This window comes from Enterobacter sp. DN (genome assembly GCF_046054285.1).
Classification (GTDB): domain Bacteria; phylum Pseudomonadota; class Gammaproteobacteria; order Enterobacterales; family Enterobacteriaceae; genus Enterobacter; species Enterobacter hormaechei_C.
This window is the reverse complement of sequence record NZ_JBJJTG010000007.1, coordinates 1-54993: the sequence shown is the minus strand read 5'-3', so window position 1 is coordinate 54993 and position 54993 is coordinate 1. Positions and strand designations below refer to the sequence as shown.

Here is a 54993-nt window from a genome sequence, read left to right as displayed (position 1 = left end):
CGCCTGCATACGCGTTTCACGCGGAAGCTGGAGGTCAAATTTATCGCGGAAGGTCATCAGCACAAATCCCGAGCAATCCACCCCGCCCCGGCTCATGCCGCCGTAGCGATAAGGTGTGCCGCGCCAGTTGCTGAGCTGATCGTTCAGGCTGGCAATGACCGTAATGGAATCGGAAAGCCGTGGGTTGGGCGGAGGTGCACGATGGCTGCTGCATCCTGCAAGAAAGAGCGCCGCAACAAGGAGAAACCAGAATCGCATTTCAGACGAATCCTCTGCTTTTTTTGTTCTTTCGGTAATTTAGCGTGCATCTATGCAGCTGTGCAAGAAAGGTTATTCCTGCGCCGTGGAAATGAGCATCTTGTGGCCTTCAATATCCAGCCTCCGGAACGACATGTGGTAAGCGCTCGCAAGATTGGCGGCCGTCAGCACGCTGTCGCGCGTTCCGCTGGCAATCAGCTTGCCACGCGCCAGCAACCACACCCGATGCGCGTGGCGCAACGTATGGTTTAAATCATGGCTGCTCATCACAATGGCAATCCCCTTGCGACACAGCGCGCTGAGCAGGGTATCCAGCGCTGCCTGTTGGGCAACGTCCAGCCCACTCATCGGCTCGTCCAGCAGCAGCAACCGCCCGTGAGGATTTCCCGCCGGATGGATCTGAAGGATAACGGCCGCCAGACGAACGCGCTGCCACTCGCCGCCGGAAAGCTGATTTGCCTGCCGGGTAAGCTTGTCGTCTAACCCGAGTGCCGCAGCAACCTCGTTGAGCAATCCCACCTGATTTTTGTCAGGCAGATGCAGCGTCAGGTAGTGCCAGACGGGCATCGCAAAGGGCGGAACCTGCTGCTGAACCAGATAGCTTCGACGGGAGGCAAGTGTAGCGGGTAGCCAGTCGACGAGCGATTGCCCGAGAAAGGTAATCTTTCCTTCCCCGGTGGTCAGCCCCGCCATGCACGCCAGTAGCGTGCTTTTTCCGGCGCCGTTTGGCCCAACCAGGTGAAGGATTTCACCTGCGTTGACTTCGGCGGTAACAGGCTCAAGACGCCCCTTGCCGGCAACGTCCGTGAGCTGCATCAGCAGCGTCATTATTTCGCCAGCGCCAGCTTAATTGATTCCATCACGATAGGATCTTCAGGCGTCATGTCAGGCGAAAAACGCTGCACGACCTGACCGTCACGGCCAATCAGGAATTTTTCGAAGTTCCACAGAATATCATCCGGATAGAGCGGCGCGCGGCCTTTACTTGCCATACGCTCATAGAAACCACTCTCTTCAGGCGCAACGGCGGTCGGCGCCGCGGCCACCAGTTTGGCATACAGCGGATGACGATTTTCCCCGTTCACATCAATTTTGCTGAACATCGGGAACGTCACGCCATAGGTTGTGCTGCAAAAGGTCTTAATCTCCTCTTCGCTGCCCGGCTCCTGGCCCAGGAACTGGTTGCACGGGAAGCCGAGTACGGTAAAGCCGTCTTTTTCCCAGGCTTTATGAATGTTTTCCAGCAGTTCATACTGCGGCGTAAGGCCACATTTCGACGCCACGTTCACGATGAGCAGCACCTTGCCCTTGTAGCCTTCCAGCGTGGTTTTCTCGCCGTCAATGGTCGTCACTTCGGTATTCAGAATATCAGACTGCATAGCATTCCCTCAGGTTGACTTACAGGTTGTGTTTTAACGTCCAGCTTTTAATAGTAGCCAGATAAAGACCGGTGCGCCCAGCGTTGCGGTCACCACGCCTATGGGCAACTCAGCGGCCGTCAGGGCGAGCCGGGCGATGATATCGGCAACCAGCAGCGTTGCCGCCCCGGCAACCGCCGAGGCCGGGAGCAGGGTTCGGTGGTCCGTAATGCCGCACAGGCGCAGCATATGCGGGATCACCAGCCCAATAAAGCCAATCGCCCCCGCCAGCGCCACGCTTACGCCTACCATCCAGCCAATGGCGATAACCAGCACGTTGCGCCAGAATCCAATCGGCATCCCGAGCTGGCGAGCAGACGTTTCGCCCAGCGCGAGAATATTAAGAGGCTGCGCCTGGAACGCCGTCCACAGGATGACCGGGATCAGGAGCACCATCAGCCACCCCTGACGCCAGTCAACACCCCCAAATCCCCCCATCATCCAGTACATTAACTGGCGCAGATCGAAGGAGGTAGAAAAGTAGACGGCCCAGGTCATCAGCGCACTACAGATGATCCCCAACGCTACCCCGGCAAGCAGCAGCCGACTGGTGGATAAGTGGCGGCGGGCAAAGCGCAGAAGGATAAGGGTTATCAACAGCGCGCCAAGGATGGCGCTGAGGCTAATCCCCCAGCCGGAGAGCTCGCCTCCCCCCAGCATCACGGCGGCGATAAGCCCGACGCCTGCGCCATTTGACACCCCGAGAAGCCCGGGTTCCGCCAGAGGGTTTTCAAATAATGCCTGCATGATCGTGCCGCACAGCGCCAGCGCAGCGCCAACTAAAAGGACAGCCAACGTCCGCGGCAGGCGGATCTGCCAGACAAAGAGCTGTCCTTCAGGCGTAAACCAGCTTTCCGGCCCCAGCCACCGATCGCCCGCACACAGGCTGACGGTGGTGGCGACAATCAACAGCACCCCGAGCAGACACAGGCGGCGAAGATCGGAGCGGTGCTGGCGGCGGGCAAGATCAAGCATAGACGATAGGTTATCCGGTTGAGATATCATTGATTTTACGGCGGGTTTAGCAAATAGCGCAAAGAAAAAAGGCCGCGTGAGCGGCCTTTTTAGTTAGTTCATATTACTCTGCTTTGGGCGTTGCGTTTTCGACACGGCTTTTTAACTTCTGTCCGGGTCTGAAGGTCACCACGCGGCGGGCTGTAATGGGAATATCTTCCCCCGTCTTCGGGTTACGGCCCGGACGTTGGTTTTTGTCTCGCAAATCAAAATTGCCAAAACCGGAGAGTTTAACCTGCTCACCATTTTCCAGAGCACGACGGATCTCTTCGAAAAACAGCTCTACCAGCTCTTTGGCATCCCGTTTGCTAAGCCCAAGCTTATCAAACAGATATTCTGACATTTCAGCTTTTGTAAGCGCCATAGGTTCAATCCCTCAATGATGCCTGGAATCGCTCTTTTAATGCCTCTACACATTTGGCGACGGTAGCGGCAATCTCCTCTTCTTCGAGTGTACGGCTGGTATCCTGAAGGATAAGGCTAATAGCGAGGCTCTTGAAACCTTCTGCTACGCCCTTGCCGCGGTACACGTCAAATAAGTTTACGCCAACTACCTGATTTACGCCAACTTTCTTACATTCGGCCAAAATATCTGCTGCGGGCACATTTTCAGCGACCACAACCGCGATATCACGGCGGTTTGCCGGGAAGCGGGAGACGTCCTGCGCCTGAGGAATGACGCGGTCTGCAACCGGGTTCCACTCCAGTTCGAATACGATGGTACGGCCATTCAGATCCAGCTTACGTTCCAGTTCCGGGTGAACAACCCCAATGAAACCAACACGTTTGCCGTCTAAATAGATCGCCGCACTCTGACCCGGATGCAGGGCTGGAATCGCTTCTGCGCGGAATTCAATTTCGGATAATTTACCGGTCAGATCGAGAATCGCTTCCAGATCGCCCTTCATATCGTAGAAATCAACCGTCCCTTTTGCCAGGTCCCAGTGCTCTTCAAAGCGGTTACCGCTGATGGCGCCGGCCAGCATGAGATCCTGACGGATGCCTAAATTCGCCTGAGTATCCGGTACAAAGCGCAAACCGCTTTCGAAAATACGCACGCGGTTTTGCTGACGGTTCTGGTTATAAACGATAGTACCCAGCAGTCCCGTCCACAGGGACAGACGCATCGCTGACATCTCGCTGGAAATCGGGCTTGGCAGGATCAGCGCTTCCTGACCCGGGTGGATCAGCTGTTGCAGCTTAGGATCAACGAAGCTGTAGGTGATCACTTCCTGGTAGCCTTTGTCGTTCAGCATGGTTTTCACACGCTTCAGAGACAGATCGGCCTCGCGATGGCTGCCCATCACCAGACCCGCCTGCACCGGCTCGTCAGGGATGTTGTTGTAGCCGTAAACGCGGGCCACTTCTTCCACCAGATCTTCCTCGATCTCCATGTCAAAACGCCAGGACGGCGCAACGGCTTTCCACTCGTCCTGACCCTCAGTAACTTCGCAGCCCAGACGCGTCAGAATGTCGGTCACCTGCGCATCGGCAACGTGGTGACCAATCAGACGATCCAGTTTGCTGCGGCGCAGGGTAATGGTCGCACGCTTCGGCAGCGTCGCTTCGTTGGTCACATCGATAACCGGACCCGCTTCGCCGCCGCAGATGTCGATCAGCAGGCGAGTCGCACGCTCCATCGCTTTGTATTGCAGCGCAGGATCCACGCCACGCTCGTAGCGGTGAGAAGCATCAGTGTGCAGACCGTGACGGCGTGCGCGGCCGGTGATGGAGAGCGGGCTGAAGAACGCGCATTCCAGCAGGACGTTTTGCGTCTCGTCGTTGACGCCAGAGTGCTCGCCGCCGAAGATCCCGCCCATCGCCAGCGCTTTGTTGTGATCGGCAATCACCAGGGTGTCAGCGTTCAGTTTCGCTTCGCTGCCGTCCAGCAGAACCAGGGTTTCGCCCTCTTTCGCCATGCGCACGACGATCCCACCTTCGATACGATCTTTATCAAAGGCGTGCATTGGCTGGCCCAGCTCCAGCAGAACATAGTTGGTGACGTCGACGACCGCATCGATAGAACGGATACCGCAGCGACGCAGTTTCTCTTTCATCCACAGCGGGGTTGGCGCTTTAACGTTAATACCTTTCACCACACGACCGAGGTAGCGTGGGCAGGCCTCAGGCGCGTCTACCTGTATCGGCAGCACGTCACTGATGGTTGCCTCAACCGGAGCGATCTCCGGCACGTTCAGTTCAGTCTGGTTGAGCACGGCCACGTCGCGGGCCACACCGATGATGCCTAAACAGTCAGCACGGTTTGGCGTTACGCTGATTTCGATGGTGTTGTCATCAAGCTTCAGGTATTCGCGGATATCCGTACCAACTGGCGCATCCTGCGGCAGTTCAATAATGCCGGAGTGATCGTCGGAAATACCCAGTTCGGAGAAGGAGCACAGCATGCCTTCAGACGGCTCACCGCGCAGCTTAGCCGCTTTGATTTTGAAATCGCCCGGCAGCACCGCACCGACGGTCGCCACGGCCACTTTCAGGCCCTGACGGCAGTTTGGCGCACCGCAGACGATATCCAGCAGACGGTCACCGCCCACATTGACTTTTGTTACGCGCAGTTTGTCAGCGTTAGGGTGCTGACCGCATTCAACCACTTCACCCACGACCACGCCGGTGAAGGCGCCAGAAACCGGCTCTACACCGTCAACTTCCAGACCCGCCATGGTGATCTGGTTGGAAAGCTCGTCGCTGTCCAGCGTGGTGTTCACCCATTCGCGTAACCACAGTTCACTGAATTTCATTGTTCTGTCCTGCCCTTATTTAAACTGTTTGAGGAAACGCAGATCGTTTTCGAAGAACGCACGTAAGTCGGTTACGCCGTAGCGCAGCATGGTCAGACGCTCCATACCCATACCGAACGCAAAGCCGGAATACACTTCCGGATCGATACCCACGTTGCGCAGCACGTTTGGATGCACCATGCCGCAGCCCAGCACTTCCAGCCATTTGCCGTTTTTACCCATCACGTCAACTTCCGCAGACGGTTCGGTGAACGGGAAGTAGGACGGGCGGAAGCGAACCTGCAAATCTTCCTCAAAGAAGTTGTTCAGGAAATCGTGCAGCGTGCCTTTCAGGTTGGTAAAGCTGATGTTTTTATCAACAATCAGACCTTCCATCTGGTGGAACATTGGGGTGTGGGTCTGATCGTAGTCGTTACGGTATACGCGACCCGGCGCGATGATGCGGATTGGCGGCTCCTGCTCCTTCATGGTACGGATCTGAACGCCGGAAGTCTGAGTACGCAGCAGACGGGTAGCGTCAAACCAGAAAGTGTCGTGGTCAGCACGTGCCGGATGATGGCCAGGAATGTTCAGGGCATCGAAGTTGTGGTAATCATCTTCAATTTCCGGGCCAGTCGCCACGGTAAAGCCGAGCTCACCGAAGAAACTTTCAATACGATCGATAGTACGAGTCACCGGATGCAGACCGCCGTTTTCAATACGACGACCCGGCAGAGAAACGTCAATCGTTTCTGCCGCCAGACGCGCATTCAGTACTGCGCTTTCCAGCTCGGCTTTACGCGCGTTCAGCGCCTGCTGTACCTGCTCTTTGGCTTCGTTAATCACTGCACCGGCTGCCGGGCGCTCCTCTGCTGGCAGTTCACGCAGGGTAGTCATCTGAAGGGTCAAATGCCCTTTCTTGCCCAGATATTCGACGCGGACATTGTCTAACGCGGCAACATCTGAGGCCTGGTTAATGGCGGCCGTTGCACTGGCAACCAGCTCTGCGAGATGTGACATGGTTTTCCTCATTATGTCGGTGCAGACACCGAATTGTTGGACGTATTCTCTTAACTTCAGGCACAAAAAAAGCCTCCATCGGGAGGCTTATCTGGCGCTGTTTTTCGTTTCATCTTTCACGCGCTAGCCTCCTGAAGTCAGGTGCTAAAGTAAAAGAAGAAGCGGAAAATAGCAGCATTCATGCTTGCGTTACCTTGTAGGGTAAAAACCGTTAGACCTTATTGAAAAGCCTGCGCGGATAAATGTCAATCTTCTGATGGTGTTAAATGAAAAGAGGAGGCAAAGCCCCCTCTCTCAACTGGCTTATGCCAGTGCTGCTTTCGCTTTTTCGACCAGAGCGGTGAACGCTACTTTGTCGAATACTGCGATGTCAGCCAGGATCTTACGGTCGATTTCAACAGAGGCTTTTTTCAGGCCGTTGATGAATTTGCTGTAAGAAATACCGTTCTGACGTGCTGCTGCGTTGATACGCGCAATCCACAGTTGACGGAACTGACGCTTACGCTGACGACGGTCACGGTAAGCGTACTGACCTGCTTTGATAACAGCCTGGAAGGCAACGCGGTATACGCGTGAACGCGCACCGTAGTAGCCTTTAGCTTGTTTCAAAATTTTCTTGTGACGTGCACGTGCAATTACACCACGTTTTACGCGAGCCATGTGTGCTCTCCTGTATCTATTCTAAGTTAAAAAAGTTAAACGTTAACGACTTATGCGTACGGCAGGCACGCGATGACCAGGCCCAGATCGCCTTTAGAAACCATGGCTTTTGGACGCAGGTGACGTTTACGCTTGGTAGCTTTCTTAGTCAGAATGTGACGCAGGTTAGCGTGCTTGTGCTTAAAACCACCTTTACCGGTTTTTTTGAAGCGCTTAGCAGCACCGCGTACGGTCTTAATTTTTGGCATTTTAATAACTTCCACTTCGCATTGTTAAATAAACGAAACATAGGCGAACAAAACCTATGGGGCCCGAAGGCTCCACAGATTTTGCTGCTTGAAGGCCTTACTGTTTCTTCTTAGGAGCGAGCACCATGATCATCTGGCGGCCTTCGATCTTCGTAGGGAAGGATTCGACTACTGCCAGTTCACTCAGATCGTCACGGACGCGGTTAAGCACTTCCATACCAATCTGTTGGTGGGCCATCTCACGACCGCGGAAACGCAGCGTGATCTTGGCCTTATCGCCATCTTCCAGAAAGCGAATCAGGCTGCGGAGTTTTACCTGATAATCGCCATCGTCGGTACCAGGACGGAATTTAATTTCCTTAACCTGGATAACTTTTTGCTTCTTCTTCTGTTCCTTAGAAGACTTACTCTTTTCATAAAGGAACTTGCCGTAGTCCATGATACGACAAACTGGCGGTTCGGCGTTAGGGCTGATTTCAACTAAATCTACTCCAGCTTCTTCAGCCTTTTCGATCGCTTCTCTCAGACTCACAATCCCCAGCTGCTCGCCTTCCAGACCTGTTAAGCGAACTTCCTGGGCGCGAATCTCGCCATTGATACGATTCGGACGTGCCGTTTGAACTCGTTTTCCGCCTTTAATACCTTATTCCTCCAGTTGTTGAAGACTGCGGCTGCGAATCTCTTGTTGCAGCTTCTCAATCACTTCACTTACGTCCAGGCTCCCCAGGTCTTTACCACGGCGGGTGCGAACGGCAACTTTGCCTGCTTCCACCTCTTTATCACCACAGACCAACATATACGGGACACGACGTAAAGTGTGCTCGCGGATTTTAAAGCCAATCTTCTCATTTCTCAAGTCTGCTTTTACGCGAATGCCCGCATTTTGTAGTTTCTGCGTCAATTCTTTAACGTAATCCGCCTGAGAATCGGTAATGTTCATCACCACTACCTGCACTGGCGCAAGCCAGGTTGGGAAGAAGCCCGCGAACTCTTCGGTCAGGATGCCGATGAAGCGCTCCAGTGAACCGAGAATCGCACGGTGAATCATAACCGGCACCTGACGCTCGTTGTCTTCGCCAACATAAGAGGCGCTTAAACGCTGCGGCAGGGAGAAGTCCAGCTGTACCGTTCCGCACTGCCATGCGCGATCGAGGCAGTCATACAGGGTAAATTCAATTTTCGGACCGTAGAATGCGCCCTCGCCCAGCTGGTATTCGAACGGAATACCGTTCTCTTCCAGCGCTACGGCAAGATCCGCCTCTGCGCGATCCCATGTCTCATCGCTGCCGATACGTTTTTCCGGACGCGTTGAGAGTTTGACCACGATCTTCTCGAAGCCAAAGGTGCTGTACATATCGTAGACCATACGAATACAGGCGTTAACTTCTTCACGGACCTGATCTTCAGTACAGAAGATATGCGCATCATCCTGAGTAAAGCCACGAACACGCATCAGACCGTGCAGCGCACCTGATGGCTCGTTACGGTGGCAGCTACCGAACTCCGCCATACGCAGCGGCAGATCGCGGTAGGATTTCAGACCCTGGTTGAAGATCTGAACGTGGCCCGGGCAGTTCATTGGCTTGATGCAGTATTCACGGTTCTCAGACGAAGTGGTGAACATCGCATCTTTGTAGTTGTCCCAGTGGCCGGTTTTTTCCCACAGCACACGGTCCATCATGAACGGGCCTTTCACTTCCTGGTACTGGTACTCTTTCAGCTTGGAGCGCACGAACGTTTCCAGTTCACGGAAGATAGTCCAGCCGTCGTTATGCCAGAACACCATCCCCGGCGCTTCTTCCTGCATATGATACAGGTCAAGCTGCTTACCGATTTTACGGTGGTCACGCTTAGCCGCCTCTTCCAGGCGTTGCAGATACGCGTTCAGGGCCTTCTTATCGGCCCACGCGGTACCATAAATACGCTGCAACATTTTGTTGTTGCTGTCGCCACGCCAGTAAGCGCCTGCGATTTTCATCAGTTTGAAGTGATGACAGAAGCGCATGTTCGGCACGTGCGGTCCACGGCACATGTCGACGTATTCCTGGTGATGGTACAAGCCAGGCTTGTCATCATGAGCGATGTTTTCATCAAGAATCGAGACTTTGTAGCTCTCGCCGCGCTTCACGAAGGTTTCACGCGCTTCGTGCCAGCTGACTTTCTTCTTAATGACGTCATAGTTGGTTTCGGCGAGCTCGTGCATTCGTTTCTCGAGCGCGTCGATATCTTCCTGAGTCAGGGTGTGGTCAAGGTCAACGTCGTAGTAGAAACCGTTGTCGATAACCGGGCCGATCGCCATTTTGGTGTTTGGCCAGAGCTGCTTAATAGCATGGCCTAACAGGTGCGCACAGGAGTGACGAATGATCTCCAGACCTTCTTCGTCTTTCGCGGTGATGATCGCAAGCGTTGCATCGCTTTCAATCAGATCGGACGCGTCTACCAGCTCACCGTTTACGCGACCTGCGATGGTTGCTTTTGCAAGTCCAGGACCGATATCCAGGGCAACATCCATTGGGCTAACAGCATGGTCGAAATGGCGTTGGCTGCCATCAGGAAGAGTAATTACAGGCATTTTATATCCTTATTTGCAGTGATGCCCCACACATAAGAGCATATACAAAGAAAATAATCGTGATTAAACAGTAGATTACGAAACCATCTGACCAACAATCGTCAAATTGGTTCGTCATCATGCACCTGCCGATTCAGATAAATGCGAATTTACGGCAAGCAGGGTAATGGTAACACTATTGAAAGGGCGAATGCACCTTCTGCGACCGTTTGAACCGTTCATCCTTTTGTCTGCGTTCATGAATTTTTGCTGACGGAGGCTCGCAATCCGAAAGTGCTGAGCTATTCTTGACTTGGTCCTTAAACATCGAAGGGGTATCACATGAATGTATCCAGCAAAACCGTTGTGATATTGAATCTACTTTCCGCTGCTTGCCTGGTATTGATTCTGGCTGACAGATTCCATTGGTTTTAAGCCGAACCGGTGTTCCGGCATAACCTGTTGTCCAGGGTTGAGCGCTTTCTGGCGCAGATTTTGGTAGACTAAGGGTATCAACTGACAAGGATTAGGTTATGCCAACAAAAAGATTTGCCGTGAAGCACTGGAAAATGGTCGTGGTGTTAATTGCTATTTGCGGCGCGATGTTGCTGCTGCGCTGGGCCGCAATGATCTGGGGCTAATATTTTGTCAGCGAAAACGTGCCGTGAATTTACTGAATAAATCTTAACTATCTTTACGATAATTTATGGTCCAAAACCGGTACGTCATAATCCGGTTTTCGACAGGCTGTGACAGCGTATATATTCCGTCACACGTGGCAGTTGAAATATCAGGACCACTCACCCGCCACCAGCTTGTGTACATCAAATGCATCATTCATTGACTGGCGGGTAGACTGAGAGCCAGGGGAAATGTTGGAGCCTGCTTCTACATCCGAGGCTTTAGCGATCCCGATTGGGCTGTTAACGTCACTGGCAGGTTGCGTCATATTATCAGCAGCAAATACGCCAAATGAAAGTGCGGAAAGCACCATAGCTGCTGTAGCGGTATTGATTTTTTTCATAATTTTATTCTCATACTTATTTAATGCGATATGCCTGAGGCGAGTTTTTCGCCTGTGCCGTAAGTGTAGATCTGGATCACATTCTTGCCTAGTCAAATTATTTATCAATTCGTGTCAAATAAACTGAATAAGCCCTGGTCGGCTAATTATGGAGAAATTATGAAGATGAAACCATACCCATTATTTTAAAACGCCGTTTAATATAAATAAGCACAGTTTCAGAAAATAAAAAAACGGGCCGAGAATAATCCCGGCCCGACGATATTACATTTTATAACCTAAAGAAATCGTGGTTCGGCGATCGGTATGTTCCGGCGCAGAATCAGGTGGGGATGAGTTCCAGGTTACGTTGTACGCCACCTTGAGTCCAAAGTGTTCGTTGATGGCCACATTCAACGCACTTTCTGAGTTCAGCGTTGTATCTTCAGCACCAAACACCGACACACCCTGGGTGAATTTTGCGTTGTCCGTCATCTGCCATGCATAGGTGCCCGATGCATAACCCAGCGGCTGGGTTTCATCTTCGCCGTTGGTGTACTCGTCGTAACGGACACCCGGACCGAATTCAAAACGCAGGCTGTGCACCGGCCCATTGAGGAACTGACGACCATAACCCGCAGTTACGACATCACGCTGGCGATAGCCGTTGTAGCGGTCAGTCAGCCAACTCGCCTGCCCGAACAGGTAGTCATAATCGGTCATGTTGTATCGGCTACGTCCGCCTACCGCGTATTTCTCTGATGAGCGTTGATCGTTAGCAGAGGTGTTGCTGGCATTTCCCCACAGCGACCAGGCCGTGGTGTTGCCGTACCAGGTCAGGGTGCTGTCTGCGGTCAGGGAGGAGCTTTTCGTATTACCGGATTGCGCCAGATACCCGGCATTCACGTTACCTTCAAAGGGTTTTTTGGCAGTGGAGGGATCGTCCATGACAGTAAAAACGGTATCATCGGCGGTTGCATTCAGTGACGCAAATACGCCACCCGCCAGCATCAGTGCTGCGGGTACTGTCTTCAAAAGCTTCATTTTATTTAAGGAGTCCGTACAACATAAAAAGAGACCGTCACGGTCTCGGAAACTTTCTTGCGGATCAATGACAAGGCGACCATAGAAAGGTAACAAATTATAAAAAGCCGCAAATAACATAGCAATATTTTCTTCTTTCATTTTTTGAATAAGAACGATCCCAAAACGTGTTTTATTTTATATGCCCGGCGCAGGTTATTTGTCAGCATTCATATTTAAAATCATACTGTTATTTACGTTGCCTTCCTGCCAAACGGTGCCAGGCTTAAAAGAACCCATGATAAAAGGAGGTCATGATGGCTTCGATTTATACGCTGACACTCTCCCCTTCCCTCGACTCCGCGACCATGACGCCGCAAATCTACCCGGAAGGTAAGCTGCGCTGTAGCGCGCCGGTGTTTGAGCCGGGCGGCGGCGGCATCAACGTGGCGCGCGCTATTACCCATCTCGGCGGAAAAGCCACCGCCATCTTCCCCGCTGGCGGCGCCACGGGAGAACATCTGGTTGCGTTGCTGGCAGATGAACAGGTGGCCGTAGACACCGTCGATGCTAAAGACTGGACCCGGCAGAACCTGCATGTCCATGTTGAATCCAGCGGCGAGCAATATCGTTTTGTGATGCCGGGGGCGAAATTAAGCGATGATGAGTTTCGTCAACTGGAAGAGAAAGTGCTGACCATTGAAAGCGGCTCATTACTGGTGATCAGCGGTAGCCTGCCGCCGGGCGTCAAAACAGAAAAACTGACGGCGCTGGTTCAGGCAGCGCTCCAGCGCGGCATCCGCTGCATTGTCGATAGCTCGGGCGAAGCCCTGAAGGCGGCGTTAGAACCCGGACAACTTGAACTCGTTAAACCTAACCAGAAAGAGCTCAGTGCCCTGGTTAATCGAGAACTTAGCCAGCCTGATGACGTTCGTACTGCCGCACAAGAGCTGGTACGTACGGGCAAAGCGCATCGCGTTGTGGTCTCTCTCGGTCCTCAGGGTGCGCTGGCCGTCGACAAGACGGGCTTTGTACAGGTTGTGCCACCGCCGATGAAAAGCCAGAGCACCGTGGGCGCCGGTGACAGTATGGTTGGCGCGATGGTGCTGAAGCTGGCGCAGGGCGCTTCGCTTCTGGAGATGGCACGCTATGGCGTCGCGGCAGGGAGTGCAGCCACCATAAACCAGGGAACGCGTCTGTGTTCGCTTGCGGATACCCAGAAAATTGTCGATTACCTGGCGAGAAGCTGAACCTGCTTCCCCTTCCCATGGAGGGGGAAGTCGCTAAACAGGGCATATCGACTATGCTAAGAAAACTTTCAGGATAACAACGAGGTGAATTATGAGCAGTGGTGATATCACCCGCTACGTCGTAACCGTGAATATTCATGAGGCGTCGCTGACCGAACTGAATGAACTCAACAACGCGTTCACGCGCGCCAATTTTCTGCTCACGCTGACGGACGATGAGGGCAATATTCACGATCTCGGCTCACTGGCATTTGGCCTGATAAGCCCGCTGAGTCAGGAAGAGGTGAAGGCGCTGGCCAGTAGTCTGGTGGAAAGCGTGACTGACAAAGCCACGGAAATTGATGTGGATAGCTGGGAAAACTGGCATAAAAAAGAACAATAAGTGCCCTGTACAAAATTAAACCGCTCAGTTGTGCGTTAGTTCCTGTTTTTTTATAGCCGTTTTGCGCTAACTTTATGATCTGGCAGACAACATGGGAGAGACATCATGTGGCAGGCTATCAGTCATCTTTTAAGTGAGCAACTGGGTGAAGGTGAAATTGAACTGCGTAACGAGCTGCCAAGCGGAGAGATCCATGCCGCATGGCATTTACGTTACGCCGGGCGCGATCTTTTCGTTAAATGTGATGAGCGTGAATTGCTCCCCATTTTTACTGCCGAAGCCGATCAGCTTGAGCTGTTATCGCGCAGTAAAACAGTCACCGTTCCGCAGGTTTTAGCCGTCGGTAGCGATCGTGACTATAGCTTTCTGGTGATGAACTATCTTCCCGCGCGCCCTCTGGATGCGCACAACGCCTTTATTCTCGGGCAACAGATCGCCCGTTTGCACCAGTGGAGCGATCAACCTCAGTTCGGGCTCGATTTTGATAACGACCTCTCCACTACCCCACAGCCAAACGCATGGCAGCGCCGCTGGTCGACCTTTTTCGCCGAGCAGCGCATCGGCTGGCAGCTGGAGCTGGCCGCTGAAAAGGGATTAGCGTTCGGCAACATCGACGCGATTGTTGAACACATTCAGCAGCGTCTGGCTTCGCATCAGCCTCAGGCTTCCCTTCTGCACGGAGATTTATGGTCAAACAACTGTGCACTTGGGCCTGATGGTCCCTATATATTTGACCCGGCCTGCTATTGGGGCGACAGAGAATGTGACCTCGCAATGCTGCCGTTGCACCCTGAACAGCCGCCGCAAATTTATGATGGCTATCAGTCTGTTTCGCCGTTACCTGCGGGTTTCCTTGATCGTCAGCCGGTTTATCAGCTGTACACCTTAATAAACCGGGCTATTTTGTTTGGCGGGAGTCATCTGGTGAATGCCCAGCGGGCGCTGGACCGCATTCTGGCGGCATAGCGGGAGGGGGCGGCTTCACGCCCCTTCCCTTAGGATTTACAGGAAGCCAAGCAGCGTAAAGAAGAAATACCCGGCCACAATGATAATGACCGGCAGGATGTAGAGCGGGAAAAACTGCACAAAAATGGTATGACGCGGAACGACAATGCGCGATTCGATCTGCTCGCGGCTCATCCCGTCAGGGCCTTTCGCCTTCTCGAGGATCAGCTGGTCTTCCACCCCTTCGCGCAAAAAGCGGGTCTGGCGACTCATGCGCGCGCCGGAGGCCTGCAACGCCATCGCGATAAATATCAACGCATAGATTATCCAGAAACCGACATTCAGCTGGTGGTGAAAATCCGGCGTGGGCGAGTTGAACCAGAAGACGTTCAGGAACGGGGTATTAAACCGCATCATCTCAATCATGACGTGCGCAAAATCAAGCATGACGGCATTGATGCCCGGCTGTTTTTCGCTGTGATCGTACATAAATTTGAGTACGGAGATCAGCGTTGAAATCAGGGCGGGAATGAAAATAACCCAACCAGCAATACGTTTTAAGACCGCGATGCGTCCAGCTTGTTGATACGTCATTAGTTCCTCTTCATAAAGACGCGTTATTTGTGCCTAAGTCTACCTGCTGTCGGTCATTTTCGCCCGCTCTTTGAATGCAATATGCTAAATTACTTGTGCTTAGCACCGTTTGTCTTACCCCCAAGATAAGGAGATGTTGTAATGTCGACCCCGCGCCAGATACTTGCCGCTATTTTTGACATGGATGGATTGCTGATTGATTCCGAACCCCTGTGGGATCGGGCTGAACTGGACGTGATGGCCAGCCTCGGCGTCGATATCAGTCGTCGTAACGAGCTTCCCGATACCCTGGGGCTGCGCATCGATATGGTGGTTGACCTCTGGTATGCCCACCAGCCATGGGTTGGCCCGGATCGCGACGAAGTAACGGCGCGCATTATCAACCGCGCTATCTCCCTCGTAGAAGAGTATAAGCCGCTGTTGCCGGGCGTACGCGACGCTATCGCCCTGTGCAAGGCGCAAGGGCTGAAAGTGGGGCTGGCCTCGGCCTCACCGCTGCATATGCTGGAAAAAGTGCTGACGATGTTCGGGCTGCGCGACAGCTTCGACGCGCTGGCCTCGGCCGAAAAGCTTCCTTACAGCAAGCCACATCCGCAGGTATATATGGACTGCGCCGCGAAACTGGGGCTGGATCCACTTACCTGTGTGGCGCTGGAAGATTCGGTTAACGGCATGGTGGCGTCCAAAGCCGCACGTATGCGCTCCATCGTTGTGCCGGCTGAAGAAGGCCGACACGATCCCCGTTTTGCCCTCGCAGACGTCAGGCTGACGTCTCTTGAAGAATTGACTGCCCGCCATCTGCGCGGGGAGTAACGCTCTTTCAGGCAGCTTCGGCTGCCTGCTTCGCCAAATCAAAACAACGTTTTACTTTATTTGCTTTTCTCATTCCAGACTCCTATTCTTACGTGCAGAATGACAATAACCTGACTTCTGAGGCGCGTATGATACTGGATGCTTTTACTCTGGCAGGAAAAGTGGCGATGGTGACCGGGTGCGATACCGGTCTGGGGCAAGGTATGGCCATTGCCCTCGCCCAGGCAGGATGCGATATCGTGGGGGTTAACCGCAAGGTTCCTGACGAAACGGCAACGCGCGTTACGGCGCTGGGACGACGCTTTATCGCGATTCGCGCCGATCTTGGCAAGCAGGAGAGTATTCAGAGCGTGGTGGATACCGCAGTCGCTGAGATGGGCCGCATCGATATTCTGGTTAACAATGCCGGCACCATCCGCCGTGCCGATGCGCTGGAATTTAGCGAGAAGGACTGGGACGAGGTCATCGATCTCAATCTGAAATCGGTCTTTTTCCTCTCTCAGGCAGTGGCGAAACAGTTTATCGCGCAGGGTCAGGGCGGCAAGATTATTAACATTGCCTCCATGCTCTCCTTCCAGGGCGGCATCCGGGTGCCCTCCTATACGGCGTCCAAAAGCGGCGTGCTGGGCCTCACCCGCCTGCTGGCGAACGAATGGGCAACGCTGGGCATTAATGTGAATGCTATTGCGCCGGGTTACATGGCGACCAATAACACCCGGCAGCTTCGCGATGATGAGCAGCGCAGCCAGGCGATCCTCGACCGTATTCCGGCGGGTCGCTGGGGTCTGCCGGAGGATTTACAGGGTCCGGTGGTGTTCCTGGCCTCGTCGGCCTCTGATTACGTTAACGGTCATACCCTCGCCGTAGACGGTGGCTGGCTGGCGCGCTAACCGTGCGTTTGTGACAAAGAGTTACACCGTCACCTCTTTCACACACTGTATAAAAACCCTATACTGTATGAATCGACAGTTTACCGGGTTTTATCATGACGGCGGAAGGCCACCTGCTTTTTTCACTTGCCTGTGCAGTGTTTGCCAAAAACGCTGAACTGACCCCTGTGCTGGCACAGGGGGACTGGTGGCATATTGTCCCTTCCGCCGTGCTGACCTGCCTCCTGCCGGACATAGATCATCCAAAGTCATTCCTTGGCCAGCGGCTGAAGTGGATTTCAAAACCCATCGCCAGAGCCTTTGGTCATCGCGGGTTTACCCACAGCCTGCTGGCCGTATTCGGCCTGCTTACACTCTTCTATTTGAAGGTTCCGGAGAGCTGGATCGTCCCGGCGGATGCCATTCAGGGCATGGTGCTCGGCTACTTAAGCCATATCCTCGCCGATATGCTGACGCCAGCAGGTGTACCGCTGCTCTGGCCCTGCCGCTGGCGTTTCCGTCTGCCAATCCTCGTGCCGCAAAAAGGCAACCAGCTGGAGCGCGTTCTGTGTATGGCGCTGTTTGCGTATGCCGTGTGGATGCCGCAGACATTGCCCGAAAATGGTGCAGTGCGCTGGTCATCGCAAATGATCAACTCGCTACAATTTCAGTTCAATCGTTTTATTAATCACCAGATTGAACATTAAACCGACAATATAATCACTTTTGTCATAAACCATTCCATATGGATATAAGCGCGACATCACACTTCTGATAACCTTGCGCCAACAGGTTCGGTAAAAACCGACCGTATAATAAATCAGGAGAACGGGGATGAATTTTCCACTCATCGCGAACATTGTTGTGTTCGTCGTATTGCTATTGCTTCTCGCCCAGGCTCGCCACAAACAGTGGAGCCTGGCGAAAAAGGTACTGGTCGGTCTGGTCATGGGCGTGGTGTTTGGCCTGGCCTTACACGCCATTTACGGCTCCGATAGCCCGGTACTGAAAGATTCTATTCAGTGGTTCAACATTGTCGGTAACGGCTATGTACAGCTGCTGCAAATGATCGTTATGCCGCTGGTATTCGCCTCTATTCTGAGCGCCGTAGCCCGCCTGCATAATGCCTCTCAACTGGGTAAAATCAGTTTCCTGACCATTGGTACCCTGCTCTTCACCACGCTGATTGCGGCGCTGGTGGGTGTGCTGGTAACCAATCTGTTTGGCCTGACTGCTGAAGGTCTGGTGCAGGGTAGCGCTGAAACCGCGCGTCTGACGGCGATTGAGACCAACTACGTGGGTAAAGTGGCCGATCTGACCGTTCCGCAGATGGTGCTTTCCTTCATTCCGAAGAACCCGTTCGCTGACCTGACCGGTGCAAGCCCAACCTCCATTATCAGCGTGGTGATCTTCGCGGCATTCCTGGGCGTGGCTGCGCTCAAGCTGCTGAAGGACGATGCGCCGAAAGGCGAGCGCGTTCTGACAGCCATCGATACCCTGCAAAGCTGGGTGATGAAGCTGGTGCGTCTGGTCATGCAGCTGACGCCGTACGGTGTCCTGGCGCTGATGACCAAAGTCGTGGCAGGCTCTAACCTGCAAGACATCATCAAGCTTGGCAGCTTTGTGATCGCCTCTTATCTGGGGCTGGGCATTATGTTTGTGGTGCACGGTATCCTGCTGGGCGTGAACGGCGTTAGCCCGCTGAAATATTTCCGCAAAGTCTGGCCGGTGCTGACCTTCGCCTTCACCAGCCGTTCCAGCGCGGCATCTATCCCGCTGAACGTGGAAGCACAGACCCGTCGTCTGGGCGTACCGGAGTCTATCGCCAGCTTCTCGGCCTCCTTTGGCGCCACCATCGGGCAGAACGGCTGTGCGGGTCTCTACCCGGCGATGCTGGCCGTGATGGTTGCCCCAACCGTGGGGATTAACCCGCTGGATCCGGTCTGGATTGCGACGCTGGTGGGTATCGTGACCATTAGCTCCGCCGGTGTTGCGGGCGTGGGCGGCGGCGCGACCTTCGCTGCGCTGATCGTTCTGCCTGCGCTGGGACTGCCGGTGACGCTGGTTGCCCTGCTGATCTCTGTTGAACCGCTGATCGATATGGGGCGAACCGCCCTGAACGTGAGTGGCTCAATGACCGCCGGTACCCTGACCAGCCAGTGGCTGAAGCAGACCGACAAAACGATTCTCGACAGTGAAGAAGATGCGGAACTGGCCCATCGTTAATCACGGCTGAAATAAAAAAACCGCCTGCGGGCGGTTTTTTTATGGCTGTTATTCTTCAACCTCTTCATCCTGGCGGGTCTGCACAGCCCATCGCTGCGCCGATTCCGGCACCGTAAACGCAGGGGAGCGACGGAAGTGCTCGCCAATCAGCACGAAGGCAACGTATTTACCCCGTAACATCCAGACATCGCGAAAACCATCCACTTTCAGGGCATGGTCAGGCGGCGCGGGTTCAACGCGGGGCACATAGCTAATAACCTGGCGGTTTTGTTGACGAAGAGGTTTCATAAGCGACGGGTTCACTAAAGCAAATTCTTAAAGCAGGAAATTTCTATCATAGCCGATTCCCCCCCCACCCGTCGCGCCTGACGTGAGGCAGATGGCTCCTTTCGCTAATCACTTATCTGAAAACGCTTAGTTCGCCTGCTAATTCATCACATTGTTCTATCCTTAATAGGGTTTTCAGGAACGAACAAAGGAGAATCGTGCAATGTCGAACAATGATAAACCACATCAAGCCCCTATTCATGGCACCGAAGAATCTCAACCGGGAATGGACTCACTCGCCCCTGCGGATGGCTCTCATAAACCGTCGCCGGGCCTGTCCGCGCCGGGCGAGCAACCTACTGCACCGGGAAGCGTGAAGTCGCCCGATGCGGATAACGAGAAGTTAAAATCTCTCGACCCGCACCGCAAAGGGGGTGAAGGCTATGCGCTGACCACCAATCAGGGCGTGCGTATCGCCGATGACCAGAACTCCCTGCGCGCCGGAACGCGCGGCCCGACGCTGCTGGAAGATTTCATCCTGCGGGAAAAAATCACCCATTTCGACCATGAGCGTATTCCTGAGCGTATCGTTCACGCTCGCGGCTCCGCGGCGCACGGCTATTTCCAGCCGTACAAGAGCCTGAAGGCGATCACGAAGGCGGATTTCCTTTCCGATCCGAACAAAATCACACCGGTATTTGTGCGCTTCTCTACCGTACAGGGCGGCGCGGGTTCGGCCGATACGGTGCGTGATATCCGCGGCTTCGCCACCAAATTCTATACCGAAGAGGGCATTTTCGACCTCGTCGGGAATAACACCCCGGTTTTCTTCATTCAGGATGCGCATAAGTTCCCTGACTTTGTCCATGCGGTAAAACCAGAGCCACACTGGGCCATACCGCAGGGACAAAGTGCGCATGACACCTTCTGGGACTACGTCTCCCTGCAACCGGAAACCCTTCACAACGTGATGTGGGCGATGTCTGACCGGGGGATCCCACGCAGCTATCGCACCATGGAAGGGTTTGGTATTCATACCTTCCGTCTGATTAACGCTGAAGGTAAAGCGACGTTTGTGCGTTTCCACTGGAAACCGGTCGCGGGGAAAGCATCCCTGGTGTGGGATGAAGCACAGAAGCTGACCGGGCGCGATCCGGACTTCCACCGTCGCGAACTGTGGGAATCCATTGAAGCCGGTGATTTCCCGGAATACGAGCTGGGGTTACAGCTGATCCCGGAAGAGGACGAGTTCAAATTCGACTTCGACCTGCTCGACCCGACCAAGCTTATTCCTGAGGAGCTGGTGCCGGTTCAGCTGGTGGGCAAAATGGTGCTTAACCGCAACCCGGATAACTTCTTCGCGGAGAATGAGCAGGCTGCGTTCCACCCGGGCCATATTGTGCCGGGGCTGGATTTCACCAACGATCCGCTGCTACAGGGCCGTCTGTTCTCTTACACCGATACGCAGATCAGCCGTCTCGGTGGACCGAACTTCCACGAAATTCCTATCAACCGTCCGACCTGCCCGTACCATAACTTCCAGCGTGACGGGATGCATCGCCAGGATATCGATACCAACCCGGCGAACTACGAGCCAAACTCCATTAACGATAACTGGCCGCGTGAAACCCCGCCGGGGCCAAAACGTGGCGGATTTGAGTCGTATCAGGAGCGCGTGGACGGAACAAAAATTCGCGAGCGCAGCCCGTCATTCGGCGAATATTACGCTCAGCCTCGCCTGTTCTGGAACAGCCAGACCCCGATTGAACAGCAGCACATTATCGGCGGTTTCAGCTTTGAGCTGAGCAAAGTGGTGCGTACCTACATTCGCGAGCGCGTGGTCGACCATCTGGCGCATATTGATATCCAGCTTGCTCAGGGCGTGGCGAATAATCTCGGCATCACGCTGACTGACGAGCAATGCCATGCCGCACCGCCAAAAGACGTGAACGGGCTGAAGAAGGATCCGTCCCTGAGCCTGTACGCGGTACCTGGCGGGTCAATTAAAGGCCGCGTAGTGGCTATCCTGCTGAATGATAAACCGCGCGCCAGCGACGTGCTGGGGATCATGAAGGCGCTCAAAACCCAGGGCGTACATGCCAAACTGCTTTACTCCCGCATGGGTGAAGTGACAGCCGACGATGGCTCTGTCCTGCCAATTGCCGCGACCTTCGCCGGGGCACCGTCGCTGACGGTTGACGCGGTGATTATGCCGTGCGGCGACGTTGAGAGCCTGCTCGGTAACGGTGACGCCGCCTATTATCTGCTGGAAGCCTATAAGCACCTGAAGCCAATCGCCCTGGCAGGCGATGCGCGGAAGTTTAAATCTCTGCTGAAGGTACCGGATCAAGGGGAAGAAGGCATTGTCGAAGGTGATAACATTGACGATGCGTTTATGACCCGGTTGTTTGACCTGCTTGCCGCGCACCGCGTGTGGTCGCGCAGCAGCAAGACCGACCAGATACCGGCGTAAAAAAAAGCCGGGTGGCGCTGCGCTTACCCGGCCTACATTTCGATTGCTTTTGTAGGCCCGGTAAGGCGAAGCCGCCACCGGGCTTTATCTCAAAGATCCCTGAACGTCCCCAGACGATACCCACGCTCGGCAATCGCGTACTTCAACGACGCCGACGTCAGCACATCCAGTTCCGCCAGACGCGGCCAGCAGTAGGCGCTCTTACGTACGATGTTATCGACAAACGCCGGGTGCGCCATTACCTCAAGCGAGCGCTCCCCTTTCGCGGCGGACTCATCCAGCACCTTCAGGAACAGCGCTTCGTCGATCTCGTCGCCATAAAATGCGCTGCTGAACCCCTCCGTTGACGTCACCGCGACGTCCGGCAGCCCGCGCACCTCACGATCCACGCGCATCGCCACGCCTTTACGTTGCGCAAACTCTGCCACAAGCGGGAAAATCGCCGGGATCATATGCACATGATGATGGCTGTCAATATGGGTAGGCTCGCGGCCAAACACATCCACAAAGCGGTTAAACTGGCAATCCAGCTCGCGGGCAATCTCATCGAGCGGCAGAGCGTCCTGCTCCGCCATTTCCCAAATCCATTTCCCCAGCTGGCCGTCGCGCGTCAGGCCCGGCATTGGCGAAAGGGGCAACCCAAGCGTCAGCACAAAGTGCATGCCCACGCCCAGCTCGGGCAGCTCACGGCTTAACTGCGCCGCATGTTCCACCGCCTCACCGTTGATGAGCGCTGTTGTAGAGGTCACGACGCCCCGGCGACAGGCTTCAATAATGCCGTAGTTCTGCCCTTTTGACAGGCCAAAATCATCGGCATTGACGATCAGCAGGTTTTCCATCGCGCCTCCTCTTAACGGTGTGTGAGTTTCAGTTTCTCAACCGTTGCAGCAAAGTTTGGCAGCCATTTTTCATGCGCCAGGATCATCTCACCCGCGAGTTTTTCAGCGTCACGGTCAGAATGCACCAGCGGGCTGAGGTTCAGCGCCAGCAGCACGTCATTCAGTTCGCCGCTCAGGGCCGCATTGCTCGCCGCCACTTCAAAGCCTTTGATGGTGTGAATCAGGCCCATCACCTTATCGTCGAAGTGGGTAATGCGGGGATGTGGTTTTGCACCCTCGCGCCCAAGAATGCAGGTCATCTCAACGGCCCAGTCTGCCGGGATATTGTCGATGTGCCCGTGATGGGGAACGTTTACATAGTGCTCGGCCTGCTTGTCATTGTAAATGGCGTTAATCACTTCACACGCGGCATCCGAATAGTATGCCCCGCCGCGCTGCTCCAGCTCTTTCGGTTTGACGTTCAGGTTCGGATCTTTATACAAATCAAAAAGCTGCTTCTCTACTTTCTGTACAACCTGAGCGCGTGCGCCACCTTTGTAGTATTCGCCCATTTCAATGGCCAGCATCTCTTTCTGCTTGAAGTAGTAGAGCAGATACGAGCACGGCAGCAGATTCAGGGAGCGGATCAGCCCTTCGCTGAACGGCAGATCGAAAATGTTTTTCACCGAGGCCGCGGTCAGGCGACCAGAGGCGACGCCGTCGAGCAGTTCCGCAAAGCGCGATTGCCCGTTCACTATCACATCTTTGATAAAGACCATGTGATTCAGGCCGAACAGATCAATGGAGAGATCATCGTTATCGGTCAGTTCCAGTACATCGCGGATGAACATCTTCATGCCAATCGGAATATTGCAGACGCCGATAAAGCGTTTGAAACCGGTGTGGCGATAGACTGCCTCGGTGACCATCCCGGCCGGGTTGGTAAAGTTGATCACCCAGGCGTTCGGGCAGATCTCCTCCACGTCTTTAATGATGTCAAAAATGACCGGAATAGTACGCAGGCCTTTAAACAGGCCACCTGCCCCGTTGGTTTCCTGGCCCAGATAACCGTGGCTCAGCGGAATGCGCTCGTCCAGCTCACGCGCCTTCAGCTGGCCGACGCGCAGCTGCGTGGTCACGAAGTCAGCATCTTTCAGAGCCAGGCGGCGATCCAGCGTTTTATGCACGGTTAAGGGCACGCCCGCTTTTTCAACCATGCGTTTGCACAGTTCAAAAATAATATTCAGCTTCTCCTGACCTTCTTCAACATCCACCAGCCATAATTCGCTGACCGGTAATTCATGATACCGTTTCAGGAAACCTTCAAGTAATTCCGGGGTATAGCTGCTGCCGCCACCAATGGTTACGACTTTTAATTTCTGTTGCATAATATCTCCCTTAGCGTATCAGGTTAATCGCCTGCAAGGTATAGCGTACTCTTCCCGCTATTTGGGCAAGCCATTACGTCACTGTTCCTGGCGGATAAACCGCCGAAAGTTAATTAATTACCGTTAAATTTTTGCGGTAACTGTTCGGTGTGAATGAAGTCAATTTTTTAAAGGTTTTAATAAACAGGCTGGGGCTGCTGTAACCCGATTCGTAAGCGATATCGGTGACAGAGTAGTTAGTAATTTCCAGCTGTTTTTTGGCAAAGTTAATGCGGATTTCATTAATGATTTGCACAGGCGTTTTACGGTAATAACGCTGCGTGGCGCGCGTCAAATATTCCTGCGATTTACCCGACAGCGCCACCATATTCTCCAGGGCGTTATCGCTGAACTGTCCTTTATCGTGCATCAGCTCCACGGTACTGCGCAGCCACTGAGGAATATCATCCACCACCTGCTGTTCTTCACGGTGATGGCGGAGGCGATTCATGACGTAGAACGTCACGGTTTCAATAAATTCATCAAATTCATTGTCGCGGAAATTCAGCGATGCGATAACCGTTTCAATCCAGGTCATAAACTCATTTTTAACGCGATACACCTGTGACGCCACAAAGCAGAACGGCACCAGCGGCAGATAGTGCTTCTCGAAGAAACGCCTGCTCACCCCTACGTTCAGAATGCGCGTCGCACCAAACTCATAAAAGCTCTGGTGATAAGATCCCATTGGCAGGAAGACGAAATCGCCACGCTCAAGCAGGACGCGCTTACCGTTGATCTCTTGATAGTAGCGGCCGGTCAGAACAATCGTGAACTCGTAGTAGTCATGCTGGTGCAGACCGCTGGCGCTCTCCGTTTTGTTGTAAATCACCACGTGAAAATTTTTGCCATTAAACAGCTGTTGCTCATGTGCGGTTTTGATTTCCATCGTGCTGAACTCCTGCTACTTCAACTGACTTATTGCATCTTCTCGTGAAGCTCGATGAGCTCCGCGACCAGCTCGCGTGCCAGCATGGAGGTCATCAGATGATCCTGCGCATGTACCAGCACCAGACTCACTTTCATCTTCCCTTCGCCCTGGTCGCTTTCGATGAGCTTCGTCTGCACCAGATGCGCTTCGTTTAACGCTGTACGGGACTGCTCCATCATGGTTTTCGCGACAACGAAGTCGCCCTGCTTAGCCTGTTTAAGCGCCGCATACGCCAGGCTGCGTGCCTGCCCGGAGTTGATGATGAGGCCCATCACCACCTCTTCCAGATCATTCTCTGCGGTTTCTTCGGCAACGATACTCTCTAAATCTAACATCTTTAAGCTCCTTTCCGCTGGCGCGGGTTGCCCCGCGCCGTGCAATTTTAGAATTTCAGTGCGAGGGCGATATCCTCTTCGCTCTCTTCTTCATCGATAACCGTTGCGGCCTTGTTCGCAATCGCCACGAACGGCATGTAGAGCAGGGTTGCAATCCCGAGGTTGAATATCGCCAGCAGGAAGGCCGCCACGCTACCGTTGGTGTTGAAGAACGCGCCCAGACCAGCCGGCATCGTCCACGGCGCAATGTTGGTCACCGGCGGGATAATGCCCAGGTAGTACGCCGTCAGCGTAATCGCGGCCAGCAGCGGCTGAACCAGGATGAAGGGAATGAACATCACCGGGTTCATGATAATTGGCAGACCAAACAGGATCGGCTCGTTAATCTGGAAGATGCCTGATGGCAGGGCCAGCTTCGCAACCTGACGATGGTCGGCGCGGCGAGAGACAATAAAGACCGCGATGATCAGACCCAACGTCGCCCCGGTACCGCCCAGGAAGATATAGGAGTCAAGCATCGGCTTCGCCCACACATGGAAGGTTTTACCGGCCGCCAGCGCCGCATCGACGGAGCCGTACTGCTGGTAAAGCGCGACGTTTTCCAGTGCCCACGGGGTCATAATACCGCTGTCCAGCGCCGCCAGTGCCAGTGAACCATGCACGCCGAAGAACCACAGCAGGGAGGTAAAGATGACATACGCCCAACCGACTACGCTACCCATCGACGCCAGCGGCGTTGAGATAGAGTCCATAATGATCTGGTGGAAGTTTGTGCCCCAGTGAGAGAGCGCCCAGGCAATAATCCCCATGATGGAGAGAATAATGAAGCCCGGAATCAACGCGGAAAAGGAACGAGAAACGGAGGCCGGAACGCTATCCGGCAAGCGGATAACCCAGTTACGGCGAATAATGAAGGTGAACATTTCGGCCACCACCAGCCCGATAATAATACCGGAAATGATGTTTGCCCCACCCAGCCAGTTGGCGCCAACGGCGTAAGCGTCACCCACGCTGTACGGTGTGACGGTCATGAACGCGGCAATGGACAGTAAGCCTGCCGCAAGCGGATCCACTTTACGCTCTTCCGCCAGCGCCATTCCGATAAAGAAAGGCGCCATTAGCGACATAATACCCAACGTACCATTGTATACGTTGCCGCCAATGGCTTTTAAACCATTAAGGGTTTCAATAGTTGAAGCATCTAACCTAATTCCTAATGAATAAAAAAAGGAACCTTCTCCAAAGCTCAGAAAAACGTTGTTAATTAAAACGAACATTGCCCCGGCTAATGTCAACGGCATTAATTTAATAAAGCCGTTCTTAATGGCATTAACGTGAGGCTGCTTTCCTATTTTAACAGCAAAAGGAAGGAGTACCTTTTCAAGTGAAGCGATGACTTTACTCATAGGAAAATACCCTTAAATGCCGCAACGACCGTTACGGCGTATTGTGTGTGAAATAACTCTTTGACGGGAAAAATAAAAAATTAATTAGCAGCTTTTTTAATCGCCGCAACGGCAGCTTTTAATACACCTAAACCATCAATCTTGCCGTATAAAACGGAATCGATCACTTCGACCGGCTTATTGGGTAGCAGACGCTGAATTTCTGGCAGCATATAAGCGATTTGCGGCCCGAGTAAAATAACGTCTGCTGTCTGGCCCTTCTCGCCCGCCAGCGTTTCCGGAAACGCCTCAATCACCACAGGGACTTCATATTTTTCGGCCTGCGCGCGCATTTTGGAAACCAGCAGCGAAGTGGACATGCCCGCAGAGCAAAACAGATAGATATGTTTCTTTTCCATGATAACTTCCCTCTTGTTTGGCTACCCGCCGTCTCGCTATCACTCGACTCGCTATCCTGGCTGACGGGCAGTGTGCTGAACATTGTTTGTCGTTGAAGTGAGTATACGCAATGGTACAGGGAGGGGATAATTCTGGATAGACTGAAATTGTCTCTCATTGACCTGGCTTGTTGACTACCTTCACATTTCAGGCAAATAATTCGCGCCAAGAAATAAGATTCACGTATGCATAAAAAAACCGGCCTTCCGGCCGGTTTGTTAACGCTCTCAGGCAAGCAGGCTTACTGTGCCTTAGGTGCCTGTGGGTCGGTGTCGTATTCGGCACAGGTCTGGTAACCAGAATTGATCACGTGACCCGTATCATCCAGGGCGACAAAATAGGTCTCTGCCTTACCATCACGTTGACCCAGAATATAGGTCTGGCAGGTACCACGCGCGTGGATCATAGTGACTTCTGAAGAAGGTTTACCGGCAATGGCTGCAACCTGGGAACGCGTCATGCCTTTTTTGACGTCTTTTACCACTGGCTGTGTGAACTGATCTTTAGTGCGATCGTAAGCTGTACACCCTGCCAGCATAGTCAGTACCGCCGCTGCGCTTAAAATTCCTGCTACGTTCTTGTTCATATTCCGTCCTATTGTTTATCAGCGTGTTAACTAAGCATGGGATAAAAATTACTATTGTTCAACTTTGCGAGTTACGCCAGACGAATTTCGGAAAATTCTAATAAAACAACGGTAAGCTGCTAAATCGCTGTAAAACAGTACACTCAAAACTGTGATCCTTGTCGTTTCCCCGACAAAGGGTTAGTTTTAACAGATCACACTTTCTGTTTGGTTCTGCATAGGGAGGGCGTAATGGCTCTGCAACAAGAAATTATTCAGGCGCTGGGCGCGAAACCTGCGATTGATGCCAATGAAGAGATCCGTCGTAGCGTTGATTTTTTGAAAGCTTACCTGTCTGCACACCCTTTCCTGAAGACGCTGGTGCTGGGCATCAGCGGCGGTCAGGATTCCACTCTGGCCGGTAAGCTGAGCCAGATGGCCATCTCCGAGCTGCGTGACGAGACCGGTGACACCGCGCTGCAATTTATTGCCGTACGTCTGCCGTATGGCGTGCAGGCTGACGAGCAGGACTGTCAGGATGCAATCGCGTTTATTCAGCCGGACCGTGTTCTTACCGTAAATATTAAAGGTTCGGTACTGGCAAGCGAGCAGGCCCTGCGTGAAGCCGGCATTGAACTGAGCGATTTTGTCCGCGGCAACGAGAAAGCCCGTGAGCGCATGAAAGCACAGTACAGTATCGCAGGGATGACTAAAGGGGTCGTGGTCGGCACCGACCACGCCGCGGAAGCTATCACCGGCTTCTTCACCAAATACGGCGATGGCGGTACGGATATCAACCCCCTCTTCCGCCTGAACAAGCGTCAGGGCAAGCAACTGCTGGCGGCGTTGGGCTGCCCGGAGCACCTGTATAAGAAGGCGCCAACGGCGGACCTGGAGGACGATCGCCCTTCCCTGCCGGATGAAGCGGCGCTGGGCGTCACGTATGACAACATCGATGACTATCTGGAAGGCAAAACGCTCGACGAAGGTATCGCAAAAATTATCGAAGGCTGGTATCTGAAAACCGAGCATAAGCGCCGTCCGCCCATTACGGTGTTTGATGATTTCTGGAAAAAGTAAAAGCAAAACGGTAACTCCGCTTTGCAGGCCGGGTAAGGCGTAGCCGCCACCCGGCTCTTTTTTAACCACCGAACACCTGCTACACTGTATGCCTGAACAGTATATGGAGCAGTATGTGAGCAGGCGTCAATCCGCCCCGCGTCTTGAGTTCGAAGCGGCGGCTATCTACGAATATCCCGAGCATCTTCGCCCCTGGCTTGAGGCACTGCCTAAACAGCCTGGCGTCTATTTCTTCCACGGCGACAGCGACACTATGCCGCTCTATATCGGCAAAAGCGTGAATATCCGCAGCCGGGTGATGTCGCACCTGCGTACGCCGGATGAAGCATCGATGCTCAGGCAGTCCCGGCGGATCACCTGGATCGAGACGGCAGGCGAACTGGGCGCGCTTCTGCTTGAAGCCCGGCTCATCAAGGAACAGCAGCCGCTGTTTAACAAACGCCTGCGCCGCAACCGCCAGCTGTGTTCCTTGCAGATTAACGCAGGAAAACCGCAGGTCGTTTATGCCCGGGAAGTGGATTTTTCGCATGAACCCAATCTTTACGGTCTGTTTGCCAACAAACGTGCCGCACTGCAAACCCTGCAATCCCTGGCTGATGAATTACAGCTTTGTTATGGCCTGTTAGGACTGGAAGCCACCACCCGTGGTCGCGCCTGTTTCCGCTCAGCGCTGAAACGCTGCGCCGGGGCGTGCTGTGGAAAAGAGAGCGTTGAAGAACATCATGCCCGGTTTATGGCTGGCCTTGCCTCTATCAGCGTTAACTGCTGGCCGTGGGAAGGCGCGGTGGCGCTGAAAGAAACCCGCGATGGGATGACGCACTATCACATCATCCGCAACTGGCTCTGGCTTGGCGCCGTTGAAAATCTGGATGACGCTACCGCTCTGCTGCGCACCCCTGCCGGTTTCGATCAGGATGGTTACAAAATTCTCTGCAAGCCACTGTTAACCGGAAAATATGAGATCATCGTCCTCAATGACCCGGCAGCCAGGTAATTTCACTGAACAGCAGCGACCCCTTCGTTTCCAGTAAACGGAGGGTATGACTGCCCGCTTCCCAGCTGGCGCCCTGATCGGCGGTCAGTAATTTGTCGCCCAGTTGCCAGGCGCCGCTTAATACGAATGCCACCCCACCGCGTGATGCGAAGGTAGTGAACGTCCGGGTAGCAACGCGCACCTTTGCCTGGCAGCAATCCCGTCGGGTCATGATGTTGAAGTCCATCGACATCTGCCCCTCTGTGAGCACGGCTTTCACCACCAGATCGCCCGCAAATCGGTAAGGCTGATGATGCTTCAGGGTATGACAAAACGCCCTGCCTGCATCCAGGGTCACCTCGCCGCCCTCCAGCAGCGTAATCACCCGGTCAACGCCCGGGAACGCGGAAAATTCGCCGTTACTGGCGATGGAGGCAATACTGGCCCGCCAGAAAAAATCCCGCGTCGCGGGAGGAAAACAGCAAATCTCACGCGTCTCACCCGCACCATTACGCCAGAGACTGACCGGCATTTTACGGATATCAAAGAATTCCATGACCACTCCTGAAGGACGCACCGTGCGCCAGGGCATTTTCACAGACGTATTATCGGCAGCAGTCAGGCCAGACCTTAGGCATGGGATAAAAGAAAAACCGCCGGTCCTGTCCACAGCATTTTCGCTTTTGTAGACAGGAGCCCGGCGGTCTTAAGAGAGTGAACCGATTATTCGGTTGGTGCAGGCATTTTACCTTCCGGCGCTGCACGTTCTGTCAGACGCTTCTCAAAATTGGCATTAAATTGCTTTTTCTGTTCCGGCGTCAGAATGTTGTAAATCTTGTTCTGGGTTTCCATGTGGGCCAGCATGCGTGCTTTATGCTGCTCGGCCATTTTGTCAATCTGCGCTTCCGCTTTTGCTTTGTCGAAGCTGTCGCTGGCAATGATGTCATGCATTGCGCGGCGCTCTTCCAGCGGAGGACGTTTCATCTGGTCACGCTGGCTTTTCATGATGTCGCGGATCTGCTGCTTCTGCGCATCGGTGAGGTTCAGATCTTTAAACATCATCATCTCATGGTGCATACCCGGCTTGCCTTTATGATGCATCATCATTTTGCCTTCGGTCGGCGCGGCGGTAGTGGTCGCGGTATCGGCGGCGAACGCCATGCTGGTAGCGCCCAGAGCCAGGGTAGAGGCAACAAACAGTGCAGTTAATTTACGCATAATGTCTTTCCTTACTTTCAGTTATTCTTCGGCGCTATGCCGTGTTGACGAGATTAACTTTACGGGGTTTATCGTCAATTAGTCAGAGCAACGGTAAAACAATGAAAGTGTAAAAAACAACTTTTCGCCAATTGTGGAGAAATTAAGGAAAAAGCGTGGAGAGATGAAACAAAAATATTCAACAGGTTGATTTTAAAGAGATTATGGAGAAGTATAGCGAAGTGCCGTTTAATAATAAAGCAATTCCCCAGGAATATTCCGCAAACAATACCAGAGCGCTTTTAACGTTAAGAAAATTATTCTTCATTTCCCCTCCGGTCTGCGCGAGGGGAGACGATCAGGGCATTTTTTCCAGCATCAGGCCAGCTCGCAAACCAAACGCGACCGACGGATTAGGAAATAAAACATATTCCGTGGATTTCTGTACCGCATAGCGCGTCTCACCATCTTCCGCCAGCAGGACGCCCTGGCGAAACGGCGTAAAGTTCAGCGTATGGGGCGCCATATGTAGCTGGAAAGCCTCGCTTTGACGCGTGATCTGCTGCACGACCCGATAGCGCACAACGGGTTCCCGGGAGGGTTCCGGCGCAACCCCGGCGAGCAACGCCCGAAGCGCCTGATGCGTAGGGGCAAAACGCGTCAGGTCGTTTTGCCCGAACGGCAGCGCTTTTCCCAGCTCCAGGGTGCAGGATAACGCGCCAACATTCTCGCAGGTGAAGTGGGTAAACGTGCCGCCTGGCGTCTGGTGGAAAACCAGCGCCTCCAGCCCCGCGTCGCCAAGCCAGGTCAGAAACGCCTCATCCCACGGCTGATGACGCTGCGGTAACACGCCAAAACGCACGTGGTACGAGGCGCGAATGGCCGTATGCAGATCAAGGTGCCAGCGTGTTTCCCCCGCCCCGGCAAAAAACGCCGTGACCACCTTCTCCAGCCATTGCGCGCGTGTCGTCTCAACACTCTGTGGAAACTGCGCCCAGCGACCACCAAACATGCGGTTGATGTCGCTCACGAGATACCGTTTATTTTGCGCCAGCGCAGGCGGATTTCCCAGCACCACCAGCAGACGGCAGTGCAGCGTGATCTCTGCGCGAAACAGCGCGCGCAGCAAAAGATCGACAATCTCCACGGGCGCGGTTTCGTTTCCGTGAATGCCGGTCGAAAGCAGCAGCGACAGGTCATATTCCCCCGTCGGCGTCAGTTCAAGCACGCCCCGCCCCAGCCATCGCCAGTGGAACGAGGGGCCTTCCCCCTCTTGCCGCTCCGGTGTCTCTTCGGCCAGCGTCAGCGCCAGTAAGTTTTCCATATCATCTCCTTAGCGCTGGAACGGATAAACCGATCCCAGTTGCAGGATGGTCGATAATGCATCCAGCGCCTCGCGGCCTTCGCGCAGCAGCTGCGGATCAACCAGATCGGCCTGAACCAGACGGTCGCGATAATAGCGGTCCACCCAGTCATTGAGGGTATTGAACAGCGTGTCGTTCATCATCACCGCCGGATTCACGGCCTGCATCTCCTCCGGCGTTAACACCACGCGCAGTCGCAGGCACGCAGGTCCCCCGCCGTTGGCCATACTTTCCCGCAGATCAAACACGCGCAGTTCATCAATCGGGTTATCCGCCTGCACCAGTTCGCTGAGATAGCGCCAGACGCCCTGATGGTTGCGGGACTCCTGCGGCAGCACCAGCATCATGCTGCCATCATCCCGGCTCAGCAGCTGGCTGTTGAACAGATACGTTTCGACCGCATCCTGTACGCTTACCGCCTGCGTGGGCACCTGAATCGGCATAAATCCCGGCACGCGTTCGCGCAGCGTGGCCAGCAACTTTTCCTGATGGGCAAACGCCTGCTCGTGGCAGAACAGCACCTGACGGTTGGAAACGGCAATGACGTCGTTATGAAACACGCCCTGGTCGATCACCTGCGGATTTTGCTGGGCAAAAATCACCTGAGAAGGATTAACCTGGTTCAGCCGCGCAACCGCCTGGCTTGCGGCTAAAGTTTGTCTCGCCGGATAACGAACCGGCGCGGCGTGGCCGCCCTCTTCCCGTCCATAGATAAACAGCTGCAAACCCGGCTCGCCATAGTCGCCGCCCAGACGGTTGTGGTTTGCCGCCCCTTCATCGCCAAACATCGCGACCTGCGGCAGCGCCGAATGTACCTCGAAATGCGCTTCATGATTAAAAATGGCGCGCAGCACGCGCCCGGTGGTCTCCGCTTCGCTGGCGCGGTGGAATTTGTTGTTCAGGTTAGCAACGGTCAGATGCACTTTGCCGTCCAGCGTATCCGCCGACGGCGCAACGGTGGCGGCATTCGCCACCCACATCGAGGAGGCTGAACTGGCCGCCGAAAGCAGGTGTGGCGTCTGCGTGCCTGCTTTTTCCACCACCTGTTCATCCGTACCGCTGAACCCCAGCTGGCGCAGCACGGCCACGTTTGGTCGCTCCTGAGGCGGGATCACCGCCTGCGGGAAACCGGCATCGGACAGCGCCTTCATTTTCAACAGACCCTGCTTCGCCGCCAGCTTCGGGTTCGAGACCTGGAAACGGTGCTTCGTCGAGGCTTCATTACCGAACGACAGCCCGGCATAGTGGTGCGTCAGCCCCACGAGGCCGTCAAAGTTAACCTCACGCGCTTTCATGGGCGTCACCCTCTGTAAAATCCAGCCCCGGATTCAGTGTCTCCGGCAGCGTCAGCGCCGGGGTTTCCAGGCTTGCCATCGGCCACGCGCAGTAATCGGCGGCATACCAGGCGCTGGCGCGATGGTTGCCCGACGCCCCTACGCCACCAAACGGCGCGGTGCTCGCCGCACCGGTCAGCGGTTTGTTCCAGTTCACGATCCCGGCGCGCGCTTCCAGCAGCAGCTGTTCGAATTTCTCGCGATGCGGCGATATCAGGCCGCTCGACAGGCCGTAGCGGGTGTTGTTGGCCATCTCGATCGCCGACTCAAAATCGTCATAGCGCCAGACGCACAGCAGCGGGCCAAAGACCTCTTCATCCGGCACGTTGCTCGTCGCACTCATCTCAATAATCCCCGGCGTCAGCAGCGACGTGCCCGGCTGAACCAGCTTCGGCTCCAGCAGGGTTTTCGCCCCGCGCGCCACGTGCTCCTGCCACGCTTTCAGCACGTTCAGCGCCGCCTGCGCGGAGATCAGCCCACCGATAAACGGCTGCGGCTCGGCATCCCATTTCGCGGGAACCAGACGCGCGCTCACCTCCACCAGACGCTTCAGGAACGCATCCCCCTGCGCGCCGCGTTTAACCAGCAGGCGGCGGGCGCAAGTACAGCGCTGTCCGGCGGTAATGAACGCCGACTGAATGGTCAGATGGACCGCGGCATCGATATCATCCGGATCTTCCACAATCAGCGGGTTGTTGCCGCCCATCTCCAGCGCCAGAATTTTTTCCGGCTGCCCCGCCAGCTGACGATGCAGCTGATAGCCCGTTCCGGCACTGCCGGTGAACAGCAGACCGTCAATGTCGCTCAGCGCACTCAGCGCCTGACCTGTTTCACGCCCGCCCTGCACCAGATTCACCACCCCCGGCGGCAGCCCCGCCTGCTCCCAGAGTTTTATGACTGCTTCTCCGGTTAAGGGGGTTAACTCACTCGGCTTGAAGATGACGGTATTCCCCGCCAGCAGCGCAGGCACAATGTGCCCGTTCGGCAGATGTCCGGGGAAGTTATAAGGGCCAAACACCGCCAGCACCCCGTGCGGACGGTGGCGCAGCGTGGCGGCGCCGTCTGGCATCTCGGTATGCTGCTCGCCGGTGCGGGTATGGTACGCCTTCACCGATATCGCAATTTTGTTGATCATCGCCGTGACTTCGGTTGTTGCCTCCCAGCGCGGCTTGCTGGTTTCGCAGGCAATGATGCGGGTCAGCTCGGCTTTATTGGCCTCCAGCAGCGCAGCAAATTTCTCAACCAGCGCCTGGCGCTCGGAGAATGGCCGTTTCGCCCATGCCGGAAACGCGCGGCGTGCAGCCTGGCAGGCCTGCTCAACCTGCCCGGCGCTGGCGTCGTTCCCCGACCAGAGCACCTCCTGGCCGACCGGGTTAGTTTTTGTCCGCGCGTCACCTTCGCCCGTTACCCAGTCACCGTTAATCCATAGAGTCATGCTGTTTTCTCCTCAGGGCAGAGCCGCACCAGGCGAACCGTGTCGCCAGCGTTACATTTCAGGGCATCCAGTTGCGCAGCCGTCAGTACCAGACGCTCGCATGTTGGGTTGGTTCGCACCAGCATGGCGCGGAAGTTGGTGTAATTCTCGTTCGAGACCATGCAGGCTGGCCACTCGCCCGGCGCGGGCTGGCCTTCTGAAACCTCAACCAGGCGGCTTTTACGGATGGCGCGAACGCGGTCAATGTCGCATTCCAGCGTCGGGCCGCCGTCGAAGATGTCGACGTAGTTACGGTAGCGAAATCCCTCTTTCTCCAGCACTGCGCGGGCCGGGGCGGTTTGCGGGTGAACTTCGCCGATCACCGCCTGCGCTTCAGGCGTTAAGAAATGGGTATAAATAGGATGCTTCGGCATCAGCTCGGCGATAAACGCCTTCTGACCGGTACCGCACAGGTAATCCGCCCGGCTAAATTCCATGGAGAAGAAGCGTTCGCCCAGACTCTCCCAGAACGGCGAGTAGCCCGTCTCATCAATCACGCCGCGCATCTCCGCGACCACTTTTTCGTTGAAGCGGTCGCGAAAGGCGGCCATAAACATAAAGCGCGATTTGGAGAGCAGATAACCGTTGCCCTCTTTGCGCCAGTCCGGATCGAGAAACAGGGTGCAGAGTTCGCTGGCGCCGGTATGGTCATTACAGAGGAAGAGCGTCGGCAGCGCGTTGTAAACGTTCAGCTCTTTCGAGGCGTGGACCATCGTGCCGACGCGGTAGTTGTACCACGGATCGTTAAGCCCGACGGCCACCTCGATGGCGCAAATCCCCGCCACGGTTCCCGTGCCGTTATCTTCCAGCACGAACACATAGCCCTGTTCGCTTTTTGGCAACGTCCCCTGCCAGGTTTGCAGGGAGCGCTCAATGCGCGCCGACAGCGTTTTTTCATCGGCAGGCAGCGAGGTTAGCCCGCCCCCTGTCTTACCGGCAAGCTGCATAAGCCCGGCGAGATCGCCGTGCGCAACGGGACGGATGACCATCATGATGACACCCCGGACTTCACCTGTTCGCAGGCCAGCGCAAAACGATCTAACCCGGTTCTGACCTCTTCCTCGCTGACGATCAGCGCAGGGGCAAACCGCACCACGTTAGCACCGGCAATCAGCACCATTACGCCCTGCTTTGCCGCTTCCTGTGAAATCAGCTTCGCTTTGCCGGCAAACTCAGGGGCAAGCTCACAGCCTATTAACAGCCCCAGACCGCGGATCTCTTTGAACAAGCCGGTCTGGTTATTGATGGCAGTAAGGCGCTCAACAAACCACTGGTGACGCTGCTTCACGCCGTTCAGCACCTCAGGGGTATTGATGATATCCAGCACCTGTCCGGCGACAGCGGTTGCCAGCGGGTTGCCGCCGTATGTGGTGCCATGAGTGCCCACGGTCATCACGCTGGCGAATTTATCGGTGGTCAGCATCGCCCCCACCGGGAAACCGCCGCCGAACGCTTTGGCTGTTGAGAGCACATCCGGGGTCACGCCATAGTGCATGTAGGCGTACAGCTCACCCGTGCGGCCCACGCCGGTCTGGACCTCGTCAAAAATCAGGACCGCGTTATGCCGATCGCACAGCTCGCGTAGCCCTTGCAGGAACGCTTTCTGGGCGGGCATGACGCCGCCTTCCCCCTGCATGGGCTCGACAATCACCGCACAGGTGGTGTCGTCAATCAGCTCGCTGGCAGAGTGTAAATCGTTATACGCCGCATGCCGGATATCCGGCGGCAGCGGCGCAAAATCCTGAGAATATGAGGGCTGACCACCCGCGCTGACGGTAAACAGCGTTCGGCCATGGAAGGCATTTTTAAAGGCTACGATGCCGCTTTTGTGCGCGCCGAATTTATCGTGCGCATATTTTCGCGCCAGCTTCAGCGCCGCTTCGTTCGCTTCCGCGCCGGAATTACAGAAAAAGACTTTTTCTGCGAAAGTGGCGTCGATCAGCTTCTTCGCCAGACGCAATGCCGGTTCGTTGGTATAACCGTTGCCGGTATGCCAGAATTTCGCCGCCTGGTCATTCATCGCCTGCCGCAGCGCCGGGTTTGCATGCCCCAGCGCATTCACCGCAATCCCACCCGCAAAGTCGATATACTCTTTGCCCTGCTGATCCCACAGGCGAGAGCCTTCCCCACGTACCGGAATAAAAGCCGCCGGAGCGTATACCGGCATCATCCATTCATCGAAATTTTCACGCGTAACTGACAGAGACATAGCGACCTCACCCGGTAAATAAAAGGTTGTTTAAATGTTAAATAATTGAGTGTTTGCACTGTGAATGTAGATTGCAGCCTTCGTGCCAGCCAGCGATAAAAATGCATAAACGGGTTGGGGTAACAGAATATCAATGAGTTACAATATGGAGCTATTCACTTTTAATGCATAAATAGTGAATATTTTTACGACAAGCGGCGCTTTGCCGCATGAAAACAAGAAAGAGTATGCAGAGGCCAAATATAATTCTGGAATTGTGATCGCTCGCGAAATTTATCGGTCCTTTATGCCCTGTTCGAGGGCAAAACGCGCCGAAATGGTGCAAATATTGCACCGTCGGCATTATCTGTCGCAGTAATTGGGCGAAGCGGATAACAGACGACGTAAATTCTGCTACCATCCTTGCACTATTCACCTTGCATTGGCAGCGACTATGAAATTTGTCTCTTTTAATATCAACGGCCTGCGTGCCCGCCCTCACCAGCTTGAAGCGATTGTTGAGCAACATCAGCCAGATGTGATCGGCTTGCAGGAGACAAAAGTTCACGACGATATGTTCCCGCTCGAAGAGGTAGCGAAGCTGGGCTATAACGTTTTTTACCACGGTCAGAAAGGCCACTACGGCGTTGCGCTGCTGACCAAAGATACGCCGGTGTCGGTGCGTCGTGGCTTCCCGGGTGACGATGAAGAGGCGCAACGCCGCATCATCATGGCGGAAATTCCTTCCGCGCTCGGCAATGTGACCGTCATCAACGGCTATTTCCCGCAGGGTGAAAGCCGCGATCATGAAACCAAATTCCCGGCCAAAGCGAAGTTTTATCAGGATCTGCAAAACTACCTGACAACCGAACTCAAAAAAGAAAACCCGGTGCTGATCATGGGCGACATGAATATCAGCCCGACGGATCTGGATATCGGTATTGGCGAAGAGAACCGTAAGCGCTGGCTGCGCACCGGCAAATGCTCTTTCCTGCCGGAGGAGCGCGAGTGGATGGAGCGCCTGCTGGGTTGGGGGCTGGTGGATACTTTCCGCACGGCTAACCCGGCGACGCAGGATCGCTTCTCGTGGTTTGACTATCGCTCTAAAGGCTTCGATGACAACCGGGGCCTGCGTATTGATCTGCTGCTGGCGAGCGCCCCCCTGGCCGAACGCTGCATCGAAACCGGTATCGACTATGACATCCGTAGTATGGAAAAGCCGTCCGACCATGCGCCGGTATGGGCAACGTTCAAGCTGTAAACTTCAGTGAATATTAAAAAAATCAGTCTCCTGTGCGCCCTTTTGGGCGCATTTGTTTTGACCGTTGTTTTGCTTCCTCCAGGCATACTCTCCCTCGACACGCTAAAAATGCACCAGCAAACGTTGCTCGATCGTGTGGAGCAGGCGCCTCTTCAGAGCGCGCTAGTCTATTTTGCGGTTTACGTTCTGCTCTCCGCGCTGTCGATCCCCGGAGCCGCGCTTCTGACGCTGCTCGGCGGGGCGCTTTTCAGCCTGTGGGAGGCGACGCTGTTGGTGTCATTTGCCTCGACGCTCGGCGCCACGCTTGCCATGCTCGTCAGCCGTTATCTGCTGCGCGACTGGGTGCAGCGGCGCTTTGCCGCACAGATGAGCACGATAGATGCGGGAATGGATCGCGACGGCGCGCGCTACCTTTTTGCCCTGCGCCTGATGCCGTTGTTCCCGTTCTTTCTGGTCAATTTGCTGATGGGGCTAACCCGTCTCAGGGTGCGTCACTACTGGTGGGTCAGCCAGCTTGCAATGCTACCTGCCACCGTCATTTATCTGAACGCCGGACGCGAGCTGGGGAAACTCACCGCGCTGCGCGATATTCTGTCGCCGGGACTGCTGTTCGCCTTTACACTATTAGGGTTATTACCGCTGGTCACTCGCTGGCTGTTTTCCCGTTACATCCCTTCGATTAAAAAGTGAGGCATTATGCGCCGGGTGCGTTTTTGCGCGTTTCTGACGAGTCTGCTGCTGGCAACCTCTGCCTTCGCCGCAGAGAGCTGGCAATCCATTCAGCAACAGGCCACCGGGCAGACCGTCTGGTTTAACGCCTGGGGCGGTGACGAGGCCGTTAACCGCTACCTCGACTGGGTAAGCGGCGAGATGAAAACGCACTACGCCATCAACCTGAAGATCGTTCATCTGGCCGATGCCGCCGACGCGGTGAAGCGGATCCAGACGGAACATGCCGCAGGACGTAGCAGTAACGGGTCGGTGGATCTGCTCTGGGTAAACGGGGAAAACTTCCGCAACCTGAAAGCGGCAAACCTGCTGCTCACCGGCTGGGCGCAAACCCTGCCCAACTGGCGCTACGTCGATACCCGTAAACCGGTAACGGAAGATTTTGCCATCCCGACCGATGGGGCAGAATCCCCGTGGGGCGGCGCGCAATTAACCTTTATCGCCCGTAAAGCGAGTACGCCGACACCACCGGCAGATCCCCACGCGCTGCTGGTATACGCCCGGCAGCACCCTGGCAAGGTGAGCTATCCGCGACCGCCGGATTTTACCGGCACGGCGTTTCTTGAGCAGCTACTGCTGGCGCTGACCGCCCATCCGGAGGCGCTAAAAAACGCGCCAGACAGTACCTTTGCGCAGGTCACCGCACCGCTGTGGGATTACCTTGATACGCTGCACCCCCTGCTGTGGCGCGAAGGGAACGATTTTCCTCCGTCGCCTGCGCGCATGGATACGCTGCTGGCCAGCGGCAGCCTGAACCTGTCGCTCACCTTTAACCCCGCCCATGCGATGCAAAAGGTGGCGAGCGGTGAACTGCCTGCCGACAGCTACAGTTTCGGCTTTCTCAAAGGCATGATCGGCAACGTCCATTTTGTCGCCATCCCGGCAAACGCCAGCGCGAGCGCAGGTGCGAAAGTGGTGGCGAATTTCCTGCTGTCACCACAGGCGCAGATCCGCAAAGCTAATCCTGCCATCTGGGGTGACCCGAGCGTGCTGGATGGCGAAAAACTGCCTGCGAAAGCGGCAAAACAGCTTCGCGCCTTTACCCCCTCAGGCACGCCTGATGTACTTCCCGAACCGCACGCCGCCTGGGTTAACGCCCTGGAGCAGGAATGGCTTCGCCGCTACGGAACCCGCTAAGCGGGCTGGTCTGGGCGGCAATGGCGGTCATCTATCTGCCACTGCTTCCCGCCAGCGGCATGCTGCTGGCCCCGGCGTTTTCTCCCGGCAACTGGGCGACGCTGTTTGCCGACCCGCAGCTGCCGCAGGCGCTGGCCGCCACGCTGGTTTCCACGCTTATCGCGACGCTGGGCTCACTGTTTATCGCCCTGACCCTGCTTGCGCTTCTCTGGCCGGGTGAAGGCTGGCAGCGCCTGAGCACCCGTCTGCCGTGGCTGTTAGCCGTGCCGCACGTCGCCTTCGCCACCAGCGCGCTGCTGCTGTTTGCGGAAGGGGGGCAGTTTTACCGGATCTGTACGGTCTGTTCGCCGCAGCTTGACCGCTACGGTATCGGGCTTGGCCTGACGCTTGCGGTCAAAGAGAGCGCGTTCGTTCTGTGGGCAATCTACGCCGCGCTGCCTGAAAAGCGTCTCGCACAGCAGAAAATCGTCCTGCATACCTTCGGCTACGGACGAATGCAGGCGCTCAACTGGCTCGTCCTCCCGGCAATCGCCCCCGCGCTGGGCGCAGTCATGCTGGCGGTGCTGGCCTGGTCGCTTTCCGTGGTGGATGTGGCGATCGTGCTCGGGCCAGGCAACCCGCCTACGCTGGCGGTACTGGCCTGGCAGTGGCTCGCCCAGGGCGATGCACAACAGCAAACAAAGGGAACGCTGCTGTGTCTGGTGTTGCTCCTGCTGCTGGCGGCGCTTGCCGCGGTGGGATACGGCTTCTGGACGGCATGGCGGCGCGCCCAGCGTGACCCCTCCGGAGTTCGTCACGCTTCGCATACTGCGCTGCCCGCACGGACGCTGGGCGGGTTACTGCCGCTGTGCGGCGTGCTCTGTGCGCTGGTTCTGCTGATGCTGGCACGCCGGGACGACATCGGCCCCGTCAGCGACAGCCTTTCACTGGGGCTGCTGTCCAGCCTGACAGCGCTGGCCATCCTCATGCTCTGGCTTGAGTGGGGACCCCAGCGCGGCGCGGTGTGGGTCTGGCTGCCGCTCGCCCTCCCGGCGCTGCCCCTCGTGTCCGGGCAATATGCCGTGGCGCTGTGGCTGGGCATCGACGGCCAGTACGCTGCGGTGCTCTGGAGCCATATGCTCTGGGTTCTCCCGTGGATGCTCCTGGTGCTGCAACCGGCCTGGCGCAGGCTCGATCCCCGGCTTATCCTCACCGCCAGAACGCTGGGCTGGCGACAGGCGAAAATTTTCTGGTTGGTGAAATGCCCCCTGATGATTCGTCCGGCCCTGCTGGCCTTTGCCACCGGCTTTTCCGTGAGCATGGCCCAGTACATGCCGACCCTCTGGCTGGGAGCGGGACGTTTCACCACCCTGACGACGGAGGCGGTCGCCCTCAGCAGCGGCGGCAGCATTCCGATCCTCGCCAGCCGGGCGCTGGGTCTGTTGCTGTTGACCAGCAGCGTATTTGCCCTTGCCGCGCTGCTCTCCCGGCTCGTGGGCCGTCACAGACAAGGATTACGTTAATGCTGAACGTGAAAAATCTCACCATTGCGCCACTCTTCCGTGAGGTCAACTTCCGCGTCCCGGCGGGGGAGATTGTCACGCTGATGGGGCCCTCCGGGAGCGGGAAATCGACCCTTTTCGCCTGGATGGTGGGGGCGTTATCCGCTGATTTTAAGGCGCACGGCGAGATATGGCTGAACGATCGCCGCTGCGATATGCTCCCCGTGGAAACGCGCGGGATCGGCATTCTGTTTCAGGATGCCCTGCTGTTTGACGCCTTCAGCGTGGGGCAAAACCTGATGCTGGCGCTGCCGGCGCACATCGTCGGGCGCGCCCGCCGCAACGCGGTAGAACAGGCCCTGGACACTGCCGGGCTGGCAAACCACTACGCCAGCGATCCGGCGACCCTTTCCGGCGGCGAGCGCGCCCGGGTCAGCCTGTTGCGCGCTCTTCTCGCCCAGCCGCAGGCATTGCTGCTCGACGAGCCGTTCAGTCGACTGGATAAAACGCTGCGCGCCTCATTCCGGGCGTGGGTATTCGAGGTTACTCGCCAGCGCAGGATCCCGGTGGTGCTGGTCACGCATGATGAGGACGATATTCCGCCCGGCGGCGAGGTGATTGAGATTTCTCGCTGGCAATAATGTGCTAACGCAATGTTTTTGGCTTCAGGAGAGACGACAATGCCCCCCTCTTTTAATGACGTCAGGTTTTTCGATGAAACGTGTTTCTCAACTGACCGCGCTGGCCCTGATCTGCGGCCTCGCCTCACTCTCCTCCACGGCGGCTGATATGCCCCACTCCCTCACGCTGGACCAGCTCCAGGCGCAAAACGGCGCGGTAATTGATACGCGCGTCAGTGCGTTCTATAACGGCTGGCCGCAGACCCTGAGCGGAACGTCCGGGCATGAACCCGCCGCGCTTAATCTCTCTGCCAGCTGGCTTGGGGCAATGAGCGATGAACAGCTCAGCGGCTGGGCAAAACAACATCGGCTTACGCCAGACATGCCGGTTGCGCTCTATGGCAACGATGATGACAACCAGACCGTCAAAACGCGGCTGGAGAAAGCGGGCTTTACCCACGTCTCCACCCTGAGCGATGCCCTGCAACAATCCGACCGTCTGCAACGTCTGGCGCATTTCGAACAGCTGGTTTATCCGCAGTGGATCCGCCAGTTGCAGCAGGGCAAACCCGTTACCGCCGCACCAGCCGGAGAGTGGAAGGTGATCGAGGCTGGCTGGGGTGCGCCGAAGCTTTATCTCCTGAGCCACATTCCCGGTGCGGGCTATATCGACACCAATGAAGTGGAAAGCGAACCGCTGTGGAATAAGGTTTCTGACGAAAAGCTGAAAGCGATGCTGGCGAAGCACGGGATCCGTCACGATACCACCGTCATTCTGTACGGTCGCGACGTGTATGCCGCCGCGCGCGTGGCGCAGATCATGCTCTACGCGGGCGTGAAGGATGTGCGAATTCTGGATGGCGGCTGGAAGGCGTGGTCCGACGCCAGCCTGCCCGTTGAGCGCGGAACGCCTGCAAAGGTGAAGCCAGCCCCTGATTTTGGCGCGCCGATCCCGGGCCAGCCCCGGCTGATGGTGGATATGGAGCAGGCCCGGGGAATGCTGCACCGTCAGGACGCCTCGCTGGTGAGCATTCGTTCCTGGCCAGAGTTTATCGGTGAAACCAGCGGCTACAGCTATATCAAGCCAAAAGGTGAGATTGCCGGTGCGCGCTGGGGCCATGCGGGCAGCGACGCGACCCACATGGAAGATTTCCACAATCCGGATGGCACCATGCGCAGCGCCGATGATATTGCCGCCATGTGGAAAACGTGGAATATCCTGCCGGAGCAGCACGTTGCGTTTTACTGTGGTACCGGCTGGCGCGCGTCTGAAGCCTTTATGTACGCCCGCGCCATGGGCTGGCAGAACGTTGCCGTCTACGACGGCGGCTGGTACGAATGGAGCAGCCATCCGCAGAACCCGGTCTCCACCGGGGAGCGCGGACCGGAGAGCGCACGCTAGCGGGGAAGTGATTTCAGCGTGATGTAACCGCTCCAGATGCGCGTTGTGGTGGTCAGCCAGCACAACGCGCCAAATGTCCAGGCAAACAGCGCGAAATGCGCCGGAAACAGGCAGCACAGCACAAACAGCGCGATGGTCTCCGTTCCTTCCGTTAATCCTCCAATGTAATAAAGCGACTTGTGCGCATAGCCGGGATTGTCGATATCATGCTTCCCCGCCAGCGCGGCAAAGGCCAGGAAGCTGCTGCCCGTCCCCATAAACGCGAACAGCAGCCAGGCGGCGGCGATCGCGTTATCAGCCGGAGCGGCCAGCGCAAAGCCAAACGGCACCAGGGCGTAGAACAGGAAGTCGAGGGCGATATCAAGAAATCCTCCCGCGTCCGTCAGGCCACGGCGACGCGCCAGCGCGCCGTCCAGACCATCCAGCAGCCGGTTCAGCACAATGGCGATCAGCGCCGCCGGATACCAGCCCAGCGCCAGAAACGGTAACGCCAGCACGCCAATCGCAAACCCGGCGAGCGTTAAGCCATCAGGCGTGATAAACGGTTTATCCAGCGTGGCGGCCAGCTGATTTAACCCGGGTTTCAGTCGGGGGTGCAGATGTTTATCCAGCATGCGGTTTACCTTTAAACGTGGCGCACAGCCCCTGAGCCGGGATATCCAGCGCGGCGTTAAAGCGGGCGGAAAGATTCTGAAAGGCAATCAGAGCCGTCATTTCGGTGATGGTCTCTTCCGTAAAGTGGCGCTTCAGCAGACTTTTGATATTTTCATCCACCTGAGGTGGCGTGGCGGTGACCGCTTCCGCATAGGCCAGCGCCGCGCGCTCCTCTTCGCTGAACAGGGTGGAATTTTGCCAGTCGCTGACGGCCTGCACTTTATCCAGCGCCCCGCTCCGCTCGGCCAGACGCAGGCTGTTGGCATCAATACAAAATGCGCAGTGGCAGATCTGCGAGACCCGCGTCATTAGTAGCGATCGCAGAACCGGCGTCAAACGCGCCTTGCGCCGCTCCAGATAGCCGACAAACAGCGCCACCAGCCAGAAAAGACGCGGCATGCGCCCCCACCAGCGCGTGGGGTTCAGCACCGCGCCGAAGTGTTTTTTCTGCATGGCGGCGATGGGGCTGAGGCTGACGGGAAGGGTTTCCATGGGCGCAACCCAGGCGGATGTCTCTTTCACCTGATTCTCCTGATGACTGGACTCTTTGGAAGGGCACGATAATATGTCGTTTTTCGCTATTAATTATTGACGAACATGCTGAAAACACTCGATGTGGTTGCGGCCATCCTCGAAAAAGAGGGCAAGATTTTGCTGGCGCAGCGTCCCGAACATGCCGATCAGCCAGGAATGTGGGAATTTGCAGGCGGGAAGGTTGAAGCCGGTGAGACCCAGCCGGAAGCGCTGATCCGCGAACTGCGCGAAGAACTCGGCATTGAAGCCGTGCCCGCGCGGTATGTGGCAAGCCACCAGCGGGAGGTGTCGCAGCGGCTGATTCACCTCCACGCCTGGCATGTGCCTGAATTTAGCGGTCAGCTGAAGGCGCATTATCACTCGGCGCTGGTATGGTGCACGCCAGAAGACGCGTTCACGTATGCTTTAGCCCCGGCGGATATACCGCTGCTGGAAGCGTTTATTCTTTTACGCGACGCCAGACCAGCGGATTTGTACTGAGGGTGCGTTCATCACGCTGGCACTGCAACAGCACGCCATCTGCCCTGACTACTGCGCCTTCGGAATAGTTTTGATCCTGATAGATACAGCACTGATTACACGGCTGCGCACGCTGGCCGCCAGCGCTAAAAACCTCTGGCGGCACGTTGACCTCGACATCCGGGCGAATGCGGTCAGCCTGTGCCCCGGCGGACACCATCAAACATAACGCGGCCATTGCGTAACGGTTCATAGACTTTATTTCCTTTGCATCGTTTATATCTATAACGGTCGATCCGGACGGGATCTTTAATTTATCTCGTCATCGCTTTTGGTTATGACGCGCGCCCTGTCATTAATTTCCCTTGCGGCATAAATTTCTGCTTGCCTCTCAAAGCGGTGCGGGTGGTATAGTCAAAAAAACGACACAAAACATCTACGCCACACGCATAAATTATTATAAGAGGTTCTTATATCTATGGATCAGACACGCTCTCTGGAAAGCTTTCTTGCCCATGTTCAGCAGCGCGACCCGCACCAAAGCGAGTTTGCCCAGGCCGTTCGTGAAGTCATGACCACCCTGTGGCCCTTCCTTGAGGAAAATCCGCGTTACCGTCAGATGGCGCTGCTTGAACGTCTGGTAGAGCCGGAGCGCGTCATCCAGTTCCGCGTGGCGTGGGTGGACGACCGCAATCAGGTGCAGGTCAACCGCGCGTGGCGCGTGCAGTTTAACTCCGCCATTGGGCCGTTTAAGGGCGGGATGCGCTTCCACCCCTCGGTGAACCTGTCGATTCTGAAATTCCTCGGCTTCGAGCAGACCTTTAAAAATGCGCTCACTACCCTGCCGATGGGCGGCGGTAAAGGCGGGAGTGATTTCGATCCGAAAGGCAAGAGCGAAGGCGAAGTGATGCGCTTCTGCCAGGCGCTGGTCACTGAGCTCTATCGCCACCTTGGGCCGGACACCGACGTTCCTGCCGGGGATATCGGCGTGGGGGGGCGTGAAGTGGGCTTTATGGCCGGGATGATGAAAAAGCTCTCCAACAACAGCGCCTGCGTCTTTACCGGCAAAGGTCTGTCGTTTGGCGGTAGCCTGATTCGCCCGGAAGCGACGGGTTATGGTCTGGTCTATTTCACCGAAGCGATGCTTAAGCGTCACGGGCTGAGCTTCGAGGGGATGCGCGTGGCGGTCTCCGGCTCCGGCAACGTGGCGCAGTACGCTATCGAGAAAGCGATGGCGTTTGGCGCGCGCGTGGTGACCGCCTCCGATTCCAGCGGTACCGTGGTGGATGAAGCTGGCTTTACAGCAGAAAAACTGGCGCGTCTGTGCGAAATCAAGGCCAGCCGTGACGGTCGGGTAGCGGATTATGCCCGTGAATTTGGCCTGACCTATCTGGAAGGTAAACAGCCGTGGGGCGTGCCGGTGGATATCGCCCTGCCGTGCGCGACGCAAAACGAACTGGACGTGGATGCCGCCCGGACGCTGATTAGCAATGGCGTGAAAGCGGTAGCGGAAGGGGCAAATATGCCCACCACCATTGAAGCGACCGACCTGTTCCTGGATGCGGGCGTACTGTTTGCGCCAGGCAAGGCGGCGAACGCTGGCGGCGTGGCAACATCCGGTCTGGAAATGGCGCAAAACGCCGCGAGAATGGGCTGGAAGGCAGAGAAAGTGGATGCCCGTCTGCACCACATCATGCTCGATATTCATCACGCCTGCGTGGAGTACGGCGGCGAGGCTTCGCAAACTAACTACGTGCGCGGGGCGAATATCGCCGGGTTCGTGAAGGTGGCCGATGCGATGATCGGACAGGGTGTGATTTAGTTTCGCTGCATTCTCGCCCTTGTAGGCCCGGTAAGCGTTAGCGCCACCGGGCTTTTCGCCGGGTGGCGGCTTCGCCTTACCCGGCCTACGGTTTAAGCGGTTGTATTTTTGGCTGCGCTTTTCTTCTTTTTGAACGGTTTCTTCGCCCCGCCGCCCGGGGCGACCATTCCCCGGAATCGCTTCACTGGCGTACTGCGCGCCTGGTCAATCAGCTGATAAAGCGTCCCTACCAGCGGCTGCATAAAGTCCTGATAACGGCACTGCTTTTCGCTGATCTGCGTCAGCACCGACTCCCAGTGCGCGGTCATGTCCGGCCTGGCGGCCAGCTCCGGCAGCGAATGAATTAGCGCCCGGCCCGGTTCTGTTGAATGGATGTAACGTCCCTTTTTCTCCAGGAAGCCGCGCTTAAAGAGCAGTTCGATGATCCCCGCGCGGGTCGCCTCCGTCCCCAGACCGTCGGTGGCGCGCAGGATCTTCTTCAGATCTTTATCCTGCACAAAACGGGCGATGCCGGTCATGGCCGACAGCAGCGTCGCGTCGGTGAAATGGCGCGGCGGCTGGGTTTGTCGTTCAACCACTTCGCCCTTCTCGCACAGCAGTTCGTCGCCTTTGGCCACGACCGGCAGCGGCGTGCCGTCGTTCTCTTCGTCACGCTCTTTGTTGCCGAGCAGCGTGCGCCAGCCCGCTTCCGCGAGGAAACGCGCTTTGGCGATAAATTTGCCTTTGGCAATCTCCAGTTCAATAACGCACTTGCGGAACACCGCGTCCGGGCAGAACTGCATCAGATACTGACGTGCGATCAGGTTATAGACCTTTGCTTCGTTGTCGGTCAGGTTGACGTTGCTGGTGCGCGCCGTCGGGATTATCGCGTGGTGAGCATCGACTTTTTTATCGTCCCAGCAGCGGTTATGGGTATCCGGGTTTACCGCCGGTTGCGGCAACAGATCCGGCGCATGGACGCCAATGGCATTCATCACCGAGTGGCGTCCGGCGAAGTGTTCTTCCGGCAGATAGCGGCTGTCCGAACGCGGATAGGTGATCAGCTTGTGGGTTTCGTAGAGCTTCTGGCAGATATCGAGCACGTTCTGTGCGCTAAGACCAAAGCGCTTAGCCGCCTCAATCTGCAACGCCGAAAGGGAGAACGGCAGCGGTGCGGGCTCCGTTTCCCGTTTGTCGTTATAGCTGGTGACGATTGCGGGCTGGCCGGTAATGCGGTTGACCACGTGCTCCGCCAGCGGGCGATGCAGCAGCCGTCCCTCTTCGTCCTGATATGACTCACAGGCATCGCTTGGCTGCCAGACGGCGGTAAAGCGTTCGTCTTTCGGCGTGACGATATGCGCTTTGACTTCGAAGAAGTCTTTGGCGACGAAATTTTCGATCTCTTCGTCGCGACGCACCACCAGCCCCAGCACCGGTGTCTGGACACGACCGACGGAGAGTACGCCCTGATAACCCGCGTTGCGCCCGAGGATAGTGTAGGCGCGGGTCATGTTGATCCCGTACAGCCAGTCCGCACGGGCACGCGCCAGCGCGGAGACACACAGGGGAATAAATTCGCTGTTGGCGCGCAGGCGTGAAATGGCCCGCTCTACCGCCTGCGGGTTAAGGTCGTTGATCAGGCAGCGCTGCACCTGCTGGCGCTTTTCCGGCGCCAGCTCCAGGTAGTCCAGCACTTCATCAACCAGCAGTTGCCCTTCCCTGTCCGGGTCACCCGCGTGGACCACTTCCGTCGCCTCATGCAGGAAGCGCTTAATGACGTTGAGCTGTTTGGTGACGGAAGGACGCGGTTGGAGACGCCACTTTTCCGGCACAATCGGCAGATCGTTGAGGTTCCAGCGGGCATAGCGGCTGTCGTAGACATCCGGCTGCGCCTGTTCAAGCAGGTGACCGATACACCAGGTGACCACCTGCCCGTTACCGCATTCGATAAAGCCGTCGCCTTTGCGATGCGGCTTGGGCAGCACATCGGCGATGGCACGCGCCAGACTCGGCTTTTCGGCAATAAACAACCGCATCGAATTAACGGATCTCAATCATCGGGCGACCACCGCGGGCGGTCACCAGCTCACCAATGGCCGTCAGGGTGATGCCAAACTCGGCAGCCGTCGCCTGAACGTCAGCTTCAGCTTCCGGCGTCACCGCCAGCAGCAGGCCGCCGGAGGTTTGCGGATCGCACAGCAGGTTACGCCACGCTTCCGGCATTTCGCCCATTAAATGGCCGTAGCTGGCGAAGTTGCGCTGCGTCCCGCCCGGCACTGCGCCCTGAGCAATGTACTCTTCCACGCCCGGCAGCTTCGGCACATCCTGATACCAGACCTGCGCCTGCACGCCCGCGCCCTGACAGACTTCAGAGAGGTGCCCCAGCAGACCAAAACCGGTCACGTCGGTCATGGCCTTCACGCCGTCGATATTGGCGAATGCCGCACCGGCGAGGTTCATCTGGCACATCACTTCCGTTGCCAGACCGATATGCTCGGGCTTCAGCAGGGATTTCTTCTCGGCAGTGGTCAGTATGCCAATGCCCAGCGGCTTAGTGAGGAACAGCTTGCAGCCCGCCTGCGCGGTGCTGTTGCGCTTCACGCGCTCGGTCGGCACCACGCCGGTGACGGCCAGGCCGAAGATCGGCTCCGGCGCATCGATAGAGTGACCACCGGCCAGGGCAATACCCGCCTGCTGGCAGGCAAAGCGTCCGCCTTCGATCACGTCGCGGGCAATCTCCGGCGGGAGGGTGTTAATCGGCCAGCCCAGAATGGCGATCGCCATAATCGGTTTACCGCCCATCGCAAAGATATCGCTGATGGCGTTGGTGGCCGCAATGCGCCCGAAGTCGAACGGGTTGTCGACAATCGGCATAAAGAAGTCAGTAGTGCTGATAATGCTGGTGCCGTTACCCAGGTCATAAACCGCTGCATCGTCACGCGTTTCGTTACCGACAAGCAGGTTCGGGTCGACAAACTTCGCCTGCTCACTGTGCAGGATGGTCTCCAGCACTTTCGGGGAAATTTTACAACCGCAACCGGCTCCGTGGCTGTATTGCGTTAAACGAATGGTTTGCTCGCTCATGGACGTCTCCTGTCATCTCAATCGCGCTATGGTAGCGCTCATTCCATAAAGAGGTAAGTATGACTGTCTGAATTCTGCGGCGGATGCTCAGAATCCAGACAGTTTAGCGCGGGTGATTAAAAACGGCTGACGAAAGGCGTAGTGTCCGGCACGCTAATGGTGCTGGAAGCTTTAAGCTGCGGGGTGCCGAGATAGAGGAAGCCGACAATTTTATCCTGTTCGCCGCAGGAGAAACCTTCCCGCACGGCGGCGCTCCCGGTCAGCGGCCCGGTACGCCAGATGCCGTTAAAGCCCTGCGCGACGGCGGCCATCTGCATTGCCATTACCGCGCAACCGGCAGACATCTCCTGCTCCCAGACCGGCACTTTATGATCGGCCTGACATTTTGCGACTACCGCGATGATCATCGGCGCACGGAACGGCGCGTTGCGGGCTTTATCAATCCCCTTCTCATCCTGGCCTGCGGCAACAGCCCCCTGCTCCAGCAGCTGGCTGAAGCGGTTGCGCCCTTCGCCTTCAATGATAAAGAAGTGCCACGGCTGCAATGTGCCATGGTCCGGCGCACGCATTCCGGCACGCAGAATGTTTTCCAGCTGCTCGCCGACGGGTGCCGGTTCGGCCAGGCGGGAAGCGCTACGACGGTTAACAAGCAGTTCAAGTGCGTCCATTGGTTAACTCCTTTCATGAAATTTACTCACAAAATTAACACGACAGCAGAATTTGTTACAGCGTGGCAGGCGATTCCTGCTGACAAGTGGCGGTTGGGTCATTACGATAACCGCACATTACCGTCCCGTGGCGACGGAAACAGTCCTTTTCTGGTTAGGGAGAATACATGCGAACCCTTTGGCGAATCTTTGCCGGTTTCTTTAAATGGACGTGGCGACTGCTCAACTTCGTCCGCAACCTGGTGATGAACATCTTCTTCATCTTCCTGGTCCTGGTATGCGCAGGTATCTGGATGCATATCAGCAATGCAAACCAGTCGCAGCATTCGACGCGCGGCGCGCTGTTACTCGATATCACCGGGGTGATTGTTGATAAGCCATCGACCAGCAACCGTCTGGGCGTGATTGGTCGCCAGCTGTTCGGCGCAACGTCAGACCGTCTTCAGGAAAACTCCCTGTTTGATATTGTCGACACCATCCGTCAGGCTAAAGACGATCGTAACATTACCGGTATCGTGCTGGACCTGAAAGATTTTGCCGGCGCCGATCAGCCGTCAATGCAGTACATCGGTAAAGCGCTGCGCGAATTCCGCGACAGCGGTAAACCGGTTATTGCGATTGGCGACAGCTACACCCAGGGACAATATTATCTGGCGAGCTTTGCCAATAAGATCTGGCTTTCGCCACAGGGCACGGTCGATCTGCATGGCTTCGCCACTAACGGTCTGTACTACAAATCGCTGCTCGACAAGCTGAAGGTCACCACCCACGTCTTCCGCGTCGGGACCTATAAATCCGCCGTGGAGCCGTTTATCCGCGATGATATGTCCCCTGCCGCCCGTGAAGCGGACAGCCGCTGGATTGGCGAGCTGTGGCAGAACTACCTCGGCACCATTGCCGCTAACCGTCAGATTACCGCTGAGCAGGTCTTCCCGGGCGCGCGCGGCGTGCTGGACGGCCTGCGCAAGGTGGACGGCGATACAGCGAAATACGCGCTTGATAACAAACTGGTCGATCAGCTGGGTTCCAGCGCTGAAATTGAAAAAGCGCTGACCAAACAGTTCGGCTGGAGTAAAGAGGATAAAAACTACAGCGCCATCAGCATGTATGACTACGCCGCGAAAAAGCCGGACGACAGCGGTGACAGCATCGCCGTGGTGTTTGCTAACGGGGCCATTATGGATGGCGAAGAAACGCCGGGGAACGTCGGCGGGGACACCACCGCGTCGCAGATCCGCGATGCACGCCTGGATCCGAAAGTGAAGGCGATTGTCCTGCGGGTGAACAGCCCTGGCGGCAGCGTCAGCGCCTCTGAAGTAATCCGTGCTGAACTGGCCGCCGCGCGCGCCGCAGGCAAGCCGGTAGTGGTCTCGATGGGCGGCATGGCGGCTTCCGGGGGCTACTGGATCTCGACGCCAGCCAACTACATTGTGGCTAACCCAAGCACGCTGACCGGCTCGATTGGCATCTTCGGCGTGATCAACACCGTAGAGAACAGCCTGGATTATCTCGGCGTCCACACCGACGGCGTCTCCACCTCGCCGCTGGCGGACGTGTCCGTTACCAAATCCCTGCCGCCTGAAGTGTCTGAGATGATGCAGCTCAGCATTGAGAGTGGCTATAAACGTTTCATCACGCTGGTTGCGGACTCCCGTAAAAAGACGCCCGATCAGATTGACCAGATCGCTCAGGGCCACGTCTGGACCGGCCAGGACGCGAAGAGCAACGGCCTGGTAGACAGCCTGGGTGACTTCGACGACGCCGTGAAGAAAGCGGCGGAGCTGGCGAAGCTCAAGCAGTGGCACGTGGACTATTATCAGGACGAACCAACGTTCTTCGATATGGTCATGGACAGCATGTCCGGCTCCGTTCGTGCCATGCTGCCGGACGCGCTTCAGGCTTATCTGCCGGCGCCGGTGGCGACCGCGGCGAAAGCCATGAAAGCGGAGAGCGACAAGCTTGCAGCATTTAATGATCCACAAAGCCGCTACGCGTTTTGCCTGACCTGTGCGAACGTGCGTTAAAAACCGTCCCCTCTTTCCGTGAAGAGGGGATTTTTTCTTTTGAAGAACAAGAACTCATTACCATGCAGAAGAAATCAATTTATGTCGCCTATACCGGCGGTACCATCGGTATGCAGCGCTCAGAAAATGGCTATATCCCGGTTTCCGGCCACTTGCAGCGCCAGCTGGCGCTGATGCCTGAATTCCACCGTCCGGAAATGCCGGACTTTACCATCCACGAATATGAGCCGCTGATGGACTCCTCCGACATGACGCCGGAAGACTGGCAGCATATTGCGGACGATATTAAAGCCCATTACGACCAGTACGACGGCTTCGTGATCCTGCACGGCACCGACACCATGGCGTTCACCGCCTCGGCGCTCTCCTTCATGCTGGAGAACCTGAGCAAGCCCGTCATCGTGACCGGCTCGCAGATCCCGCTGGCGGAACTGCGTTCAGACGGGCAGATCAACCTGCTTAACTCCCTGTACGTGGCCGCTAATTACCCGATCAACGAGGTAACGCTGTTCTTCAACAACCGACTGTACCGCGGGAACCGTACCACTAAAGCGCACGCCGATGGCTTTGACGCTTTTGCCTCACCTAACCTGCAACCGCTGCTGGAAGCGGGGATCCATATCCGTCGTCTGGGCACGCCGCCCGCGCCGAATACCGCAGGCGAGCTGATCGTTCACCCCATCACCCCGCAGCCGATTGGCGTAGTGACGATTTATCCGGGTATTTCCGCCGACGTGGTGCGCAACTTCCTGCGCCAGCCGGTGAAGGCGCTGATCCTGCGCTCCTATGGTGTGGGTAACGCCCCGCAGAACGGTGAATTCCTGAAAGAGCTTCAGGAGGCGAGCGATCGCGGGATTGTGGTGGTCAACCTCACCCAGTGTATGTCCGGCAAAGTCAATATGGGCGGCTACGCCACCGGTAATGCCCTGGCGCACGCTGGGGTGATCAGTGGTTTCGATATGACCGTTGAGGCAACGCTGACTAAACTTCACTATTTACTGAGTCAGGATCTGGATATTGATTCCATTCGCCGCGCCATGATGCAAAACCTGCGCGGTGAACTGACGCCGGACGAATAAGGAGGTCCCATGAAGCAACGCGCCCTGTTACTGGTCGATTTGCAAAATGATTTCTGTGCGGGCGGTGCGCTGGCCGTCGCGGAAGGCGACAGCACCGTAGACGTCGCGAATTCGCTGATTGAGTGGTGTAAAGCTCGTGGTGAAGCGGTTGTCGCAAGCCAGGACTGGCACCCGGCTAACCACGGCAGCTTTGCCAGCCAGCACCGCGTTGAGCCTTTCACTCAGGGTGAACTTGACGGATTGCCGCAAACCTTCTGGCCGGATCACTGCGTACAGCAGACGGAAGGCGCGGAACTGCATCCGCTCCTGAACCATAAAGTCATCGACGCGGTGTTCCATAAAGGTGAAAACCCGGCTATCGACAGCTATAGCGCGTTTTTTGATAACGGGCATCGCCAGAAAACGGCGCTGGACGCGTGGTTACGTCACCACGAAATCACGGAGCTGATTGTGCTGGGACTGGCAACGGATTACTGCGTGAAGTTTACCGTGCTGGACGCGCTCCAGCTCGGCTATACCGTCAGCGTCATCACCGACGGCTGCCGCGGGGTGAACATTCAGCCGCAGGACAGCGCCCAGGCGTTTATGGATATGGCCTCTGAAGGGGCGACGCTGTATACGCTGGAAGACTGGCTGGAGACGCAGGCGTAAGCCTTTTTAGCCGGGTGGCGCTGCGGTATGAACCGGAAACATGGGTAACACTTTAGACCGGATACATGGGTAACAGTTATAACTGGCATAGAAGAGGAGACTCGCTATGCCCTGGACTGAGACCCGACCT

General features: G+C 56.1%; 59 protein-coding genes and 1 other annotated feature (1 of these 60 only partly in view). Of the genes, 23 read left to right on the top strand and 36 right to left on the bottom strand.

What is annotated here, in order from left to right; translation table 11 throughout:
- The 12 genes from ACJTMZ_RS16495 to thrS form a co-directional block, all read right to left on the bottom strand.
- Nucleotides 1–258, bottom strand: the 5' portion of a protein-coding gene (locus ACJTMZ_RS16495; RefSeq protein WP_015570730.1) for an NlpC/P60 family protein. The gene continues 207 nt to the left of window position 1, outside the view; the window shows 258 of its 465 coding nt (coding positions 1–258); its start codon is at nt 256–258; its stop codon lies beyond the left edge, outside the window.
- Between the two features lie 72 nt (nt 259–330).
- Entirely contained in the window at nt 331–1086 is a 756-nt protein-coding gene (gene btuD, locus ACJTMZ_RS16490; RefSeq protein WP_015570731.1) for a vitamin B12 ABC transporter ATP-binding protein BtuD, read from the bottom strand.
- Nucleotides 1086–1637, bottom strand: a complete 552-nt coding sequence (locus ACJTMZ_RS16485) for a glutathione peroxidase (protein WP_015570732.1) — start codon at nt 1635–1637, stop codon at nt 1086–1088. The genes btuD and ACJTMZ_RS16485 overlap by 1 nt, the downstream gene beginning before the upstream one ends.
- Nucleotides 1638–1670: 33 nt before the next feature.
- Nucleotides 1671–2651: a vitamin B12 ABC transporter permease BtuC gene (gene btuC, locus ACJTMZ_RS16480; RefSeq protein ID WP_017693588.1), complete on the bottom strand. Its 981-nt coding sequence runs from the start codon at nt 2649–2651 to the stop codon at nt 1671–1673.
- 103 nt (nt 2652–2754) lie between these two features.
- Nucleotides 2755–3054, bottom strand: coding sequence for an integration host factor subunit alpha (ihfA, locus tag ACJTMZ_RS16475; protein WP_003857805.1), 300 nt, complete (start codon nt 3052–3054; stop codon nt 2755–2757).
- Nucleotides 3055–3058: 4 nt separating this feature from the next.
- The gene (pheT, locus tag ACJTMZ_RS16470) at nt 3059–5446 is read right to left on the bottom strand and encodes a phenylalanine--tRNA ligase subunit beta (RefSeq protein WP_032619831.1); all 2388 of its coding nucleotides are present in this window, start codon (nt 5444–5446) and stop codon (nt 3059–3061) included.
- A 15-nt stretch (nt 5447–5461) separates the two neighbouring features.
- The gene (gene pheS / locus ACJTMZ_RS16465; protein ID WP_003857809.1) at nt 5462–6445 is read right to left on the bottom strand and encodes a phenylalanine--tRNA ligase subunit alpha; all 984 of its coding nucleotides are present in this window, start codon (nt 6443–6445) and stop codon (nt 5462–5464) included.
- Nucleotides 6446–6507: 62 nt separating this feature from the next.
- Nucleotides 6508–6632: a sequence feature (Phe leader region), on the bottom strand.
- The gene (pheM, locus tag ACJTMZ_RS16460; RefSeq protein WP_001386830.1) at nt 6583–6627 is read right to left on the bottom strand and encodes a pheST operon leader peptide PheM; all 45 of its coding nucleotides are present in this window, start codon (nt 6625–6627) and stop codon (nt 6583–6585) included. (Overlaps the previous feature by 45 nt.)
- Nucleotides 6633–6748: 116 nt before the next feature.
- Nucleotides 6749–7105, bottom strand: coding sequence for a 50S ribosomal protein L20 (gene rplT / locus ACJTMZ_RS16455; RefSeq protein WP_000124850.1), 357 nt, complete (start codon nt 7103–7105; stop codon nt 6749–6751).
- 50 nt (nt 7106–7155) lie between these two features.
- Nucleotides 7156–7353, bottom strand: coding sequence for a 50S ribosomal protein L35 (gene rpmI, locus ACJTMZ_RS16450; protein ID WP_001124225.1), 198 nt, complete (start codon nt 7351–7353; stop codon nt 7156–7158).
- A 97-nt stretch (nt 7354–7450) separates the two neighbouring features.
- Nucleotides 7451–7993, bottom strand: a complete 543-nt coding sequence (gene infC / locus ACJTMZ_RS16445) for a translation initiation factor IF-3 (RefSeq protein WP_023616141.1) — start codon at nt 7991–7993, stop codon at nt 7451–7453.
- 3 nt (nt 7994–7996) lie between these two features.
- Nucleotides 7997–9925: a threonine--tRNA ligase gene (gene thrS, locus ACJTMZ_RS16440; RefSeq protein WP_003857814.1), complete on the bottom strand. Its 1929-nt coding sequence runs from the start codon at nt 9923–9925 to the stop codon at nt 7997–7999.
- A gap of 321 nt (nt 9926–10246) precedes the next feature.
- On the opposite strand from thrS, the gene yncL reads away from it, so the two are divergent.
- Both yncL and yniD read left to right on the top strand, forming a co-directional pair.
- The gene (yncL, locus tag ACJTMZ_RS16435; protein ID WP_017384656.1) at nt 10247–10339 is read left to right on the top strand and encodes a stress response membrane protein YncL; all 93 of its coding nucleotides are present in this window, start codon (nt 10247–10249) and stop codon (nt 10337–10339) included.
- Nucleotides 10340–10437: 98 nt separating this feature from the next.
- Nucleotides 10438–10545 carry a small membrane protein YniD gene (gene yniD / locus ACJTMZ_RS16430; protein ID WP_003857815.1) on the top strand — a complete coding sequence of 36 codons (108 nt, stop codon included), beginning with the start codon at nt 10438–10440 and terminating at the stop codon, nt 10543–10545.
- A 149-nt stretch (nt 10546–10694) separates the two neighbouring features.
- Here the strand turns inward: yniD and ACJTMZ_RS16425 are convergent, their stop codons facing one another.
- Entirely contained in the window at nt 10695–10928 is a 234-nt protein-coding gene (locus ACJTMZ_RS16425) for a hypothetical protein (protein ID WP_246933338.1), read from the bottom strand.
- A 264-nt stretch (nt 10929–11192) separates the two neighbouring features.
- Nucleotides 11193–11951 (bottom strand): YdiY family protein, encoded by a 759-nt coding sequence (locus tag ACJTMZ_RS16420; protein ID WP_026080717.1) that lies wholly within the window; start codon nt 11949–11951, stop codon nt 11193–11195.
- 296 nt (nt 11952–12247) lie between these two features.
- Here ACJTMZ_RS16420 and pfkB point away from each other — a divergent pair, with 296 nt between their 5' ends.
- From pfkB to ACJTMZ_RS16405, 3 genes are all read left to right on the top strand, one after another.
- On the top strand, nt 12248–13180 hold the full coding sequence (pfkB, locus tag ACJTMZ_RS16415; RefSeq protein WP_032670978.1) for a 6-phosphofructokinase II: 933 nt from the start codon (nt 12248–12250) through the stop codon (nt 13178–13180).
- Between the two features lie 91 nt (nt 13181–13271).
- The gene (gene ghoS, locus ACJTMZ_RS16410; protein ID WP_003857822.1) at nt 13272–13562 is read left to right on the top strand and encodes a type V toxin-antitoxin system endoribonuclease antitoxin GhoS; all 291 of its coding nucleotides are present in this window, start codon (nt 13272–13274) and stop codon (nt 13560–13562) included.
- Between the two features lie 105 nt (nt 13563–13667).
- Complete coding sequence (locus tag ACJTMZ_RS16405) at nt 13668–14528, top strand: fructosamine kinase family protein (protein ID WP_047057665.1); 861 nt, start codon at nt 13668–13670, stop codon at nt 14526–14528.
- A gap of 36 nt (nt 14529–14564) precedes the next feature.
- Here the strand turns inward: ACJTMZ_RS16405 and ACJTMZ_RS16400 are convergent, their stop codons facing one another.
- On the bottom strand, nt 14565–15101 hold the full coding sequence (locus ACJTMZ_RS16400) for a YniB family protein (protein WP_015570741.1): 537 nt from the start codon (nt 15099–15101) through the stop codon (nt 14565–14567).
- A 141-nt stretch (nt 15102–15242) separates the two neighbouring features.
- Here ACJTMZ_RS16400 and hxpB point away from each other — a divergent pair, with 141 nt between their 5' ends.
- The 4 genes from hxpB (at nt 15243) to tcyP (ending at nt 19009) form a co-directional block, all read left to right on the top strand.
- A complete protein-coding gene (gene hxpB, locus ACJTMZ_RS16395) occupies nt 15243–15914 on the top strand; it encodes a hexitol phosphatase HxpB (RefSeq protein ID WP_003857825.1) in 672 nt (223 codons plus the stop codon).
- A gap of 128 nt (nt 15915–16042) precedes the next feature.
- On the top strand, nt 16043–16804 hold the full coding sequence (gene kduD / locus ACJTMZ_RS16390) for a 2-dehydro-3-deoxy-D-gluconate 5-dehydrogenase KduD (RefSeq protein WP_252010523.1): 762 nt from the start codon (nt 16043–16045) through the stop codon (nt 16802–16804).
- Between the two features lie 95 nt (nt 16805–16899).
- Nucleotides 16900–17490 carry a metal-dependent hydrolase gene (locus tag ACJTMZ_RS16385; protein ID WP_015570742.1) on the top strand — a complete coding sequence of 197 codons (591 nt, stop codon included), beginning with the start codon at nt 16900–16902 and terminating at the stop codon, nt 17488–17490.
- A gap of 127 nt (nt 17491–17617) precedes the next feature.
- Nucleotides 17618–19009: a cystine/sulfocysteine:cation symporter gene (gene tcyP, locus ACJTMZ_RS16380; protein ID WP_015570743.1), complete on the top strand. Its 1392-nt coding sequence runs from the start codon at nt 17618–17620 to the stop codon at nt 19007–19009.
- Between the two features lie 48 nt (nt 19010–19057).
- Here tcyP and cedA read toward each other — a convergent pair whose 3' ends face one another.
- On the bottom strand, nt 19058–19312 hold the full coding sequence (cedA, locus tag ACJTMZ_RS16375) for a cell division activator CedA (protein WP_071524159.1): 255 nt from the start codon (nt 19310–19312) through the stop codon (nt 19058–19060).
- A 187-nt stretch (nt 19313–19499) separates the two neighbouring features.
- Here cedA and katE point away from each other — a divergent pair, with 187 nt between their 5' ends.
- Nucleotides 19500–21749 (top strand): catalase HPII, encoded by a 2250-nt coding sequence (katE, locus tag ACJTMZ_RS16370; protein WP_032653274.1) that lies wholly within the window; start codon nt 19500–19502, stop codon nt 21747–21749.
- 89 nt (nt 21750–21838) lie between these two features.
- Here katE and chbG read toward each other — a convergent pair whose 3' ends face one another.
- From chbG to osmE, 7 genes are all read right to left on the bottom strand, one after another.
- The gene (gene chbG, locus ACJTMZ_RS16365) at nt 21839–22588 is read right to left on the bottom strand and encodes a chitin disaccharide deacetylase (protein ID WP_017693595.1); all 750 of its coding nucleotides are present in this window, start codon (nt 22586–22588) and stop codon (nt 21839–21841) included.
- An 11-nt stretch (nt 22589–22599) separates the two neighbouring features.
- Entirely contained in the window at nt 22600–23955 is a 1356-nt protein-coding gene (locus ACJTMZ_RS16360) for a 6-phospho-beta-glucosidase (RefSeq protein WP_017384662.1), read from the bottom strand.
- Nucleotides 23956–24064: 109 nt separating this feature from the next.
- Entirely contained in the window at nt 24065–24883 is an 819-nt protein-coding gene (gene chbR / locus ACJTMZ_RS16355; RefSeq protein ID WP_017384663.1) for a transcriptional regulator ChbR, read from the bottom strand.
- A gap of 29 nt (nt 24884–24912) precedes the next feature.
- The gene (chbA, locus tag ACJTMZ_RS16350) at nt 24913–25260 is read right to left on the bottom strand and encodes a PTS N,N'-diacetylchitobiose transporter subunit IIA (RefSeq protein WP_252010522.1); all 348 of its coding nucleotides are present in this window, start codon (nt 25258–25260) and stop codon (nt 24913–24915) included.
- A gap of 47 nt (nt 25261–25307) precedes the next feature.
- Nucleotides 25308–26666 (bottom strand): PTS N,N'-diacetylchitobiose transporter subunit IIC, encoded by a 1359-nt coding sequence (gene chbC / locus ACJTMZ_RS16345; RefSeq protein WP_017384664.1) that lies wholly within the window; start codon nt 26664–26666, stop codon nt 25308–25310.
- 80 nt (nt 26667–26746) lie between these two features.
- Nucleotides 26747–27064 carry a PTS N,N'-diacetylchitobiose transporter subunit IIB gene (gene chbB / locus ACJTMZ_RS16340; RefSeq protein ID WP_015570750.1) on the bottom strand — a complete coding sequence of 106 codons (318 nt, stop codon included), beginning with the start codon at nt 27062–27064 and terminating at the stop codon, nt 26747–26749.
- 281 nt (nt 27065–27345) lie between these two features.
- Nucleotides 27346–27690, bottom strand: coding sequence for an osmotically-inducible lipoprotein OsmE (gene osmE / locus ACJTMZ_RS16335; protein ID WP_003857836.1), 345 nt, complete (start codon nt 27688–27690; stop codon nt 27346–27348).
- A 231-nt stretch (nt 27691–27921) separates the two neighbouring features.
- Between osmE and nadE the strand changes: the two genes are divergently transcribed.
- Complete coding sequence (nadE, locus tag ACJTMZ_RS16330; RefSeq protein ID WP_144427767.1) at nt 27922–28749, top strand: ammonia-dependent NAD(+) synthetase; 828 nt, start codon at nt 27922–27924, stop codon at nt 28747–28749.
- A gap of 115 nt (nt 28750–28864) precedes the next feature.
- The gene (gene cho, locus ACJTMZ_RS16325; protein WP_063136382.1) at nt 28865–29743 is read left to right on the top strand and encodes an excinuclease Cho; all 879 of its coding nucleotides are present in this window, start codon (nt 28865–28867) and stop codon (nt 29741–29743) included.
- On the opposite strand, the gene ves is transcribed toward cho, so the two are convergent.
- The 7 genes from ves to ACJTMZ_RS16290 form a co-directional block, all read right to left on the bottom strand.
- Complete coding sequence (gene ves, locus ACJTMZ_RS16320) at nt 29721–30278, bottom strand: environmental stress-induced protein Ves (RefSeq protein ID WP_252010520.1); 558 nt, start codon at nt 30276–30278, stop codon at nt 29721–29723. The two genes, cho and ves, sit on opposite strands and share 23 nt — an antisense overlap.
- Before the next feature lie 167 nt (nt 30279–30445).
- On the bottom strand, nt 30446–30940 hold the full coding sequence (gene spy / locus ACJTMZ_RS16315) for an ATP-independent periplasmic protein-refolding chaperone Spy (protein ID WP_015570753.1): 495 nt from the start codon (nt 30938–30940) through the stop codon (nt 30446–30448).
- Between the two features lie 337 nt (nt 30941–31277).
- Nucleotides 31278–32243, bottom strand: a complete 966-nt coding sequence (gene astE, locus ACJTMZ_RS16310; RefSeq protein WP_045141489.1) for a succinylglutamate desuccinylase — start codon at nt 32241–32243, stop codon at nt 31278–31280.
- Between the two features lie 9 nt (nt 32244–32252).
- On the bottom strand, nt 32253–33578 hold the full coding sequence (astB, locus tag ACJTMZ_RS16305; protein WP_023303517.1) for an N-succinylarginine dihydrolase: 1326 nt from the start codon (nt 33576–33578) through the stop codon (nt 32253–32255).
- Nucleotides 33565–35052, bottom strand: coding sequence for a succinylglutamate-semialdehyde dehydrogenase (gene astD / locus ACJTMZ_RS16300; protein WP_017384669.1), 1488 nt, complete (start codon nt 35050–35052; stop codon nt 33565–33567). The genes astB and astD overlap by 14 nt, the downstream gene beginning before the upstream one ends.
- Entirely contained in the window at nt 35049–36083 is a 1035-nt protein-coding gene (gene astA / locus ACJTMZ_RS16295; protein ID WP_047637419.1) for an arginine N-succinyltransferase, read from the bottom strand. The genes astD and astA overlap by 4 nt, the downstream gene beginning before the upstream one ends.
- On the bottom strand, nt 36080–37300 hold the full coding sequence (locus tag ACJTMZ_RS16290; RefSeq protein ID WP_252010519.1) for a bifunctional succinylornithine transaminase/acetylornithine transaminase: 1221 nt from the start codon (nt 37298–37300) through the stop codon (nt 36080–36082). The genes astA and ACJTMZ_RS16290 overlap by 4 nt, the downstream gene beginning before the upstream one ends.
- Before the next feature lie 433 nt (nt 37301–37733).
- On the opposite strand from ACJTMZ_RS16290, the gene xthA reads away from it, so the two are divergent.
- The 6 genes from xthA (at nt 37734) to ACJTMZ_RS16260 (ending at nt 43909) form a co-directional block, all read left to right on the top strand.
- Nucleotides 37734–38540, top strand: coding sequence for an exodeoxyribonuclease III (xthA, locus tag ACJTMZ_RS16285; protein ID WP_015570756.1), 807 nt, complete (start codon nt 37734–37736; stop codon nt 38538–38540).
- Between the two features lie 6 nt (nt 38541–38546).
- Nucleotides 38547–39230, top strand: a complete 684-nt coding sequence (locus ACJTMZ_RS16280) for a TVP38/TMEM64 family protein (RefSeq protein WP_032670087.1) — start codon at nt 38547–38549, stop codon at nt 39228–39230.
- A gap of 6 nt (nt 39231–39236) precedes the next feature.
- Nucleotides 39237–40406 (top strand): ABC transporter substrate-binding protein, encoded by a 1170-nt coding sequence (locus ACJTMZ_RS16275; RefSeq protein WP_072204260.1) that lies wholly within the window; start codon nt 39237–39239, stop codon nt 40404–40406.
- On the top strand, nt 40379–41908 hold the full coding sequence (locus ACJTMZ_RS16270; protein WP_032670088.1) for an ABC transporter permease subunit: 1530 nt from the start codon (nt 40379–40381) through the stop codon (nt 41906–41908). Before ACJTMZ_RS16275 ends, ACJTMZ_RS16270 begins: the two co-directional genes overlap by 28 nt.
- The gene (locus tag ACJTMZ_RS16265) at nt 41908–42528 is read left to right on the top strand and encodes an ATP-binding cassette domain-containing protein (protein ID WP_032670089.1); all 621 of its coding nucleotides are present in this window, start codon (nt 41908–41910) and stop codon (nt 42526–42528) included. Before ACJTMZ_RS16270 ends, ACJTMZ_RS16265 begins: the two co-directional genes overlap by 1 nt.
- A gap of 73 nt (nt 42529–42601) precedes the next feature.
- A complete protein-coding gene (locus tag ACJTMZ_RS16260) occupies nt 42602–43909 on the top strand; it encodes a sulfurtransferase (RefSeq protein WP_032670808.1) in 1308 nt (435 codons plus the stop codon).
- Here the strand turns inward: ACJTMZ_RS16260 and ACJTMZ_RS16255 are convergent.
- Entirely contained in the window at nt 43906–44523 is a 618-nt protein-coding gene (locus tag ACJTMZ_RS16255) for a CDP-alcohol phosphatidyltransferase family protein (RefSeq protein WP_017693605.1), read from the bottom strand. The two genes, ACJTMZ_RS16260 and ACJTMZ_RS16255, sit on opposite strands and share 4 nt — an antisense overlap.
- Nucleotides 44513–45085: a carboxymuconolactone decarboxylase family protein gene (locus ACJTMZ_RS16250; protein WP_017384678.1), complete on the bottom strand. Its 573-nt coding sequence runs from the start codon at nt 45083–45085 to the stop codon at nt 44513–44515. Before ACJTMZ_RS16250 ends, ACJTMZ_RS16255 begins: the two co-directional genes overlap by 11 nt.
- A 75-nt stretch (nt 45086–45160) precedes the next feature.
- Here ACJTMZ_RS16250 and ACJTMZ_RS16245 point away from each other — a divergent pair, with 75 nt between their 5' ends.
- On the top strand, nt 45161–45577 hold the full coding sequence (locus ACJTMZ_RS16245) for a pyrimidine (deoxy)nucleoside triphosphate diphosphatase (RefSeq protein WP_017384679.1): 417 nt from the start codon (nt 45161–45163) through the stop codon (nt 45575–45577).
- On the opposite strand, the gene ACJTMZ_RS16240 is transcribed toward ACJTMZ_RS16245, so the two are convergent.
- Nucleotides 45537–45809 (bottom strand): YnjH family protein, encoded by a 273-nt coding sequence (locus ACJTMZ_RS16240; RefSeq protein WP_003857857.1) that lies wholly within the window; start codon nt 45807–45809, stop codon nt 45537–45539. The two genes, ACJTMZ_RS16245 and ACJTMZ_RS16240, sit on opposite strands and share 41 nt — an antisense overlap.
- A gap of 225 nt (nt 45810–46034) precedes the next feature.
- Here ACJTMZ_RS16240 and gdhA point away from each other — a divergent pair, with 225 nt between their 5' ends.
- Nucleotides 46035–47378 carry an NADP-specific glutamate dehydrogenase gene (gene gdhA / locus ACJTMZ_RS16235; protein WP_015570765.1) on the top strand — a complete coding sequence of 448 codons (1344 nt, stop codon included), beginning with the start codon at nt 46035–46037 and terminating at the stop codon, nt 47376–47378.
- A gap of 92 nt (nt 47379–47470) precedes the next feature.
- On the opposite strand, the gene ACJTMZ_RS16230 is transcribed toward gdhA, so the two are convergent.
- From ACJTMZ_RS16230 to ACJTMZ_RS16220, 3 genes are all read right to left on the bottom strand, one after another.
- On the bottom strand, nt 47471–49393 hold the full coding sequence (locus ACJTMZ_RS16230) for a DNA topoisomerase III (RefSeq protein WP_063138734.1): 1923 nt from the start codon (nt 49391–49393) through the stop codon (nt 47471–47473).
- Between the two features lie 4 nt (nt 49394–49397).
- Entirely contained in the window at nt 49398–50441 is a 1044-nt protein-coding gene (gene selD / locus ACJTMZ_RS16225; protein WP_045329661.1) for a selenide, water dikinase SelD, read from the bottom strand.
- A gap of 116 nt (nt 50442–50557) precedes the next feature.
- The gene (locus ACJTMZ_RS16220; protein WP_045329659.1) at nt 50558–51109 is read right to left on the bottom strand and encodes an NAD(P)H nitroreductase; all 552 of its coding nucleotides are present in this window, start codon (nt 51107–51109) and stop codon (nt 50558–50560) included.
- Nucleotides 51110–51276: 167 nt separating this feature from the next.
- On the opposite strand from ACJTMZ_RS16220, the gene sppA reads away from it, so the two are divergent.
- The 3 genes from sppA to pncA all read left to right on the top strand — a co-directional run bounded on the left by sppA (nt 51277) and on the right by pncA (nt 54863).
- A complete protein-coding gene (gene sppA / locus ACJTMZ_RS16215; RefSeq protein ID WP_032653247.1) occupies nt 51277–53133 on the top strand; it encodes a signal peptide peptidase SppA in 1857 nt (618 codons plus the stop codon).
- A 62-nt stretch (nt 53134–53195) separates the two neighbouring features.
- Nucleotides 53196–54212, top strand: coding sequence for an asparaginase (gene ansA / locus ACJTMZ_RS16210; RefSeq protein ID WP_023303507.1), 1017 nt, complete (start codon nt 53196–53198; stop codon nt 54210–54212).
- A gap of 9 nt (nt 54213–54221) precedes the next feature.
- Nucleotides 54222–54863, top strand: coding sequence for a bifunctional nicotinamidase/pyrazinamidase (gene pncA, locus ACJTMZ_RS16205; RefSeq protein WP_063660030.1), 642 nt, complete (start codon nt 54222–54224; stop codon nt 54861–54863).
- Nucleotides 54864–54993 lie beyond the last annotated feature (130 nt).

What these genes read in the sequence shown, in the direction of transcription:
- ACJTMZ_RS16245 (WP_017384679.1), top strand. Translation starts at nt 45,161, where the DNA reads ATGCTGAAAACACTCGATGTGGTTGCGGCCATCCTCGAAAAAGAGGGC.
- ACJTMZ_RS16260 (WP_032670808.1), top strand. Translation starts at nt 42,602, where the DNA reads ATGAAACGTGTTTCTCAACTGACCGCGCTGGCCCTGATCTGCGGCCTC.
- astE (WP_045141489.1), bottom strand. Translation starts at nt 32,243, where the DNA reads ATGGAAAACTTACTGGCGCTGACGCTGGCCGAAGAGACACCGGAGCGG.
- chbR (WP_017384663.1), bottom strand. Translation starts at nt 24,883, where the DNA reads ATGGAAATCAAAACCGCACATGAGCAACAGCTGTTTAATGGCAAAAAT.
- ihfA (WP_003857805.1), bottom strand. Translation starts at nt 3,054, where the DNA reads ATGGCGCTTACAAAAGCTGAAATGTCAGAATATCTGTTTGATAAGCTT.
- ACJTMZ_RS16255 (WP_017693605.1), bottom strand. Translation starts at nt 44,523, where the DNA reads ATGCTGGATAAACATCTGCACCCCCGACTGAAACCCGGGTTAAATCAG.
- pheS (WP_003857809.1), bottom strand. Translation starts at nt 6,445, where the DNA reads ATGTCACATCTCGCAGAGCTGGTTGCCAGTGCAACGGCCGCCATTAAC.
- kduD (WP_252010523.1), top strand. Translation starts at nt 16,043, where the DNA reads ATGATACTGGATGCTTTTACTCTGGCAGGAAAAGTGGCGATGGTGACC.
- ansA (WP_023303507.1), top strand. Translation starts at nt 53,196, where the DNA reads ATGCAGAAGAAATCAATTTATGTCGCCTATACCGGCGGTACCATCGGT.
- ACJTMZ_RS16290 (WP_252010519.1), bottom strand. Translation starts at nt 37,300, where the DNA reads ATGTCTCTGTCAGTTACGCGTGAAAATTTCGATGAATGGATGATGCCG.
- btuD (WP_015570731.1), bottom strand. Translation starts at nt 1,086, where the DNA reads ATGACGCTGCTGATGCAGCTCACGGACGTTGCCGGCAAGGGGCGTCTT.
- yniD (WP_003857815.1), top strand. Translation starts at nt 10,438, where the DNA reads ATGCCAACAAAAAGATTTGCCGTGAAGCACTGGAAAATGGTCGTGGTG.
- chbA (WP_252010522.1), bottom strand. Translation starts at nt 25,260, where the DNA reads ATGTTAGATTTAGAGAGTATCGTTGCCGAAGAAACCGCAGAGAATGAT.
- ACJTMZ_RS16485 (WP_015570732.1), bottom strand. Translation starts at nt 1,637, where the DNA reads ATGCAGTCTGATATTCTGAATACCGAAGTGACGACCATTGACGGCGAG.
- ACJTMZ_RS16425 (WP_246933338.1), bottom strand. Translation starts at nt 10,928, where the DNA reads ATGAAAAAAATCAATACCGCTACAGCAGCTATGGTGCTTTCCGCACTT.
- ghoS (WP_003857822.1), top strand. Translation starts at nt 13,272, where the DNA reads ATGAGCAGTGGTGATATCACCCGCTACGTCGTAACCGTGAATATTCAT.
- ACJTMZ_RS16400 (WP_015570741.1), bottom strand. Translation starts at nt 15,101, where the DNA reads ATGACGTATCAACAAGCTGGACGCATCGCGGTCTTAAAACGTATTGCT.
- sppA (WP_032653247.1), top strand. Translation starts at nt 51,277, where the DNA reads ATGCGAACCCTTTGGCGAATCTTTGCCGGTTTCTTTAAATGGACGTGG.
- osmE (WP_003857836.1), bottom strand. Translation starts at nt 27,690, where the DNA reads ATGAACAAGAACGTAGCAGGAATTTTAAGCGCAGCGGCGGTACTGACT.
- ACJTMZ_RS16405 (WP_047057665.1), top strand. Translation starts at nt 13,668, where the DNA reads ATGTGGCAGGCTATCAGTCATCTTTTAAGTGAGCAACTGGGTGAAGGT.
- thrS (WP_003857814.1), bottom strand. Translation starts at nt 9,925, where the DNA reads ATGCCTGTAATTACTCTTCCTGATGGCAGCCAACGCCATTTCGACCAT.
- yncL (WP_017384656.1), top strand. Translation starts at nt 10,247, where the DNA reads ATGAATGTATCCAGCAAAACCGTTGTGATATTGAATCTACTTTCCGCT.
- ACJTMZ_RS16420 (WP_026080717.1), bottom strand. Translation starts at nt 11,951, where the DNA reads ATGAAGCTTTTGAAGACAGTACCCGCAGCACTGATGCTGGCGGGTGGC.
- ACJTMZ_RS16265 (WP_032670089.1), top strand. Translation starts at nt 41,908, where the DNA reads ATGCTGAACGTGAAAAATCTCACCATTGCGCCACTCTTCCGTGAGGTC.
- btuC (WP_017693588.1), bottom strand. Translation starts at nt 2,651, where the DNA reads ATGCTTGATCTTGCCCGCCGCCAGCACCGCTCCGATCTTCGCCGCCTG.
- chbC (WP_017384664.1), bottom strand. Translation starts at nt 26,666, where the DNA reads ATGAGTAAAGTCATCGCTTCACTTGAAAAGGTACTCCTTCCTTTTGCT.
- rplT (WP_000124850.1), bottom strand. Translation starts at nt 7,105, where the DNA reads ATGGCTCGCGTAAAACGTGGTGTAATTGCACGTGCACGTCACAAGAAA.
- astB (WP_023303517.1), bottom strand. Translation starts at nt 33,578, where the DNA reads ATGAAAGCGCGTGAGGTTAACTTTGACGGCCTCGTGGGGCTGACGCAC.
- katE (WP_032653274.1), top strand. Translation starts at nt 19,500, where the DNA reads ATGTCGAACAATGATAAACCACATCAAGCCCCTATTCATGGCACCGAA.
- pncA (WP_063660030.1), top strand. Translation starts at nt 54,222, where the DNA reads ATGAAGCAACGCGCCCTGTTACTGGTCGATTTGCAAAATGATTTCTGT.
- ACJTMZ_RS16385 (WP_015570742.1), top strand. Translation starts at nt 16,900, where the DNA reads ATGACGGCGGAAGGCCACCTGCTTTTTTCACTTGCCTGTGCAGTGTTT.
- hxpB (WP_003857825.1), top strand. Translation starts at nt 15,243, where the DNA reads ATGTCGACCCCGCGCCAGATACTTGCCGCTATTTTTGACATGGATGGA.
- ACJTMZ_RS16275 (WP_072204260.1), top strand. Translation starts at nt 39,237, where the DNA reads ATGCGCCGGGTGCGTTTTTGCGCGTTTCTGACGAGTCTGCTGCTGGCA.
- ACJTMZ_RS16220 (WP_045329659.1), bottom strand. Translation starts at nt 51,109, where the DNA reads ATGGACGCACTTGAACTGCTTGTTAACCGTCGTAGCGCTTCCCGCCTG.
- ACJTMZ_RS16360 (WP_017384662.1), bottom strand. Translation starts at nt 23,955, where the DNA reads ATGCAACAGAAATTAAAAGTCGTAACCATTGGTGGCGGCAGCAGCTAT.
- tcyP (WP_015570743.1), top strand. Translation starts at nt 17,618, where the DNA reads ATGAATTTTCCACTCATCGCGAACATTGTTGTGTTCGTCGTATTGCTA.
- chbG (WP_017693595.1), bottom strand. Translation starts at nt 22,588, where the DNA reads ATGGAAAACCTGCTGATCGTCAATGCCGATGATTTTGGCCTGTCAAAA.
- chbB (WP_015570750.1), bottom strand. Translation starts at nt 27,064, where the DNA reads ATGGAAAAGAAACATATCTATCTGTTTTGCTCTGCGGGCATGTCCACT.
- ACJTMZ_RS16240 (WP_003857857.1), bottom strand. Translation starts at nt 45,809, where the DNA reads ATGAACCGTTACGCAATGGCCGCGTTATGTTTGATGGTGTCCGCCGGG.
- astD (WP_017384669.1), bottom strand. Translation starts at nt 35,052, where the DNA reads ATGACTCTATGGATTAACGGTGACTGGGTAACGGGCGAAGGTGACGCG.
- pfkB (WP_032670978.1), top strand. Translation starts at nt 12,248, where the DNA reads ATGGCTTCGATTTATACGCTGACACTCTCCCCTTCCCTCGACTCCGCG.
- pheT (WP_032619831.1), bottom strand. Translation starts at nt 5,446, where the DNA reads ATGAAATTCAGTGAACTGTGGTTACGCGAATGGGTGAACACCACGCTG.
- spy (WP_015570753.1), bottom strand. Translation starts at nt 30,940, where the DNA reads ATGCGTAAATTAACTGCACTGTTTGTTGCCTCTACCCTGGCTCTGGGC.
- astA (WP_047637419.1), bottom strand. Translation starts at nt 36,083, where the DNA reads ATGATGGTCATCCGTCCCGTTGCGCACGGCGATCTCGCCGGGCTTATG.
- ACJTMZ_RS16230 (WP_063138734.1), bottom strand. Translation starts at nt 49,393, where the DNA reads ATGCGGTTGTTTATTGCCGAAAAGCCGAGTCTGGCGCGTGCCATCGCC.
- ves (WP_252010520.1), bottom strand. Translation starts at nt 30,278, where the DNA reads ATGGAATTCTTTGATATCCGTAAAATGCCGGTCAGTCTCTGGCGTAAT.
- nadE (WP_144427767.1), top strand. Translation starts at nt 27,922, where the DNA reads ATGGCTCTGCAACAAGAAATTATTCAGGCGCTGGGCGCGAAACCTGCG.
- ACJTMZ_RS16270 (WP_032670088.1), top strand. Translation starts at nt 40,379, where the DNA reads ATGGCTTCGCCGCTACGGAACCCGCTAAGCGGGCTGGTCTGGGCGGCA.
- gdhA (WP_015570765.1), top strand. Translation starts at nt 46,035, where the DNA reads ATGGATCAGACACGCTCTCTGGAAAGCTTTCTTGCCCATGTTCAGCAG.
- rpmI (WP_001124225.1), bottom strand. Translation starts at nt 7,353, where the DNA reads ATGCCAAAAATTAAGACCGTACGCGGTGCTGCTAAGCGCTTCAAAAAA.
- xthA (WP_015570756.1), top strand. Translation starts at nt 37,734, where the DNA reads ATGAAATTTGTCTCTTTTAATATCAACGGCCTGCGTGCCCGCCCTCAC.
- selD (WP_045329661.1), bottom strand. Translation starts at nt 50,441, where the DNA reads ATGAGCGAGCAAACCATTCGTTTAACGCAATACAGCCACGGAGCCGGT.